The sequence below is a fragment of the Actinoplanes sp. NPDC048988 genome (genome assembly GCF_043197815.1).
Lineage (GTDB): Bacteria > Actinomycetota > Actinomycetes > Mycobacteriales > Micromonosporaceae > Actinoplanes.
In genome coordinates, this window is sequence record NZ_JBICTW010000028.1 from 1 (window position 1) to 56020 (window position 56020).

Below are 56020 nucleotides of genomic sequence, written 5' to 3' on the forward strand. Positions count from 1 at the left end.
TCGATCACCGCCCACGCCTTGTCCGTCAGCTCACCACGCCCAACACCCGACACATCAACCAGAACTGATCAACTGATCGGCAGGACACGGCCTAGTCGCCGGAAAGGTCGCGGCGGATGCTCCAGATCGCACCGGCCATGGCCAGGACGGTCCAGAGGGTGAACTTGAGCAGGCCCTCGGGCTTGCCGCCGGCCGCCTCGAGGAAGGACGTGAACGGCCACGGGTCCTTCAGCTGGCCGAGCAGGCCCTCGACGAAGGTGATGAAGCCGATGTAGCCGGCGAAGAGCCAGAGCGGGCGGCGTACGAGGGTCGCGTTGGCCACGCCGAACAGGGCGATCATCGGCAGGGCGATCAGGGTGCCGGTGAACTGCTTCGACTCCTGGCTCCCGATGAACGTGAAGCCGCTGATCACGGCGAGGGCCACCGCGATCAGCACGGCGGCCACGCACTGGCCGGCCAGCACGACCAGCCGGCGCGGGCGGCCGAGGAACAGGAGTACGGCCGTGCGGTGCTGGTAGTGGGCCGACGTGGTGACGACGGCGATGCCGAAGACGCCCAGCCCGGCGAAGAGCGACCAGAAGTCGGCGCTGAGGAAGCCGAACATCATGGCCAGGGCGATCGTGCCGGCCAGCGACACCCAGCTGGAGCGGATGGAGAGCGTCCGGTAGAGCTCGCTGCGGATCACGGCGATCATGAGGCGCCCCCGGCCAGTTCGAAGAAGAGCTGTTCCAGGGTCGGTGCGTCGGAGGCGAGCTCGTAGATCGGCTGCTGGACCGCGAAGGCGATCTCGCCGGCGTCCTCGGGGGTCAGGCCGGTCACGTGCAGCACGTGGCCATCGGTGGTCACACCGGCCCCGGCGCTTTCGAAGGCGGCCCACAGGGCGCGCGGGTCGCGCCCGCGGACGCGCAGCCGCATCGCCTGCCGGCCGGTCAGCGCCTGAAGGGGCTCGGCCAGGCGGATCCGGCCGCCCGCGATGATCACCACGTCGTCGACCAGCTGCTCCAGCTCGCCGAGCAGGTGGCTGGAGATGAGCACGGTGCCGCCGGCCTCGGCGTGACCGCGCAGCAGCCCGCGCAGCCAGGCCATGCCGGACGGGTCGAGGCCGTTGGCCGGCTCGTCGAGCACGAGGATCGACGGCCCGCCCAGCATGGCGGTGGCCACGGCCAGGCGCTGCCGCATGCCGAGTGAGTAGTCGCCGGTCCGCTTGCGCGCGGCGTCGGCCAGGCCGACGTACTCCAGAAGCTCGTCGACCCGGCCGGCGCCGGCGCCGCAGAGGAGAGCCTGCGTGCGCAGATGGCCGCGCCCGGTCTGGCCGGGATGGCTGAGCCCCTGCTCGAGGACCGCGCCGACCTGGCGCGACGGCCGGTCCAGGTCGCGGTAGCGGCGGCCGTTGAGCAGGGCCTGGCCCGAGGTGGCCCGGCTCAGGCCGAGCAGCACGCGCAGGGTGGTGGTCTTGCCCGACCCGTTCATCCCGAGGAAACCGGTGACCCGGCCCGGCGAGGCGGTGAACGTGACGTCCTTGACGGCGTCGATCCCGCCGTAGGTCTTCGTCAATTCCCGGATCTCGATCATCGCCGCGCATTATGTCGGCCTGGGTCAAGTGAGTACGCGGACTCATCCGCCGGCGGCCGGCCGCGACAAGGATCGACGGCATGACTCATCCTGCCGCGAACACCGAGCTGGCCCTGGCCGATGCCGAGATCACCGAGCTGATCCGGCGGCTGGGCGCGGCCCGCCTGGCCGTACGGGAGATCGAGGTGGCGCTCGATCAGGCGTGGAAGCGGCGGAACGCCATCGCGGCGCCGGCGGCTTCCGGCGGTTTCGTGCGGAACGCGCTGTTCATTCTCGGTGGGCTGCTGCTGGCGGTGGCGGCGATCGTGTTCACGGCGGTCGCCTGGGCGCAGTTCGGGATCGGCGGGCGGGCCGTGCTGCTGGCCGGGTTCACGGGGGTGGCGCTCGCGGTTCCGCCGGCGGCGGCGCGGCGTGGCCTGACGGCCACGGCCGAGACGTTCGCCGCTGTGGGTTTTCTGCTGACGCTGCTTGACGGGTACGCGGCGTGGCACGTGAATCTGTTGGGCGTCGCGGACGGATCGGGCTGGGGGTACTCGGCGGCGGTCTTCGCCGTCACCGGAGCCGTGGCCGCGGGGTACGAGCACTTCACCGGGCTGGTGGCGCCCCGCTATGCCGCTCTGCTGGTGGCGCAGCCGGTGGTGCCGTTGCTGGTGGCAGTCGCCGAGCCGGGCCTGACCGGGTGGGCGTTCGCCTTCGTGGGGGTGGCCGCGCTGGATGTCGCGGTGCTGGCGACCGGGCGCCTGCGCCTGGCCGCCACGGTCGCGGGTGGTGTGGCGGTGGTGGCGGCTGGGGTCTGTGCGCTGATCGGGCTGGCCTCGGACGAGCCGTTCGGGGCGGCGGCGGCGCTGGTCGCGGCGGCGCTCGCCGTGGTCACGGGGGCTGTCGTCGCCCGGCGGCGGACCGCCCGGGCCATCGCGACGTCCCTGCTGCTGGTGGCGTTCGTGGTCGCGGCCGGCCGGGTCACCGCGGTGCTGAGCCCGGCCGGCTGGCTGGTCGACGTCGCGGCGGTAGTCGTGGTGGCCGCGTTGTTCGCGTCTCTGATCGGTGCGCGGATCGCGGCTCTGTCGGTGGCGGCCGTCCTGGGGATCGCCGTCTTCGTGGTGACCGTCGACCAGGTGACCATGGCTCGGGCCGACTGGTCGGTTCCGGTGGCGCTGGCTCTGCTGGTCGCGGCCGCGATCGTGCTGGTCCCGGCGGGCCGGCGTGGGCCGGGTGCGGTGCTCGGGGCGTACGCCGTCCTGGTCGACGCGGTGGTCCTGGCGCTCGCTCACGCTGGGGTGAGCGTGCTGGAGGCGTACACCCTGCCCACCGCAAGCGTCGCCCTGCTGGCGGGAATCCTCGTCCGCCGGGCGCGACCGGCGGCCGGAAGCTGGACCACCTACGGCCTCGCCCTGGTGGTGGCGCTGGCGCCGAGCCTGATCGCGATCGTCGCGGGCGACGGGCAGCATCCGCGGCGGCTGCTGCTCGGTCTGGGCGCGCTGGCGATCGTGCTGGCCGGGGCGCGGGCCGGACTACGGGCCCCGGTGCTGCTCGGCGGCGGCGCCCTGGCCCTGGTGGCGCTGCACGAGATGGCGCCGGTGTGGGACCTACTGCCGCGCTGGATCCCGCTCGCCGCGGCCGGGCTGCTGCTGGTGGCGCTGGCCACGACGCTGGAGCGCCGGCGGCGTGACCTGGACCGGCTCCGCGCCACCCTGCACCGGTTTTCGTAAAGCCGCGTCCTCCGCCGCCGATCTGAGGGCCTGTCATTCCCGAGATCGGAGGCCCGGATGTCCGCCGCGCGCATGCAGTTGTGCTTCGCCGCGTGGGTGGCTGCCCTGACGGTGGTCTTCTACGCGCTCCCGGCGTACAGCATGTACTCCTGGGCGGCGATCGGGCTTTCCGGGGCGGCAGCCGTGCTGGTCGGCATCCGGTTGCACAAGCCGTCGCGCAAGCTGCCCTGGTACCTGCTGTCGGCCGTGGTCGCCTGCTTCACCCTGGGCGACACCACCTACAACGTGCTCACCGACTACCTCGGGTACACCAACCCGTTCCCGTCGCTGGCCGACCTGTTCTACCTGATCATCTACCCGATGCTGGCGATCGCGTTGCTGATCTTCATCCGCGCGCGGTCCGGCACCGACAACCGGGCCGCGCTGCTCGACGCGCTCGTGCCCACGGCCGGTCTCGGCCTGCTGTCCTGGGTCTTCCTGATCGCGCCGTACGTGCACGACACCGGCCTGACCCTGCCCGACAAGCTCGTCTCGATCGCCTACCCGCTCGGCGACGTGCTGGCCCTGGCCATGTTCGCCCGGCTGCTGACCGGCGGTGGCCGCAAGCCGGCCGCCCTGACGATCCTGGTCGTCGGCGTCTCCAGCCTGCTGGTCACCGACGTCGTCTACGGCCTGCGGCAGCTGGCCGACAACTGGGAGGTCGGCGGCCCCGTCGACTTCGGCTGGATTTTGTTCTACACCGCGATCGCGCTCTCCTCCCTGCACCCGTCGATGCGGGACCTGACCCTCAGCGGGGAACGGGTCACGCAGACCATCGCGGGCGGCCGGCGGATCGCCCTCATGGTCGTCGCGGCCCTGATCGCCCCGGCCGTCCTGCTCATCGAGGACCTCGGCGGCGACGTCACCGACGCCCCGATGATCGCCACCGCCAGCGCGCTGATGTTCCTGGCCGTGATGCTGCGCGTGGCCGGGCTCATGCAGGTCCAGCGGGTCGCCGCGGCCCGGGAGCGCACACTGCGCATCACCGGCGCCGACCTGGTCGCGGCGAGCAGCGAGGCCGACGCGTACGAGGCCCTCAAGAAGGCGCTCGGCGCGATCGTGCCGGCCGGGCAGCCGTGGGCCGAGTTCGTGCTCTCCGTCGACGCCCGGCCCGGCAAAACCACCGGCCTGGTCGGCACCCGCAAGGTCCCGATCGCCGAGGAGCCGGCCCTGGTCGCCCAGGCGCTCGCGGGCTTCACCTGGGCGCTGTGCGCCGAGGCGATCGCGTCACCGCGCAAGCCGGGCGAGCCGCGCCGGCACCGGCGGATGTACCTGGCCGCCGACGACGAGGTGCTGACCGCGCTCGAGCCGGCCTTCGTGGCCCTGATGACGCAGGGCACCATGGCCATCGAGCGGATCAACCTGACCGCCGAGGTGAACCGGCGCAGCAGCGAGGACTACTTCCGCGCGCTGATCCAGAGCGCCTCCGACGTGATCATGATCGTCGGCGACGACGAGGTGATCCGCTACGCCAGCCCGTCCGCGCTGCCCGTGTTCGGTCACACGAACCTGGTCGGCATGCCGCTGCGCCGGCTCATCGCCGGCACCGACCACGCCGAGCTCACCGGACTACTCGACCAGGTGCGCTCGGGGCAGGGTTTCCGCGACGGCGTCGACCTGACCGCGATCAGCGGCGACGACCTGCTCCTGCAGGTCGAGTGCACCTGCCGCGACCTGCGCGACGACCCGGCCGTGGCCGGGCTCGTGATCACCATAAGAGACGTCACCGAGCGGCGGCGCCTCGAGAACGACCTGGCCCACCAGGCGTACCACGACGCGCTGACCGGGCTGGCCAACCGCGCCCTGTTCCAGAACCGGCTCGAGCACGCGGCCCACTTCGCCGACGGCCGCCGGCACGAAGTGGCCGTGCTCTTCATCGACCTCGACGACTTCAAGGAGGTCAACGACACGCTCGGGCACGCCGCCGGCGACCAGCTGCTGACCACCGTCGGCGAGCGCATCTCGGCCGTGGTCGGACCGCTGAGCACGGTGGCCCGCACCGGCGGCGACGAGTTCGCGGTGCTGCTGGAACAGGTCGACGCGCAGGCCGACGCCGAGCAGATCGCCGGGCGCATCGTGGCCGCGCTGGCCGAGCCGATCGAGGTCACCGACGCCACCGGGGCCACGCACCTGGTGCGCGGCGCGGCCAGCGTCGGCGTCGCGACCAGCGCCGAGACGGCCGGGATCACCGAGCTGCTGCGCCGGGCCGACGTGGCCATGTACGGGGCGAAGACCGAGGGCAAGAACACGTGGCAGCGCTACGAGGACGAGATGCACGAGGCGATGCTGCGCCGCCTCGAGATGCGCTCGGCCCTCAACGAGGCGGTGCCGGGCGACCAGATGCGGCTGCGCTTCCAGCCCATCGTCGACCTGCCGACCGGCGAGACGATCGGCCTCGAGGCCCTGGTCCGCTGGCAGCACCCGGCCCGCGGCCTGCTCGGCCCGAACGAGTTCATCGAGCTGTCCGAGGAGAACGGGGCGGTGGTCGCGATCGGCGGCTGGGTGCTGCGCGAGGCGCTGCGCACCTTCGCCGAGTGGCGGCGCGCGGACACCGGCGGCCTCATGCGGTACGTCAGCGTGAACGTGTCGGCCCGTCAATTCCGTACACCCGGCTTCGTCTCTCAAGTCAAAGAGGTGCTGGCCGATATAGGAGCCGACCCGAAATGGCTGCTCCTGGAGATCACCGAGAGCCTGGTGCTGCACGACGCGGACCAGGTCTGGCGTGACCTGCACGAGCTGCGGGCCATGGGCGTCCGGATCGCCATCGACGACTTCGGCACGGGGTACTCATCGCTGAGCTACCTGAGCCAGATGCCGGTCGACGTCCTGAAGATCGACAAGTCCTTCATCGACGACATCCTGCACAGCCGCCAGCAGATGGCCCTGGTCGAGACGATCGTCAACCTGGCCCGAACCCTCGACCTGGCGGTCGTGGCCGAGGGCATCGAGCTGGAGGAGCACCGCGCGGCCCTGGTCGCCATGGGGTGCCCGTACGGGCAGGGCTACCTGTTCTCCAAGCCGGTCACATCCGAAGAGTTCCAATCAACGATTCTCACGAAGGGTCTTTCATGAGCGACGGTCTCGAGTTCGTCAAGCGCGACGGCAAGTGGGCGGACCTGGAGCGACTGCGTAGTGGCAACCCCATGTACGACGCCACGATCGAGGAGGTCAAGGGCCGCCGCATCCGGGTCGGCGACCACTGGCTGGCCGACTTCGCCTCCTGCAACTACCTCGGCTTCGACCTCGAGCCCGAGATCATCGAGGCCATCGAGCCCGAGGTACGCCGCTGGGGCACGCACCCGAGCTGGTCGCGGCTGCTGGGCAACCCGGCCCTGTACCCGCAGATCGAGGAGCAGCTGACGGCCCTGCTGGACGCGCCGGACACGCTGGTCCTGCCCACGATCACCCACATTCACATGTCGGTGCTGCCGATCCTGGCCGGCAAGGGCCACATCTTCCTCGACTCCCAGGCCCACAAGACCATTTACGACGGTTCCATGTACGCCCGTGGTCTGGGCGCCACGGTCTCCCGCTTCGCTGCTTCCGACGTGTCCGAATTGCGGGCTATGTTGCGTGCGGCTCCCGCCGGCGTCTCGAAGATCGTGGCCATGGACGGCGTGAACAGCATGACGGGCAACGCGCCGGACCTGGCGGCCTTCGCCGCGGTGTGCCGCGAATACGGGGCCCTGCTGTACGTGGACGACGCCCACGGCTTCGGCGTGATCGGCGAGCGCGGCGTGAACGAGAAGTCCCCGTACGGCCTGAAGGGCAATGCGATCGTCAAGTACGCCGGCGAGACGTACGACAACATCGTGCTGGTGGGCGGCTTCTCGAAGAGCTACTCGTCGCTGCTGGCGTTCCTGGCCCTGCCGACGTGGCTGAAGAACCACCTGAAGGTGTCGGCGCCGCCGTACCTGTACTCGGGCCCGGCCCCGACGGCGTCCCTGGCGACGGTGCTGGCCGGTCTGTCGGTGAACGAGAAGCGGGGCGACGACATCCGGGCCGAGCTGTACCGGAAGACGATGAAGGTCCTGGACCACGTACGGTCCCTGGGCGTCTACACCCCGAACACGGGCAGCACGCCGGTGATCGAGCTGCCCCTGGCCGAGGGCGAGGACATCGACGCGGTCGGCAAGCTGCTGTGGGACCGCGGCATCTACGTGACGCTGGCCGCGTACCCGCTGGTCCCGCGCGACCAGGTCGGCTTCCGGGCCCAGGTGACCGCGGCCAACGCCGACGACGAACTCGACGAGCTGAACGCCGCCATCACCGAACTCCACGCAGCCGGCAAGCTCCGCCTCGCCTGACGCCCTTCCCCGGGTCAGGTGGCCTTCCGCGGGCCGGGCGGCGTGAAGTCGCCCGGCCCGCGCCTTTCTCCGGCGCTCAATGTGATGATCGGCGTATGCGACTTTCGATCTGGCCCTCGGCGGCGCAGAGCTTTGCGAACGTGCTCGAGGCGGCCCGGCACGCGTCGGAGACCGGCTGGGACGGCGTGCACTTCGCCGACCACTTCATGCCCAACGGCGAGTCGGGCGCGGTGCTCGAGTGCGGCTCGGTGGTGGCCGCGCTGGCCGCCGCGGTGCCGAGGGTCGAAATCACCACTCTGGTGTACGGCATGACCTACCGTCACCCGGCCGTGCTGGCCAACATGGCCGCGACCGTCGACCACATCAGCGGCGGCCGCTTCCGGCTGGGCGTGGGAGCGGGCTGGCAGATCAACGAGCACGAGCAGTACGGCATCGAGCTGCCCCCGGTGAAGCAGCGCATCGACCGTTTCGTCGAGGGTCTGCTGGCGATCAAGAGCCTGCTGACCGAGTCCCGCACCACCCTGCACGGCGAGTATTACCAGCTGACCGACGCCGAATGCGACCCGAAGCCCGTACGGACCCCGCTACCGATCCTGATCGGCGCCAAGGGCGAGAAGCGCATGCTCCGCATCGTCGCCGAACACGCCGACGCCTGGAATACTTGGGGCATACCCTCCCACATCGCCCAGAAGTCAGCGGTCCTGGACGCGCATTGCGCCACCATCGGCCGCGACCCACACTCGATCGCCCGAACCGCCCAGGCGCTGACGGTGGTGAACGGCCCCATCCCCGAGGGCATCACGTCCCCGGTGATCGGCGGTTCCCTCGCCGCCCTGAAGGACGCGATCGCCGAGTACGAGTCCCTGGCCCTGGACGAACTGATCATCCCCGACGGCTTGCTGGGCACCGGCCCCACCCGCCTCAAGGCCATGGACACCTTGAGGGACCTGGTCCGATCCTGAACCGCAGCACCCGCCCGGCCCTGAACGGGGACTTGTTCCGGGTCTGAACCCATCGGCGGGCCGGCCGTTTCCTACGGCCGGCCCCGCGCGTATCAGCGCCCCGCGACGATGGCCTCGGCCACCTGACGCAGCTGGTGGTGGTCCGGGTGGAACCCGGCGGCGATGTCCGGATGCAGATGCGTCTTAGTGTCGTCGAGAAGCATCGCGGTGACTTCGTCCACGCTCTGCCCGGCGTACTCGTGCCGAAGCTTGTCCGTCGCGGCCTGAAGCGCCGAGGTGAGTTGATCTTCGAGCGGTCCGCGCAGTTTCTCCTCCACCGGGTTAAGGCTCTGCGGATCCAAGGTGACCTGTGGCTCGGCCATGTAGCCCTCCCGTGTTCTGTGGCGCGACGCGGATACCCGCCCCGCTCACGCCGTTAAACGCATTCACCCCCTCCCACGTTGTGTCCACAGCCAACTCTCAGCCCCGGCCGCGCTTGACCTCGAAGAAAGTGTCGACGCGGCTGAGCGGCTCGACCGCGTCCCAGATCGCCAGGGCTTCCTCGCGCTCGGGGACCGCGCCGATGATCGGGCCGTGGAGGCCGCGCTTGGCGCCTTCCACGTGCAGGACCGGCGAGCCGATGCCCGGCCCGGCCAGGGCGAGCGCGGCCTCGTGCGACTCCCGGACCGAGTCGTCCCAGCTGGCGTCGTCGAGCACGGCCTTGGCGTCCTCGATGCCGGCCGCCTCCGCGGCCTCCTGCACCAGTTCGTCGCTGAGAGCTGCCCCGCCGTCGTGCACCCGGGTGCCGATCTCGGTGTAGAACGCCGCCGCCACCTCGTCTCGGCGATCCGCCCGCAGAGCCTCGACCAGGCGCAGCGCCCGGAAGGACGCGTCGCTGGCCGCCCGGTACTGCTCAGGGATGCTGTCGCCGTTCAGGATCTTCAGGCTGAACGCACGCCAGCGCAGGGTCAGGTCGCGCTCTCCGGCGACTGCGACCAGCCAGCGCGAGGTGCGCCAGGTGAACGGGCACGCGGGATCGAAGAAGTAAGTGGCCTCCATAGATCACAGCGTAGGGCGCATTGTGCCTGCATTTCCCGGAACCGGCGAGGGTTTGTTTCGTCGCTGTGCGGGGCAGGAGGATCACTGGTCGTCGAAGTGATAGAGATCACTTCGACGCACGTTCGGCCGGATGGAGGGTCAATGGCGACTATCGACCGACATCCGCAAAGGCGCTCTCTGCGCGCTCGGGCACTCGCGGCGGGGGCCGCGTTAGCTCTGGCAGCACCACTGGCGGCCTGCGGATCAGACGACAACGGCGGCGTACCCGTCCTCAATCTGTACCAGTTCCCCGTCGAGAACATGCAGTCCGTCGTGGACATGTGCAACCAGCAGGCGGCGGGCAAGTACGAGATCAAGTACCAGGTGCTGCCGCGGGCGGCCGACGACCAGCGGGTCCAGATGGTCCGCCGGCTCGCCGCCAAGGACGACAGCATGGACCTCCTCGGCATGGACGTCACCTGGACCCAGGAGTTCGCCAGCGCCGACTGGATCAAGGAGTGGACCGGCGCCGACCGCAGCGAGATCGAAAACGGCACGTTGCCCGGCCCGCTCGCCTCCGGCGAATACGAGGGCAAGTTGTACGCGGCGCCGAACAACACCAACGTGCAGCTGCTCTGGTACCGCAAGGACCTCGTGCCGACCCCGCCGAAAACATGGGACGAGATGATCCAGATGTCCCAGAAGCTCAAGGCCGAGGGCAAGACGTACCAGGTGCTCACCATGGGCGCCCAGTACGAGGGCCTGGTGGTGCTGTACAACAGCCTGGTCGCCAGCTCGGGCGGCACGGTGGTCAGCGAGGACGGCAAGTCCGCCGTGATGGACGCCGGCGCGGTAAACGCGCTGCGCACCCTGAAGACGTTCGCCACCGCCGGCGTGACCAGCCCGTCGTTCTCGAACTCGATCGAGGACGACGTCCGGCTCGCCTTCCAGAACGGCGGCGGCGCGTTCCAGCTGAACTGGCCGTACGTGTACGCCTCGATGCAGAGCGACGCGCCGGACCTCGCCAAGAACGTCGCCTGGGCGCGATACCCGGGCATCGACCCGAACAAGCCGAGCGTCACGACGATCGGTGGTTCGAACATCGCCGTCAGCGCGTTCAGCAAGCACCCCGACCTCTCGTTCGAGGCCGCCAAGTGCCTGCGCGGCCCGGAGGCGCAGAAGTACCTGGCTATCAACGCCGGACAGCCGCCGTCGATCGAGGCGGTGTACAACGAGCCGGAGATGGCCAAGGCGTACCCGATGAAGGAGACGCTGCTCGAGGAGCTGAAGGACGCCGCTCCACGGCCGCGCACCCCCGCGTACCAGAACCTTTCCACAGTCGTGTCGGCCGAGCTCTCGCCGCCCGCGAGCGTCGAGCCGGACCAGACCGGCGCCGAGCTGAAGAGCTCCATCCAGGACGCCCTCGAGTCGAAGGGAGTGCTGCCGTGAGCATTTCCAGCACCACGCCGGCTTCTTCGCAGGCCGCCGAGCAGCAGACCATCCCGCGGCAGCGGCGCCGGCGGCGCGCCGAGCTGAGCGAGGGCAAGAAGCAGGAGCGCAAGCTCGGCTGGCTGCTGTGCGCGCCGGCCGCGCTGGTCATGGTGGTCGTGACCGCGTACCCGATCCTCTACTCGTTCTGGCTGTCGCTCCAGCGGTACGACCTCAAGTTCCCCGAGGACCGGCAGTTCGTCTGGTTCGAGAACTACGTGACGGTGCTGTCGAACAGCTACTGGTGGACGGCCTTCGGCGTCACGATGCTGATCACCGTTGTCTCCGTGGTGGTCGAGCTGGTGCTCGGCATGGGGCTGGCGCTGATCATGCACCGCACGCTGGTCGGGCGCGGGCTGGTCCGGACGTCCGCCCTCATCCCGTACGGCATCGTCACCGTCGTCGCCGCTTTCAGCTGGCGCTACGCCTGGACGCCGGGCACCGGCTATCTGGCGAACCTCGTCAGCCCGGAGGGGGCGCCGCTGACCGAACGGGCCAGCGCGCTCGCCATCATCATTCTGGCCGAGATCTGGAAGACCACCCCGTTCATGGCCCTGCTGCTGATGGCCGGCCTGGCTCTGGTGCCCGACGACCTGCTCAAGGCCGCGTCGATGGACGGCGCCAGCTGGTGGCAGCGGTTCACCAAGGTCATGCTGCCGGTGATGAAGCCGGCCATCCTGGTCGCGCTGCTGTTCCGCACGCTGGACGCGCTGCGCGTCTTCGACAACATCTACGTGCTGACCAATGGCGCCAACGAGACGTCGTCCGTGTCGATGATCGCCTACAACAACCTGATCAAGGGGCTCAACCTCGGCATCGGCTCGACGATGTCCGTGCTGATCTTCCTGACGGTCGCGATCATCGCGTTCATTTTCGTGAAGCTGTTCGGCACCGCGGCGCCGGGCGCCAGCGAGGAGGGGCGACGCTAGATGGCCACCGTAAACACCTCCGCGAAGGTCAAATGGGGTCTGCTCGACGCGGTCGTCGTCGTCTTCGCGCTGATCCCGGTGCTCTGGATCGCGTCGCTGTCGTTCAAGACGACGCCGACCCTGACCGACGGCAACTTCATCCCCCGCGACTGGACCCTCGACAACTACAAGCTGATCTTCCAGACCGACCAGTTCGTCCGCGCCCTGATCAACTCGATCGGCATCGCCCTCATCGCGACCACGATCGCGGTCGTGCTGGGCACGATGGCGGCGTACGCGATCAGCCGCCTCGATTTCCCCGGCAAGGGGCTGCTCGTCGGCGTCTCGCTGCTGATCGCGATGTTCCCGCAGGTGTCGCTGGTGACGCCGCTGTTCAACATCGAGCGCAACACGGGCCTGTTCGACACGTGGGCCGGGCTGATCCTGCCGTACATCACGTTCGCCCTGCCGCTGGCGATCTACACGCTGTCGGCGTTCTTCAAGCAGATCCCGTGGGATCTGGAGAAGGCGGCGAAGATGGACGGCGCCACGCAGGGCGAGGCGTTCCGCAAGGTGATCGCCCCGTTGGCGGCGCCGGGCGTCTTCACCACCGCGATCCTCGTCTTCATCTTCTGCTGGAACGACTTCCTGTTCGCCATCTCGCTCACCTCGACCGAGCGCTCGCGCACGGTTCCGGCGGCGTTGTCGTTCTTCACCGGTGCCTCGCAGTTCGAGGACCCCACCGGCGCGATCTCCGCGGCCGCCGTGGTGATCACGATCCCGATCATTCTGTTCGTGCTGTTCTTCCAGAGGCGCATCGTCGCGGGCCTCACGTCCGGCGCGGTGAAGGGTTAGGTTGCCATGGCTGACATCGTTCTTGACAAGGTCACGAAGAGCTATCCGGACGGCACCACGGCCGTGCACGGCATCGACCTGGAGATCGCCGACGGCGAGTTCATCATCCTGGTCGGCCCGTCCGGCTGCGGAAAGTCCACAACGCTGAACATGATCGCCGGCCTGGAGGACATCACCTCCGGTGAGCTGCGCATCGGCGGGCAGCGGGTCAACGACAAGGCGCCGAAGGACCGGGACATCGCGATGGTGTTCCAGTCGTACGCCCTTTACCCGAACATGAGCGTCCGGGAGAACATGGCTTTCCCGTTGAAGCTCGCGAAGATGGACAAGGCCACGATCAACCAGAAGGTGGAGGACGCGGCCCGCGTCCTGGAGCTGACGGATTACCTGGACCGCAAACCGGCCAACCTGTCGGGTGGCCAGCGCCAGCGGGTCGCGATGGGCCGGGCGATCGTCCGCAGCCCGAAGGCGTTCCTCATGGACGAGCCGCTCTCCAACCTCGACGCCAAATTGCGGGTGCAGATGCGTACGCAGGTGTCGCGCCTGCAGAAGCAGCTGGGCACCACGACGGTGTACGTGACCCACGACCAGACCGAGGCCATGACGCTGGGCGACCGGGTCGTGGTCATGCGCGGCGGCTACATCCAGCAGGTGGGCGACCCGCAGACCCTGTACGACCACCCGATGAACCTGTTCGTGGCCGGTTTCATCGGCTCCCCGTCGATGAACTTCCTGCCGGCCGCCGTCGAGGAGTCGGCGCTGCGCACACCGCTCGGCGACCTGCCGCTCGGCGAGCGGATGAAGCGAACGCTCAGCGCGAGCGACGCCCCGCGCCAACTGATCGTCGGCATCCGCCCCGAGCACTTCGAGGACGCCCGGTTGATCGACGACGTTCAACGGGCGAAGGGCTTCGAGTTCACGGCACCGGTCGACCTGGTCGAGTCGATGGGCTCGGACAAGTATGTCTACTTCACGGTCGAGGGGGAGCACGCGGCCGCCGCCGACCTGGAGGACCTGGCCGCCGACGCGGGCGGCGCCGACCTGCCGCCCCAGGACAGCCTGGTGACCCGCCTGTCGGCCGAGTCGCGGGTACGCGACGGCGCCGAAGCCAAGGTCTGGATGAACCTCGACAAGATCCACCTGTTCGACCCGCGCGACGGCAAGAACATCACTCTGCACGAGGGCCGCGCGGCCGGGGTAGCCGCGTCCTGACCGGAGCGACGGCGGGCGCCCGCGACCCGGGCGCTCGCCGTTCACAGCAGCTCCGCATCGTGGACGAGGATGGCCACCTGCACTCGGTTGTTCAGGGCGAGCTTGGCCATGACCCGCGAGACGTGACCCTTCACGGTAGGCAGACTCATACCGAGCGCGGCGCCGATCTCGGCGTTGGAGCTGCCGTCGCCCAGGCAGATCGCCACCTCGTGCTCCCGGTCGGTCAACACCCGCAGTTTCGCTTTGGCCTTGGACCGCCGCGAGCCGGCCGCGGGATCGGCGACGTAGTCGACCACCTTGCGGATCACCGCCGGCGACAGCATGCTCTCGCCGGCCGAGACCCTGCGTACGGCCGCAATGATCTCGTGTGGCTCCGAGTCCTTGAGCAGAAAACCGCTGGCCCCGCACCGCAGCGACTCGACGACGTATTCGTCGACGTTGAACGTCGTCAGCATGATGATCTGTGGCGCGGCCGGCCGGCTCCGGATGCGCTGAGTGGCGAGCATGCCGTCGAGCTGCGGCATCCGAACGTCCATGAGCATGACATCGGGCCAGTTCGCCGCCGCCACCTGGATCGCCTCGACGCCGTTCTCGGCCTCCGCAACCACCTCGATGTCGGCTTGCTGCCGAAAGAGCAGCCGCAGCGCCCCGCGAACCATCGCGTCGTCGTCGACGATGGCCAGCCGGATGGGCCGCTTCTCCGCTGTCAGTCCGGCCATGGCAACCATGCCTCGAAGCGGAAGCGGTCATCGTCACGACCGAACTCCACACGTCCGCCTATCAGGTCCGCGCGCTCGCCCGCACCAACCAGCCCGGAGCCCGACCCTGGCACGACGTCGGCTGCGTGTCCGACGCCGCACATGCCGACTGATGCTCCGCCGATGTCGGAGGCATGGGAGGGTAAGGCGTTGGTGACGAGAATGCGGAGGTCGCTGCCCGTCGCGCCGTCGAGGCGTACGTCGACCAACTCGCCGGGCGCGTGTTTGCGGGCATTGGTCAGCGCCTCCTGCAGCAGCCGGTAGGCCGTGCGCCCCAGCACCGGAGGCGGCTCCACGGGCGGCCTCATCCAGACGAAGTCGATCGCCATGCCTGAGGTGCGCGCGCCGTCAACCAGCTGCTCCACATCGGCGAGGCCCGGCTGCGGCGGCTCGGGCTGCGAAGGCCCGTCGTCGCGCAGCGCTCCGATGACGGCGCGCAGCTCCTCCAGCGCTCCGTGCGCGCTCAACCGGATCGTGCGGGCGGCCATAGCGATCTCTTCAGGTGGTGCGTCGCTGCTCACCTCGAGCGCACCGGCGTGCAGGCTGACCATCGACATGCGGTGTGCCAGAGCGTCGTGCATCTCGCGCGCGATACGCGACCGCTCGGTCAGCCGTGCCTGGTCGACGCGCATTTGTTGTTCCGCCACCGCTCGCAGCGCCTCCTGGTGCAAAGACAGGCTCAACCTTCGGTAGGCCTTCAAGAACAGACCCCAGCCGATCGTGGCGAGGCTCGTCGCGGCCCGCATGGCGATGTCGACCCACAGCGGGAACGGCGGATTGTCCTGCAACGCGTAGTAGACGATGCCGGTGGTGACGTGGGCGGCGCTGAGGATCAGAAGAATCCCGGCGCCGTAGCGGATCGCGACGGTGAACAGCGCGATGAGGATGGAGCCCGTCGCCATCACCGAGATGGCGCCGAGGGGCAACAGCATCACGCAGACGGCGAGCGGCCATCGCCGGCGTGCGAACAGCGCGAGCGCGCTCAACACTCCGATCACCACGTCGGCCTGCCACGGAATCACGGCGGAGGGCGCCGTCGCGTCGCCGAGTGGCACCATGACGGCGCCATAGAGCAACGCGCAGAGGACGGCGACGACGTCGGCGACCCGGTCACGCAGGGCCGAGCGCCGGACACCCGGCGGAGCGGGCACCAGTAACCGGAACGGCAGCGACGACATGACCCGCAGCCTACGAGGGCGAGCGTCCGTTGAGGACCTACCAAAGTATGGCCTCGACCCCTTCCAAAGCATCGTGTGCTCGCCACGGTCCATCGGCGATCCTCTGCGGCATGCCACCGATTCCCTGGACAGCACCTGCGATTCTCTGGACAGCACTCGCCGCCACCTGGGGCGTTCTCGTCGGCCTCTGGACCCCGCGCGGCCCTCTCACGATCACCGAGGCCCTCTGCTCGGTGTTCGTGAGCGTGGCGATCGGTCTCGCCGCTGGCCGCTTCAGCAGTTCTCGCCTCGTGGCCGTTCTCGTGCCGTTGGCCTTCCTATTGGCGCTCGAGACAGCCCGGATCCGCTACTCGGGGCCGTCCACCGGTCCGCCGCACGCCAGCGCGTTCGGCTTCGTCGTGCTGGTCGCCGGCCGCGGCCTTCAGGCCACACTCACCCTCGTGCCGCTGGTGCTCGGGCTGCTCATCGGCCGGGGAGTCACCCGGCGCCTCGGGCAGGTGCTGGTGGCGCTGCCGGCTGCCGGTGTCCTGCTCCTGACCACCGCGATCGCGATCCCGGCCCGCACCGCGCCGATTCCGGGCGGCGTCGCCGAGCTGGCGACGGTCGGCGGCCTCAACGTCATGATCCGGGGTGCGCACGCGGACGCGCCGGTGCTGTTGTTCGTTCCCGGCGCGCCGGGTGGTTCCGAGCTGGGTGCTGTCCGCAACCACCTCGGGGCCGTCGAGCAGCGTTTCGTGATGGCGACCCTCGACCGTAGGGGCGGTGGCGCCTCATACCCGGCGCTCGATCCGACCTCTGAGGCGACGCTCGACCGGATGGTGCGGGACATCCTCGACGTCGCGGACTACTTGCGGGAGCGGTTCCACCATGACCAGATCTACCTGCTCGGGCATTCGGGCGGCTCGATCCTGTCGGTGCTCGCGCTGCAGCGAGCCCCGGAGAAATTCGCAGCTTACATCGGCGCCGGTCAGGGTGTCGATCTCCGAGCCAGCGACCGGATCTTCTACGACGACATCCTGGCCTGGGCTCGGTCCACCGGGCGGGACGACGTCGCGGAACAACTCGCCGCCCAAGGGCCGCCGCCCTATGGCGACGTCTGGGGATACGAGCCGATCACGTTGTACGAGAACGAGGCGTACGCGCAGCCGTCCCTGGGTTTTGAGATCGGTGTCGGCGAGTACACGTTGCTTCAGAAGGCTCACACGATCAACGCGATCCTCGACACCTGGTCGGTGCTGTACCCGCAGATGCAGGAGATCGACCTACGGCGCGACGCGCTCAGTCTTCCGGTGCCGGCCTGGTTCGTGCAGGGCGCCGACGAGATGCGGGGCCTCGAGGTGCTCTTCGACGAGTGGTACGCGCAATTGCGGGCGCCCAGAAAGGAACTCGTCATGATCGACAGTGCGGGTCACCGGGCGATCTTCGAGCAGCCTGACCGGTTCGAGGCGGTGCTGGACGATGTTCTGGCCGGCTGAGCGCACGACCGCCACCGCAACGCCACCCGGCGGAACGCACAAAGCCCGTACGCCGGTCGGCGGCGCCGCGCACGCACCGAATGGTGGTGCGGGCCGGTGGCCCAAGCGGAGGCTCTCGATCCCCTTGAACCACCGGCAATACTCTTCGCTACCCGTTCCTGCCCGGGCTAACCACGTCAGTCATCAATATCGGCAAAAGTTCGGCGAGTACGGCCAGGCCGTCGCGGCTGAGCACCGATTCCGGGTGGAACTGCACGCCGGCGAAGCCTGGGCCGCGCAGCGCGTGCACCGCGGAGTCGGTCCTGTCACGAGCGATCTCCACCGTGCCGTGCGCGGTGACAAGTTCGTCCGTCTCCGAGACGGCGGCGAAGCTGGAGTAGAAGCCGACCCGGCGCGTCTCGCCGAAGAGGTCGATGTCACGGGCGAGACCCTGATAGGGAGCGTCGCGCCGGCGCAGGCCGAGCCCGAGCATGACAGCGAGGATCTCGTGCCCGAGGCAGACGGCGAAAAGCGGCCGGCCGGCGGCCAGTCGCTGCCCGATGAGGTCGCGCATGACCGCCATCTTCGGGTCCTCCGGGTCGCCCGGGTCGCCCGGCCCGGGCCCGGCGACGAGCAGGTCGACGGCGAGTGGATCGACCCGCGACGCCTCGTCGGCGAGCAGATCGGCGAGATCACCTCCGGCGGGCGCCGAGTCACGATGGTGGGGTGCGGGGTGTGCTGCGAAGCTGGTCCACGGAGCCACGGTCACGGTCAGGCCGAGCGCTTTCAGCTGGTGGGCGAGCATCGCGGTGAAAGTGTCCTCGCCGTCGACGATCAGGGCGGTCTTGCCGGCGAGGCCGGGGACGGTCAGCGCGCCAGGGGCGCGCGAGTCGAGCCAGAAGCGGGCCAGGCCGTCGTTGCGAGCGGCCAGGGCGGCGCGGACTTCCGGGGTCTCGGCTTGCGGGCGTACGGAGGAGGAGCCGGCAGCGGCGGCACCCAGCGCGGACAAGATGCCGGCGGCCTTGGTGTGGGTCTCGGCGACCTCGCCGGCGGCCGTCGAATGGCGGACCAGCGTGGCGCCCACCGGGACCCGCAGGGTGCCGTCGGGGGAAATCTCGGCGGTGCGGATGAGGATCGGAGCGTCGAGCGTCTGGCGGCCCTGATCATCATGGTCGAGCAGAGCCAGGACACCGGCGTAGTAGCGGCGGCCCCGGCGCTCGTGACGGGCGATCACGCGGCAGGCGTTCTCGATGGGGCTGCCGGTGACGGTGGGGGCGAACATGGTCTCGCGCAGCACGTCGCGGACGTCGAGGGAGCCCTGGCCGGCGAGCAGGTATTCGGTGTGCGTGAGGTGAGCCATCTGCTTGAGGTACGGGCCCGCCACCTGACCGCCGTGCTCGGCCACGGTGGCCATCATCTTGAGCTCCTCGTCCAGCACCATGTAAAGCTCCTCGGTCTCCTTCGGGTCGTGCAGGAAGTCGAGGAGGTCGCCGGAGCCGTGGCGGAAGGTGCCGCTGATCGGGTTCATCATCGTGACGCCGTCGGCGACGCTGACGTGGCGTTCCGGGGTGGCGCCGATCAGGGTGCGGGTGCCGGTGTGCACGAGGAAGGTCCAGTAGGTGCCTTGCTCGTGCGCCAGCAGGCGGCCGAAAGCGGCTCGGGCGGCGGCCACCGGGTCGCCGTCGACGGTGGCGCGGAACACGCGGTGGATCACGAAGTTGGCGCCCTCGCCGTGGCCGATCTCGTCGCGCAGAACGTCCTCGACGATCGCGCCGTACTCGGCGTCGGAGAGGTCGAAGCCGCCGTCACGGACGCTGAGCGCAGCGGCCGGGAAGGAACTCAGCGGTTCGTTCCGGGCCGAGCGCACCACGAGGCATTCCAGTGGGGCGCCATCGTCGACGCAGTCGAAGCCGCGTTCGGCGATCTGGCGGTAGGGGATGACGGCCAGGGTCGGTCGACCGCGGTGCAAGGGGATGTCGTCGAGCGTTTCTACCGTCACGACGTCGCCGGTCAGCACCTCGACGTGGTCGGCGCCGTCCCGGTGGAGCAGGGCGAAAGGCCGCATGGTGGTCCTCTTTCGGGTCTCGGCGGTGCCGACCGAGGTCCGACCATACGAAAACGGCCGCCTCGGGGAGGCGGCCGCGTGGAGTGGTTACGCGCGGGGAGAAGTGGCCGCCGGTCTGGCGGGCCACCACATGCTCAAGCGCGCGTGCAACATGTGGCCGAGCCTACGACCCAGCCACGGTGCGGCGCAACGGACACGCGGGGTGATCCTCCCGCGGCCGCTCGGCGCGCCGGCCGGCCGCAAGAACGGCAGCCGGCGCGGCGGCTGGTTGCGAGGACGGCGGCTGGCGCGGTGGGAGGGGCGATGAGGCTGTCAGGTGAAGGCCAGGCGAACGGCGTTGCGGGCCCAGCGCATGCGGCCGATGGCGCAGTCCGGGTGCTCGCCGAACTCCTGGGCCACGACTTCGGCGCAGCGGGCCTCGCCGAGGCGGTCGACCGTCGAGTTGACGGCGGCCCGGATCAGTTCGGGGGTGGGGCTCTGGGAACGCTGCAGGTTCGAAGCGAAGAGTGCCTCGGTGCGGATGGCGTCGATCACGGCGTGCATCGGGAACCTCCTGCCGGCTCAAGGTCGAGTGGGCGTCTGAGAACAGAACACCGGAGCGCGGGCGCAGGCTCGCTGCGCCCAGGGTGCGGGTGGGTTGCGCGGCGGAGAACACGCGGAGCGGCCTCACAACTCGGACTAACCGGATATGGTCCGTATAAGTAGCGAAAGCTGCGTCCACCAACCAGAGGGAGATTGCCGTGACGGTGGTCTTGGTTGCCGACGACGATGCCGACATCCGCGACCTGGTGGCGTTCAAGCTGGAGCAGGCGGGGTTCGAGGTGATCGCGGTCGAGGACGGCCAGAGCGCCGTCGAGCAGGCGCGGAGCCGGCAACCAACGCTGGCCGTGCTCGACGTGTCGATGCCGGGGCTGTCCGGCATCGAGGTGTGCCGCATGTTGCGGGCCGATCCCGCAACGGCCGGAATTCTGATCATCATGTTGACCGCGCGGGTGCAGGAGCAGGATGTCGAGGGCGGGTTCAGTGCCGGCGCCGACGACTACGTGACGAAGCCGTTCAGCCCGCGCGAGCTGGTCTCCCGCATTCAGGCGCTGCTGAGCCGAGCCCGGGCGTGAGCGGCGCGTGGGCGGACGATGCGACGTGAGGATTCGGTCGGCCGGCTGCTGACCGGGGCCTTCACGGGCCTGGTCGCGCTGGTCGTCGGGTGCGGGGCGGTCGAGCTCACGGCGGTGCTGGTGGAGCACCGCGTGGAGCGGCAACTCGTTACCGAGGTGCAGCCGCTGCGGACGGCCAACGCCGAGCTGCGAACGGTGCTCGCCGAAGCTCAGGCGGGACTGCGCGGGTACACGCTGACCGGAGACGAGCGGATGCTCGACACCTACGAGGTGGCTCGCAGCGAGTACGGGCTGGCGGGGGAGGAACTGGTCCGGCTCGGTGCCGAGCGGGACGCCGGTGCCACCTCGGCCCAGATCGATCAGGCCGACGACTGGTGGGCGGTCGCCGAACTCCAGCGGCAGGCGCCGCCGGGCAGCGACGAGGCGGCCGGGTACGCGGTGCGGGGTGAGCCGCTGTTTCGGGCGTTCGTAGCGGCCAATGACGAAGTGCGGGCCTCGGCCGAGGGACGGGCCGCGGATCTGAGTGATCGGGTGGACGCGCTGCGCTGGGTGACCATCGCGGTGATCTCCGTGCTCACCGTCGTGGCCGCTGTCGTCGCGGTTCTCACGGCCGTCCGCACCCGCCGGCGGATCGTCGGCCCGCTCAAAGCCGTCGTCAGCGCCGGCGTCAGCATCAACGCCGGAGCAGCCGTCAACGCCGGCGCGGATGCCAGCGCCGGCGCGGCCGTCAAAACCGGCGTCAGTGCCGGCGCGGCCGTCAAAACCGGCGTCAGTGCCGGCGCGGCCGTCAAAACCGGCGTCAGTGCCGGCGCGGCCGCCAGCGCTGGTGTCAGTGCCGTAGCGGCCGCCAGTGCCGGGGTCAGGGCCGAGGGCGGCTTCGGCGATGAGGCGCGGCAAGGGCCAGCCGAGATCCGGGCCATTGCCGAGGCGCTGGACGCGGCGGCACGGCGTACCGAGGAGATGCGGCGCAACGAGGAGCTTGTCGTCGCTCGGCTGCATGAGATCGACACCGTCAAGACCGACTTCATGTCGACCGTGTCGCATGAGTTGCGGACGCCGTTGACCAGCATCTCCGGGTACGTGGAGCTGATGCGTGACGCTGAACCGGGGCAGTTGACGGCGTCGCAGGAGCGGATGCTGGACGTCATCGCCCGTAACGCTCGACGGCTCCGTGACCTGATCGAGGACATTCTGACGTTGTCGCGTATCGAGTCGGGGGACTTCCGGACCATGCGGGGGCCGCTCGACCTGGCCGAAGTGGTGCTGCGGGCCGTCGCCGCGATCGAGCCGACAGCGGCCAAAGCCTTCGTCGGGTTGCACGCCGAGGTTCGGGGGCCCGTTCCGGTACGCGGGGACAGCGCCCAACTCGACCGGGTGCTCGACAACCTGCTCTCCAACGCGGTCAAGTTCACGCCGCCCGAAGGAACCGTCACGGTCACCGTCGAGCGGCGCGGTGACCATGCGTTCCTGGTGATCGCCGATACCGGGATGGGCATTCCCGAGGACGACAAGGAGGCGCTGTTCGGCCGGTTCTTCCGGGCCAGCAACGCCATTCGGCAGGCGGTGCCCGGCACCGGGCTCGGGCTGGCGATCGTGCACACCATTCTCGGCAACCACGACGGCACCATCGACGTCCGCTCCACCGAGAACGTCGGAACCACCGTGACGGTGAAACTTCCAGCCGACGAGCTCGAGCCCGCGTTTTCCGGCGGCAAGGCCCGAGAGGGCTGAGCGCTACGCGCGGGTCGTGTAGTCGATGGCTTCCTGGGCCAGCCGCCGCGACGGCACACGGGCCAGCGCCGGCGGCGGCACGACGATGACAGGGCAGGACGCGGTCCGTACGCAGCGGCGGACCGTGCCGCCACCCCACCAGCGGCTGGTGGGGGCGCCGACCACGATGAGATCGTCGGCGCCGGTGACGTAGTGCCGCAAAGCGGCGGCGGCCGAGCCGGACGGAACCCGCACCATCACGTCCAACTCGGCCGGCGTCGTACCCAGCGCCAGCTCGAACGTCTCGTCGACGCGCCGACGGGCCTCGACGGCCAGCGCGCGCTCCCACTCGAGGCTCGGGCGCGACCGGGGTCCGGTGGTGAGCATCCACGTACGTACCGCCAAAAGCGGAACCGACCGGCGCCGCGCCTGCCGCACCGCGAAGCGCGCGGCCTCCAGCCCGGACAGGGACGACGACACCCCGAGGATCACCTTCGACTCGCTCACCGGGCAACCGTGACTCGGCCACCGAGCCCACGCCAGAGCCGAGCCCAATTTTTGACGCGGTGTTGACGGCAGCGCGGAGGGGCGCGCGGTGCGGAGGGGCGCGCGGTGCGGAGGGGGCGCGGTGCGGGAGGCGGTGCGCAACGCGCGGTGCGGGAGGCGGTGCGGAGGGCGCGGTGCAGAAGGTGCGGTGTGGAAGGCGGTGCGCAAGGCGCGGTGCGGGAGGCGGTGCGGAGGGCGCGGTGCGGAAGGCGCGGTGTGAAAGGGCGGTGCGCAAGGCGCGATGCGGAAGGCGGGGTGCCGAGAACGCGGAGAACGCGGTGCTGAGAGGCACAGTGCCGAGAGGTGGTGAGAGGTGAGGTGCTTTGCGCGCCGGGAAGGGGGCTTCGGTGGCGAGGCGGTCAGGAGGCCGGCGTCGGCTCGGTCACCGGGTGGCGTAGGCCGGGGTGGCCGGCCGGCAGCGAGCGGCGGATCACCCACCAGCTCACCGCGAGGCAGGCGGCGACCAGGGGCCAGGTCAGCGCGATCCGGGCCACGCCGAGGGCTGTCACCTGGTCGGCCGCGTACAGAGGCAGGAAGACCGCTACCCGGATCAGGTACTGCAGAACCCAGATCCAACTGCCTCGCATGTACGCCCGTAGCAGTGCCGGATCGCGGCGCCACCGGGTTCTCTGGCCCAGCACCGCGCCCACGATCACGCCCAGCAGCGGCCAGCGGATCACGATGCTGACCGCCCAGGCCAGCGCGCTGGCCGCGTTGCTGAGCAGTTGCAGAAGGAAGAAGTCGGCGGCATTGCCGGTACGGAGGGCGATCAGTGCCGCCACGCAGACGCCGAGCAGGCCGATCAGCACCGCGCGGGGCTTGTCGCCGTGCCGCAGGCGCCACCACGAGATGGCCAGGGCGCAGACGACCGCCACGATGGCGCCGGCCCAGATCGACCGGCCGATCAGCCAGCCCCCGAGATATCCGGCCGCCGGCACGGTCGCGTCGATCGCCGCCCGCCGCCCGTTGAGCAGCTCCGCCAACGACTCCGGCTGCGCCATCCCCAACCCCGTCCTTCGAAGTTAGGAAAGCCTAACCGCAGCCAACCCGCCGGGGGCTACGGGGTGAAGTCCCGCCGGCGAGGGGCGAAGAAGGGCGAGGGTGCGAAGGCGAGGGGCGAGGGGCGAGAGGGCGAGGCGCATGGCGAGGGGCGAAGGCGAAGGGCAAGGGGGGAGAGGGCGAATGGCGAGGGGGCGAGGGGGCGAAGGCGAGGGCCAAGGGGGCGAGGGGGCCGAGGGGCGTAAGGCGAGGGGGCGGGGCGAGCTCGGCCGGGGCCTGGAGCGGGCCGGCCGAGCCGAGGGGTGGATCAGCGGTAGTCGGTTGACTCGTTGGGGGCGGACATGGGCAGCGTTGTCATCGACGTGCCGGCCCACTCTGTGCGCATGCCGCCCGGCTCCGCGACCGTGACCTTGATGCCCAGTGGGGCCACCTCCAGGGCCAGCGCCGCCGAGAAACCGTTCACCGCGTGCTTTGCCGCCTCACGACAGCCTTCGCGATCTGCCGGCCCAGGCCGCCGGAGCAGCCCGTCACCAGCCGGGTCTTCGGCATTCTCAACTCGCCTTCGTGATCGTCTGGTACTCGATGTACTGGGTGAGGCCGACCACGCCGTACTCGCGCCCGATCCCGCTGGTCTTGAAGCCGCCGAACGGGCCGTCGAAGCCGATCGGGGCGCCGTTGATCGTGACCGTGCCGGTGCGCAGGCGGCGGGCCACGGCCAGCGCCCGGGACGGGTCGGCCGACCAGACGCCGCCGGACAGGCCGTACTCGGAGTCGTTGGCGATGCGGACCGCGTCGTCCCCGTCGTCGTAGGCGATGACCGCCAGCACCGGCCCGAAGATCTCCTCCTGGGCGATGTGCATGCTGTTGTCGACGTCCGCGAACAGGGTCGGCCGGACGTAGAAGCCCTTCTCCAGGCCTTCGGGGATCTGCGAGCCGCCCACCACCAGCGTCGCGCCCTCGCTGACGCCCAGGTCGATGTAGTCGCGGACCCGCTGCTGCTGGTCGGCGCGGACCATCGGCCCGATGAACGTGTCCGGGTCGAGCGGGTCGCCGACCTTGGCCGACGACACCATGTCGGCCAGGGCGGCCACGATCTCGTCGTACCGGCGGCGTGGGGCCAGGATGCGGGTCTGCGCGATGCACGACTCGCCGTTGTTGAGCAGCGAGCCGAACTTCAGTCCGGCGACCGCCGAGGGGACGTCGGCGTCGTCCAGGATGATCGCGGCCGATTTGCCGCCCAGCTCCAGGCTGACTCGCTTGAGCTGTTCGCCGGCGAGCGAGGCGATCCGCCGCCCGGCCCGGGTCGAGCCGGTGAACGCGATCTTGTCGACGCCGGGGTGCTTGACCAGGTGTTCGCTGGTCTCGCGGTCCGCCGCCAGGACGCTGATCCGGCCCTCGGGCACCCCGGCCTCGGCCAGCAGTGAGGCCAGCAGGTTCATGCTCAGCGTGTTCTCCGGCGAGACCTTGAGGATCACCGTGTTCCCGGCCAGCAGGGCCGGGATGATCTTCGCGTTGGCCGCCGAGAACGGCGAGTTCCAGGGGATGATCGCCGCGACCACGCCGACCGGCGTACGGCGTACGGCGTACGACCGAATCGAAGGGTGTGGAGGAGGGGAGCGTCTCCTCCCAGCCGAACTCGGACGCCGCCTTGAGGAACGAGGTGGCCTGGCGCGACAGGCCGGGCTGACCGGCTCGGCAGAACCAGAGCGCGGAGCCGTTCTCGGCCGCGATCACCCGCCGAGGAAGAGCCTGGTGTTCATCATGCCTCCAGAAGGACGGGGTTTTGCGGGGTGATCTCCGGGGCGCGGTGGCGGGTGACGATCGCGACGACGATCCCCAGGGCCAGCGCGGCGACGAAGAAGTAGACGGATCCGGTGAACGCGTCGTGGAAGGCCGCGACCTTGCCGTTCGGCAGCGCGCCGGCGTACACAATCGTCAAGATCGCGATGCCGAGCGATCCGCCGACCTGGTGCGCGACGTTGACGAGGCCGGAGGCGGCGCCGGCGTCCTGCGGCTCGACGTCGGCCACGCCGCCGTTCGTCATCAGGATGATCGCGATGCCCTGACCGACTCCGATCACCAGCAGGGGCAACAGGACGTCCGGGAAGTACGTCGAGGAAGCCGAGATCCGGGACAGCCACCACGTGCCGGCGAGCGCGATCGTCAGCGAGGCGACGAGCAGCACGGGGCGGCCCAGCCGGGCCAGGAGCGGCCTGACCACGTACACCATCGCGAAGAACATGCCGGTGACCGGCACATAGGCGAAGCCGGTCTCGAGTGGGCTGAGGCCCAGCACCTCCTGGAGGTACTGGCTCAGGAAGTAGAAAACGGCGAAGTTCCCCCCGACGATCAAGAGCCTTCCCGCGTACGCGCCGGAGCGCTCGACATTCGCGAACAGTCGCAGCGGGGTGATCGGCTGAGCCACCACGCGCTCGATGAGGACGAAAGTGATCAGCAGAACAATCCCCGCGGCGAGCGAGACGACGGTCGAGGCGGCGCCCCAGCCGGCCTCGGAGGCCTGGATGAAGCCGTAGACGAGAGCGGTCATGCCCAGCGTCGAGGTGAGCGCCCCACCGAGGTCGAAGCTGCCCTCGCTGCGGGCGGTGCCGGCCAGGAAGCGCGGGGCGAGCGCCGTGATCACCAGGCCGATCGGAACGTTGACGAGCAGGCCCCAGCGCCAGGACAGCAGGTCGGTGAAGACGCCGCCGATCACGATGCCGACGCTGCCGCCGGCGCCGATCACCGCGCTGTACAGGGCGATCAGCCGGGCCCGGTCGGTGGCGTCGCGCGAACCGGAGACCAGCAGGGCCAGCGTGGACGGCACGGCCAGCGAGGCCGCCACGCCCTGCACGGCCCGGGCCGCGATCAGGAACGGCCCGGTCGGCGCGAGGCCCGCGGCCAGCGAGGCCAGGGTGAACAGCGCGATCCCGCCGACGAAGACCCGGCGGCGGCCGAGCAGGTCGCCGGTCCGGGCGCCGAGCAGCAGGAGGCCGCCGAACGCCAGCACGTACGCGTTCTGCACCCAGGACAGCGCGCCCGGGGAGAAGTCGAACTGCTGCTGCACCTTCGGCAGCGCGGTGGTGATGATCGAGGTGTCGAGGGTCATCATCAGCTGAGATCCGAGGATCAGCGTCAGCGCGACCCGGCGCGGCGGCGGTGGCATCGAAACTTTCCTTCCGTGAGGTGTCCCTCAGCGACCATTGCCCCGTCCGCTCCCCGGGCGCCCCCGTGTCCGACCCTGGTCGGGGTGCTGGTGCGCCCGGTCACACGGGCCGCGTGCGGGGGGTGCCGGGCCGTGTCAGATACCTCCCGGACGGCTTTCCGACAACGCTCTCGCAGGTCATTGACTTGACCAAGAAATCAAGAGAAAGCTTGGTGCACGTTATTCGCCGCGCCGGACGGAAATGATTCCCGGCGGGCATTTATTCCGTGCTTTTTCGGTGGGGGGAAGGGCGTCATGGAACAGTTGAGGTATTGCGCCGCGCCGCCGCGCATCATGCCGGTTCTGCCGGCCGACATGCCGGCCGAACGGCGGCGGGCAATCGTGCGGGGCACCGCCAAGTGGGCGAACGGGACGAAACTGCGCTACGCCTTCATGGAGAGCGGCCGCGACGACCAGAAGGCGGTCGTCCGCGAGTCGTTCGCCGAGTGGAAAGGCATCGGCATCGGGCTCGATTTCGCCGAGGTGAGCTCGCCCGCCGAGGCCGAGGTACGTATCGGCTTCGAGCAGGGTGACGGCTCCTGGTCCTATCTCGGGCGCGACGTGCTCCAGATCGGGCAGAACGAGCGGACCATGAATTTCGGGTGGGATCTGACGACGCCGTACGGCCGGACGACCGCCCGCCACGAGATCGGGCACACGCTCGGCATGCCGCACGAGCACCAGAACCCGAACGCCGGCATCGTCTGGGACGACGAGGCCGTCTACGCCTTCCTCGGCGGGCCGCCGAACAACTGGCCGCGCGAGACCACGTTCCACAACGTGCTCCGCAAGCTCGACCCGGCCGAGGTCGAGGGCTCCGACTGGGATCCCGAGTCCGTCATGGAATACAGCTTCCCGAGCGGGCTGGTGATCAGCCCGGAGGAGTACAAGACGAACGGCATCCGCCCGCCCGGCAGCATTTCGAAGATCGACCAGGAGCAGGTGCTGATCTGGTACCCGGGTCTCACGCCGCAACTACCGCGCCTGACGCCGTTCCAGTCGACGCCGATGAGCCTGAAACCGGGCGAGCAGTTCAACGCCGAAATCGTGCCCGAGGCGAGCCGTGAGTACAGCATCGGCACCTTCGGCGCGGCCGACGTCGTGCTCGTGCTTTTCGAGGAGGTCGACGGCGAACTGCGCTATCTGGCCGGCGACGACGACAGCGGCGAGGACCGGAACGCCCTGATCGATGTGAAGCTTTTCGCGGGCCGCCGTTACGTGGTCCGGGTCCGGCTCTATTACTCGTGGGCCTCCGGCGAATCCGCGGTCATGTACTGGTGAACGAGGCCTCCCGCTTGAGCGCGGCCCTGCTGGCGGCCGCCCTGCTCCTCGGGGCCTGCGACAGTTCCACACCGTCGCGGGCCGACGAGGGCGTACGCGGTCGCGTCCTCGATGGAGCCGGCGCGCCCATCAGCGACGCGACCGTGACTCGCCGCGCGGTCGGCCCTTCGCGCTCATCCGACCTGAAGGTCGTGATCACCGACCGGGACGGCCGCTACGACTGGCCCCTGGAGCCGGGCGTCTGGGAGCTGGATTTCACCGCCCGCGACCACAGCCCGGCCACTGTCGGCGTCACGGTGGCCGACGGCCAGTGGGCGAGCATCGACGTCAAACTGCGATAGGCGCGGCGCCTCAACCGCCGGAATCACGGGTGACGCGGTCAGCCTGGGCATCTCGATCGCCCTGCCGCGCAGGGGCTGGCGGTGATCGCGCTCGCCGAGGTCATCAGCCGGGGCCGGGTCTCGCCCTCTGGACCCTGTTCGGCGTCACCGCCGCTGTCCAGCGCCCCGGCAGCGGAGCCGCGGTCACCCGCGCCGGGGCCCGACCGGCGAGGTCACCGGGGCTGCAGGACGAAGTCGTAGCGGGCGACCATGAACGCCCGGTCCATGACCCGGCCGTCCGGGCTCGGGCCAGGCCCGTGCTCGGCGAACGGGGTGACCAGCGCGTCCTTGACACCGAACACCACATCAGTGTCCAAGTATTCTGTTCCCGCCGGGAACAGATGGGTCACCAGCTTCTCGTAGCCGGGCTCCTCGAGCAGGAAGTGGACGTGCGCCGGACGGTACTCGCTGATGTCGGTCCGGGCGATCAGGTCACCGACCGGCCCGTCCATCGGGATGGTGTAGCCCAGCGGCACGATCGTCCGCACGCAGTAGGTGCCGTCCTCGCGGGCCCGGAACTTGGCCCGCAGCCGAGCCTCGTCGACCTCGGGCAGCTGCGACTCGTACATTCCGTCGACGTCGGCCTGCCACACGTCGAGCACGGCGTGCGGCACCGGCCGGCCGGCGAGGTCGGTCACGCGGCCGACGATGAACAGCGGCGTCCCGGGCAACCCGTCGGACATGTCGAAGCCCCATTCCACTGTGGGCGAGCCGTCGATGTGGAACGGCCCCAGCACCGTCGCCGGTGTGGCCCGTTCGTCGAACCGGTGGTTGAGCTGGACCACCAGTGAGCTCAGGCCCAGCACGTCGGAGGCGAGAATGAACTCCTGCCGCTTCTCGTTGCTGATCTGACCGGTCCGGGTCAGCCAGTCCATGGCCGCCATCCATTCGTCGGCGGTCAGGTCGACCTCGCGGGCGAAGGCGTGCAGGTGCCGTACGAGCGCGGTCATCAATTCGCCCGTACGCGGTGAATGGGCCGTGGCCCATCGGCGTGCGGCCTCGTCGGTGAGGTTCTCGTCGGGCCGGGTAGCCATCATGAGTCCTTTCCAAGCACTGCTTACTCGAGCTTGAGTCGACGGAAATCGGCCGAGGCGACCGGGCAGGCCGGGGGGATCCGGCGTACGCCTGACGACTTGAGAGAGGCCATCACTTTCCTGAATCGGCAGACGGGCCAGGCGGGCAGGAGTTCACACCGAACCCGCGGGACACGAACACGTAGTGGTAGCTGAACAGGTGTCCGTCGCAACACTCACGGAAGACAAGGTTTTGGTGTGACCGAATCCGAGACCCGCCCTGGCCGCCACGCGGCCGTCATCGGCGGCAGCGTGGCGGGGCTTCTCGCGGCCCGCGCGGTGAGCGCCACGTTCGAGCGGGTGACGGTCCTCGACCGTGACGCGCTCCCGGCCGAGCCGGTCGCCCGGCGCGGCGTTCCGCAGGGCCGGCACGTGCACGGCGTCACCGCGCGCGGCGCCGCCGGTCTGGAGAGCTTGTTCCCCGGAATCCTCGACGAGCTGATCGCGGCCGGGGCGCCCCGGGCCGACGCGCTGTACGACTATCACTACTACCTCGACGGGCACAAGCTCGCCCGGGGGACGGCGGACACCCCGAACTACCTCGTCACCAGGCCGCTGATCGAAGGCCTGATCCGCCGGCGGGTGAGCTCACTGGAGAACGTCACCGTCGTCGACTCGACCGAGGCGCTCGGTCTGCTCACCGCGGACGGCCGGATCACCGGCGTACGGGCGCGGGCCGTGGCCGGGCACGACCCCGAGCGCGACATCGAGGCGGATCTGGTCATCGACGCGGCCGGCCGTGGCTCGCGCGCGGTGACCTGGCTGGCGGATCTGGGCTACCCCACTCCGGACGAGACCGTCGTACGGACGAACGTGGTCTATGTGACCAGGCACTTCCAGCAGGCCTCGGGCCAGCCGGGCGGACGGCACGCCGTCGTGTCGGGCGCGTACCCGGCGAACCCCCGCAGCGGCGCCGCCGTACGCCAGGAGAACGGCCAGATCGCCGTGTTCCTGGCCGGCATCCTCGGTGACGAGCCGCCCACCGACGACGAGGGCATGCTCGCCTTCGCGTCCACATTGGCCGCCCCCGAGATCGCTGAGGTGCTGGGTACGGCCACCCCCCTCGACGAGGCGGCCAAGATGCGCAACCCGGCCAGCTCCCTGCGGCACTTCGAGAAGCTCGACCGCTACCTCGACGGCTACCTGGTAGTCGGCGACGCGATGGGCAACTTCAACCCGCTCTACGGCCAGGGCATCACGGTGGCCGTGCTCGAGGCCGAGCTTCTGGAGTCGCTGCTGGCGAGCGGGCTCGACCGGCTGGCCCCGCGCTACTTCGCCGGGGCGGCCCGGGTGCTGGCTGAGCCGTGGGCCCTGGCCGCGGGCAGCGACCTGCGATTCCCCGGCGTCGAGGGGGAGCGGGACCCGCAGCAGGAGCAGGCCGGGCAGTACCTGGATCTGCTGCGGGCCACGGCCGCAACCGACGCGCGGGTCGGCGCGGCCTTCCTGCGGGTGGCGAACATGCTCGACCCGATCACGGCGCTGTTCGACCCGGCGCTGGCCGCGCGGGTGCGGCAGACGGCCTGACGACAGCGCCTCGAACGCCCCTGGACCCGAGCAGACGCTCGAGTCCAGGGGCGTTCGGTCAGTCGGCCAGGACCCAGCGGTTCTTCTGTACGGTGAGGATGCCGAGCGCGGCCGGCTGCAGGCCGGAGTGCTCCTCGGGGCTGAACTTCAGCGGCCCGCTGATGCCGTCGATCTGCCCCTTCTCGAGCTCGTCACGGATCTTCTGCGAGTCGGTGCCCTGAGCTCGGCCCACCGCGTCGACGATGGACTGCAGAGCGTCGGCGGCGAAGGACGCGAAGCCCGAGTATTCGCCGTTGGCCTTCTGATAGGCCTCGACCCAGGCCTTGCGGTCCTTGCCGGCCGGTGTGGCGGTGTCGATGTCGTCGGTGGCCAGGACCCGGGGGAACACCATGTTGGTGCCCTCGGCGGCGGCCCCGGCGCCCTTGATGAACAGCTCGGCGCCCGCGCCCGCGTCCAGATAGATCTGGCCGGCGTACCGGGCGTCACGCAGCGCCTTGACCACGGTGCCGGCGGCCGGGGAGACGGCCCAGACGACCACCGCCTGCGGCTTGGCCGCCACGACCTTGGAGACCTGGACCGTCACGCTCGTGTCGGCCTGGCCGAACTGCTCGGCTGCCACGACGCTGATCCCGGCCTTGCCGGCCGCCTCGGTCACCGACTTCCGGCCGTCCTGGCCGTAGACGTTGTTGACGGAGATGAGCCCGATCTTGCCGAGCTTCTTGCGCTTGAGCTCGTCGACGATGACGGTGGCGTCCTGGGCCGGGTTCGGCGAGATCTTGAACAGGTACGTCCGCTCGGACACCGGGTTGGTCAGGGCGCTGGCCGACGCGAGCGCGATGGCCGGCACCTTGTTCTCGGTGATCGTGGGCAGGGCGGCCAGGCCGCAGGCGCTGCATCCGCCGAGGATCAGGGCGTTCGCGTGCTCGTTCTTGATGAGCGCGTTGACGTTGGTGACCGACGTGTTGTTGTCCGTACGGTTGTCGCGCACGACGACCTTGAGCTTGCGGCCACCGAGCGCCCCGGTCTCGTTGAGCTGAGCGGCCTTGAGTTCGAGCGCCTTCTGGTACGCGGTGCCGATCGACGCCGTGGGCCCGGACAGCTCCAGGCTGGCGCCGACGACGATCTCGTCCGCGCCGGAACCGGCCGGCTTCTCGTCCGCGGCGCAGCCGGCCACGGTGGCCAGGACGGCGGCGGTCAGAGTGAGCGGCAGGACGCCTCGTAGTCGCACTTTGTGGTTCTCCTAGCTAGCGGTGTGATTCACCCGGCGGCCGGATCGGCCCCGAGATATGCCGAGCGCACGCGCGCGTCGCCGCGCAGCATCGCGCTCGGCCCGGATGTGGTGATGCGCCCGCGTTCCATCAGGTAGCCGCGGTCGGCCACCCGGAAGGCGACCGCGGCGTTCTGCTCGACGAGCAGCACGCCGGCCTCCGCTCCGGCCAGCCCGGCGATGATGGTCTCGACCTCGCTCACGACGAGCGGGGCCAGCCCGAGCGAAGGCTCGTCGAGCAGGATGACCGCCGGCGCGGACATCAGCGCCCGGCCGATCGCGAGCATCTGCTGCTCGCCGCCGCTCAACGTGCCGGCGGTCTGCCGGCGCCGCTCGGCCAGGCGAGGGAAGCGGGCGTAAACCTCGGCGACAGCGGCGGTGACCGCTCGACGGGGCCGGCCGTATCCGCCGAGGAGCAGGTTGTCGTGGACCGACAGGGGAGCGAAGACGTGACGGCCCTCCGGCACCAGGGAAACGCCCGCCCGGTGGCGCCACGGCACCGGGCGGCCGGTGATGTCCCGGCCGCGCAGCAGCACCTGTCCCCTGGTCGGCCGGATCAGACCGGCCACCGTTTTGAGCAGCGTGGTCTTGCCGGCGCCGTTACGGCCGATCAGGCAGACCACCTCACCCGCCCCGACGGTGAGATCGACGCCGTGCAGGGCCTCGATCCGGCCGTAGCCCGCGGCCAGGCCGGATAGTCGCAGCAGGCCGGGGTCAGGCATCGCCGTCCCCCAGATAGGCACGCCGGACCTCCGGATCGGCGGCCACCGCGGCCGGCGGGCCGTCGGCCAGCAGCCGGCCGCGGTCGAGCACCAGGACGCGGTCGCTGATCCGCAGGACGCTCGGCACGTCGTGTTCGACCAGCAGCAGAGTGGTCCCGTCGTCGCGCAGCCGGGCGAACAGGTCCAGCAGTTCGTCGCCCTCGCTGGCGGGCAGCCCGGCGAGCGGCTCGTCCAGCAGGATGACGCGCGGGTCGAGGGCGAGGGCACGGGCCAGCTCCAGGCGGCGCTGTTCGCCGTACGAGAGCTCGCCTGGGTACCGATCCTCGGCGCCGGCCAGGCCGACGTCGGCCAGCAGGGCGAGCGCTCGCTTGCGGCCGCGCCGCCGGGCCCCGTACGGCGTCAGCAGGTGTTCGAGGACCGGGAGCGAGCCGAACAATCGCAGGTTCTGGAAGGTGCGGGTCAGCCCGGCGCGGGCGATTCGATGCGCCGGCAGCACAGTCAGCTCGTTCCCGTCGAGCACGGCCCGCCCGCGGGTGGGCCGTACGACCCCGGACAGCACGTTGACAAAGGTGGTCTTGCCGGCACCGTTGGCGCCGATCAGCCCGACCACCCCACCGGTGTCGTGCCGCAGCGACACCCCGTCGATCGCCGTCACGCCGCCGAAGCGCACGGTGAGGTTCTGAATCTCCAGCTCCGCGTATGTCATCGGGTGCCGCCTCCCCGGCGGCGCAGCGCGGCCGGCAGCCCGGCGAGCCCGCGCGGCAGCAGCAACAGACTCAGGACCAGGACGATTCCGTACGCGGTGAGCTCGGCCCCCGCTCCGGAGCCGGGCAACCGTCCCCGCACCACCTCGGTCAGCGTGACCACGGTGAAGGCACCGAGCGGGGCGCCCCACACGCTTTCCCGGCCGCCGACGGTGATGATGATCAGCAACTGCACCGAGTTGAGCAGTCCCAGCATGCTGGGGTCCACGTAGCGGAACCAGTGGGCATAGCCACTGCCGGCTATCGACGCGAGCACCGCCGACACCACGAACGCGGTGCGCCGCAGGGCGGCGATGTCGATGCCGGCCGCCGCCGCGGCCACCGGGCTGTCTCCGGCCGCGGTGAGCGCCGAGCCGAGCTGTGAACGGACGAGCAGGTGTACGGCAACCGTGCCGGCCACCAGCAGACCGGCGTACAGCCAGTAGAGAGGAAGATCGTCGGTGAGGCGGGCGCCGAAGAAGTGGAAGGGCGGCAGACCGCTGATACCGGCGTTGCGGCCGGTGGCCGGAAGCTCGTTGACCACGGCGGCCAGGGCCAGTCCGAAGGCGAGCGTGGCCAGCGACAGATAGTGGCCCTGGGCCCGGAATATGACCGTGCCGAGCGCCCACGCCACCGCGGCGGCCAGGGCGGCACCGGCGAGCAGGCCCCACCACGGGCCGAGGCCGAGCCGGGTGCTCAACAGCGCCGACGTGTAGCCGCCGATGCCGTAGAACGCCGCCTGTCCGATTGAGACCTGCCGAGCCAGGCCGGTCAGCGGGACGAGGCCGAGCGCGCCGATGGCCAGCAGCACCATCAGCACTGCGGTCGACATCGTGTAGAACGGCACCCGGGTGAAGACGGCCGGTACCAGCATCAGCCCGGCGGCGAAGGCCGGATAGCCGGCGTACGGGCGCAGGCGGGCGATCACACGCGCTCCCGGACCGCCGCGACCAGCAGGCCGCCCGGTCGTACCAGCAGCACGGCGACGAGCAGGCCGTACACGATGGCGTCGCGGTAGCCGCTGCTGACCACGCCGGTCACCACGGCCTCGACCACACCGACCAGCAGGCCGCCGGCGATGGCGCCCAGCGGAGAGGTCAGCCCGCCCAGTACGGCCGCGGTGAAGCCCTTGAGCCCCAGCGGAACCCCGGCCGTGGCGTCCGGCGGCTGGATGGGCGCCAGCACGATGCCGCCGATGGCGGCCAGCACGGCCGCGATCAGCAGGGCGAGCAGGCCGGTCCGCAATGGAGCGACGCCCATGAGGCGGGCGGTCTCCCGGTCGGCCGCGAGGGCCCGCATGGCCCGGCCCGCTTGCGACCGGGTCAGCAGCGCCCACACGGCGGTGGCGGCGGCGGCCGCCACCGCCGCACACCACAGGTATTGGGCCGAGATGCTGATCCCGAACGCCTGGAACTGATGGTCGCCGCCGAACGATCCCGCGAAGTGCTGGTCGGCGCCGAAGACGAGCAGGGCCAGCCCTTGGATCAGAATGGAAGCGCCGATCGTCAGCACGATGAGCCGGTCGTGCCCGGCGTCGCGGGCCGGCGAGAGCACGAACAGGTGCAGCGCCGCCCCGCAGCCGGCGGTGACGGTGAGGGCGAGCGCGGCCGCCGCCACGGGGTGAGCCCCGGACTCGACGGCGACCGCGTAGGTGAGCCCGCCCAGCATGACGAAGTCACCCTGAGCGAAGTTGATGATGCCGCTGACCTGATAGACGAGGGCGATGCCGAGCCCGATCACGGCGTAGGTGCTGCCGGTGGCCAGGCCGACCAGCACGTATCCGAGCACCTGCTCCACCGGTTCACCTCCGTCCTGGCGGCTCTGTCACCGCTTCAGACGCCGGGCGGGCCAGGGGGTTCACGGAAAGTGACGCTGCTCTCCGGCCGTATGGAGTTACTGCGGCAGGAGGTCGAACAGTTCCCAGGGCCCGATGGCGTCGCGGTCGGCGATCAGCGGCTGCGCGCCGGCGGCCTCGGCGGCGACGTAGCGGCCGGTGGCCGCCGATCGCAGGCTGACGCTGCCGTCGGCATTGGCCACGAAAGTGAATCGCTGTTCGGCGCCGACCGTAGTCGCGGAAGCGATGAGCGGCTTCTTCTCGGAGGCGGTGACGTACTTGTTGTTGGCGTGCGCGCGCAGCGCCGAGGTGCCGTCGGCCTGGGGGATCCGGTCGAACTGCTCCCAGGGGCCGATGGGGTCGCGGTTGGCGATCAACGGCTGCTCGCCGCCGGCCTCGGCCGCGACAATCTTCTTGTTCTCCCGTGACCGCAGAGCGATGACCGTGGTGGGGGTGACGACCGGGCCGGTGGGCGGGCCGAAGATGTTCAGGTCGACCACGTCGGCCATGGCCTGCAGCCCCGCGGTGTTGGGGTGCAGGTGGTCGCCGATGTCGAAGGCGGGAAGAAAGCGCCGCGCGTCGGCCGGGTCCTGTGTGGCGGTGGCGAAGTCCACGACGGCGTCACAGCCGCTGCCGGATCCCCGAACGAAAGCGTTGTACTCGCCGCGGGCGGCCTCGGCCGCCTCGGTCCAGCGCTCGTGGCCGCCGAACGGCGTCAGAGTGGCGCACAGCACCCGTACGCCCCGGGCGTGGGCCGCGCCGATCTGCCCGGTGAGGGCCGCGGTCAGCCGGGCGCCGGTCGGTGGGTTGAAGCCGAGCAGATCATTGATGGGCGTGTCGGCGATGACGGCCCAGGTGACGCCGGGCTGGTCGAGCACATCGCGGGTGAACCGGTGAACCGCGCTCTGCCCGGCACCGTCGTCGAGCGTGGCGTTGCCGCTGATGCCCTGGTTGAGCACCCCGACCACGCGGCCGGTGGCGGCCAGCCGGACGGCCAGGTCGTTGGGCCAGCGACGGTTCTGGTCGAACGTCGACACGTACCCGTCGGTGATCGACGCGCCGAGGGTCACCACGGCGCCGGCGGCCGCGCTGTTGCGTACGTCCAGGTTGGCCAGCAGGGTGTAGCTCGCGTTGGTGGTGTAGCCGCTCAAAGTCGCGTCACCGGCGACGTTCCCGTCGGCGACGTAGTTGGTCTGGAACGAGTCGAGATGCTGCGTGGGGTCCTGGATCCGGCCCGGGACGTAGAAGCTGACCGTCACGTCGGCGAGCGGCTTCACCGCGAAGGCGACCTCGTCACTGACCGCTTTTCCGCCGGCCGGGATCGTGACCGAGACATCCCCGCCGAAGGTGACAGCACGGTCGGTGGCCGGGTCGACGGCCGGCCCGTCGACCCGGTCGGCCAGGTGGACGTCGGAGATCGTCACGGCTTCGCTGCCGTAGGCGTTGGAGAACTGAAGACGCGCCGACGTTCCGCCGATGCTCGTCCGCACGATCTGGCGCAGCGTCTGCTTCTCGAACGACTTGCCCTGCCCCTTGGTGCTCCACGGCGCGGTCGCGAACGTCCCCGTCCAGCCGTCGGCGCTCGCGCTTCTCGCCGACGCCGGCGGAGCGACGGCCGCCACGCCCAGGACGGCTAGCGCCGCCAAGAATCCTAATTTCTTCCGCACATCCACACCTTTCACGGTGAACTTTCCGCACGCCGGCTTTTCCCGTGCCTCCCCGGGCGGAACCAGTCGATCGTCGCCCGGGGGTCCTGCCGCTAAGGACGTCACTCGCTGAGGAAAGTTCACCGCGGCGGCGGCCGGCCGGATCGTGGTGAACCCACCGCACGCCGGCTCGTCTGTCTGGTGTGGACAACTCGCGATATGAAACAGATCGGCGCTTCGATGAGGGCCGGCGTCGTCTCCTGAAGATGTTCGGCCTGGGCGCGGGCGCGACCACCGCGGCAGTGCTGGCCGCCGATCCGGTTCTGGCCGCGACGCTCGGCTACGACGAGGCGCACGGCGTCGACCCGGCCACCTACCGCCCGCCGATGGGGCTGGCCCGCCGGACCGCCGCCAAGGACACCGCGCTCTCCTGGATCGAGGCCAACCGGGCCAAGCTGATCGGGCTCAGCGACACGATCTGGAAGCATGCCGAGCTGTCCCTGCGCGAGTGGAAGTCGTCGCGGGCCCATGCCGACCTGTTGCGGGCGAACGGCTTCACCATCGATTGGGGCTCGGCGGGCTTCCCGGCGGCCTTCGTGGCCACGTACGGCTCCGGTGGACCGGTACTGGGCTTCAACGCCGAGTACGACGCGCTGCCCGGTCTGTCGCAGAAAGCGGGAGTGGCCACCCACGACCCGATGGTCTACAACTACGACGCCTACGGGCCGGCCTATGGTCCGGGGCACGGCGACGGGCACAATCTGCTCGGCGTGGGTGGCACCGCCGCGGCGATCGCCACCGCTCAGGCGGTCCGGGCCAACGGCCTCGAGGCGACGGTCAAGCTGTTCGGCTCGACCGGCGAGGAGCACCTGGTCGGCAAGGCGTACGCGGTGAAGGCCGGCGTCTACGACGGCCTGGACGCCTTCCTCGACTGGCACCCGTTCAACGCGACCGTGCCGTTCTGGAACACCACCAGCGCCCTGATCTCGTCCACCTTCACCTTCCTGGGCGCCTCGGGGCACGGCGGTTCCCCGTTGGGCAACAAGAGCGGGCTCGACGGTGCGTTGCTGATGGCCACCATGACCGAGTACCTGCGGGAGAAGAACGTCGCGCCGTCCGGGCGGTTCCACTACGCGATCATCAACGGCGGCGGCGCGCCCAACGTCACCCCGGACATGTGTTCGATCTGGTTCTTCGTCCGCGAGGGCAGCCCCGAACGGGCCCGGGTGCTGCACCAGAAGATCGTCGACTGCGCCGAAGCCGCCGCCCGGGCCAGCCAGACCCGGCTCGTGCACCGGTTCCACTCGGGCACGTGGAACCTGCTAGCCAGCAAGACCGGTTCGGAACTGCTCAACGAGAACATGCTCACGCTCGGGCCGCCGGCCTTCACCGCGGCCGACCAGGCACTGGCCAAGAGCCTGCAGAGGGCGCTCGGCAAACCGGAGACCGGCATGCCGATGTCCGTGGCCCCGCTGACCCCGCCCGCGGCGTCCTACACCGGCGGTCTGTCCACCGACACGGCCGACATCAGCTGGAAGGCCCCGACGGCGGTGCTGCTCGCGGCCGCCTTCCCGCCCGGGCTGACCAACCACAACTGGGCGTTCACCGCCACCGCGGCGACCAACATCGGGCACCAGGCGATGCTGTCGGCCGCCCGTTACCTGTCCGCGGCGGCGGTCGACCTGATCGAGCAACCAGCCCTGCTCGCCCGCATGAAAAAGGAGTTCCAGGAGCGTACGAGCGGTGTCGACTGGGTCAGCATGATCCCTGATGGGCAGCAGCCGCCGCTCTACGAACCGCCCGCGGAGTTCCTGGCCCGGACCGGGCAGAAGTTCCCGCCGCCCGGGGTGACCTGGCCGGTGCCGCCGATCATCGCGACCGAGCAGCTCGGCACCACCGGCCCGGCACTGCCGCCGGTGACCTGACGAAGGTCGCGGGGGCCGCGATGAACTCGTCGGTGGTTCCCACGTTCTGCCGTATGGAACGTAGATGCGGGAAGGGACGACGACAGCATGCAGGACACCACGGCGGCCGAGGACGAGTCGCGCCGGCCGGTCGCCACCATCACCGCGGAGTTCAAGGCCGACGCGCCGGCCGCGCTGGCCGAACTGCGGGCCGGTGGGCCGGTCCGGCGGGTGCGGCTGGGTAGCGGCCTCGACGCCTGGGCCGTGCTGTCGTACGCCGAGTCCCGCGCCGCCCTCACCCACCCCCAGCTGCTGAAGAACCCCGAGCCCGCGATCGCGGCGCTGGAAGCGGCCGGTATCACCTCGCATCGGGTGGGTGAGGGTTTCGGGGGTTCCATGCTCTTCTCCGACCCGCCGAACCACACCCGGCTGCGCCGGCTGGTGGCGCCGGTGTTCAGCGCTCGCCGCACCGAGCTGCTAGCCGGCCGCGTGCGGGCGATCGCCGGCGAGCTTCTCGACGCGATGGCGGCTCACGACGAGGTGGATCTGGTGGAGGCCTACTGCGCGCCCCTGCCGATGACCGTCATCTGTGAGCTGCACGGCGTGCCGGCCGGCGAGCGGGCCGACTTCCGGGACTGGTCGCGGGCACTGGTCGGCATCCCCTCGCCGGAGCAGCGGGAGAACGGCCTGCGCTTCAACCGCTATCTGACCGAGCTCGTCGACCGCAAGCGCGCCGAGCCGTCCGACGACCTGCTGTCCGACCTGATCGCTCAGCAGACCAAGGAAGACGGCCGGCTCTCGCACGTCGAGCTGATCGCGATGGCCGGCCTGCTCGTGGTGGCCGGCCACGACACGACCGTCAATCTGCTCGGCAACGCCATGGTGGCGCTGTTCCGTCAGCCGGAACAGGCGTTGCTGCTGCGCTCCCGGCCCGACCTCATCACCGGGGCGGTCGAGGAGTTCCTGCGCCTCGACTCGTCGGTCGAGCAGTCCACGTTCCGCTTCGCGGCCGAGGATCTCGAGCTCGGTGGGGTACGAATCCGGCGCGGTGACCTGGTCGTCGTCTATCTGGGCGCGGCCAGCCGCGACGCCCCGCAGGACGGCGTGGCCGACCCGGCGAAGCTCGATGTGACCCGGGCGAACGCGCGGCACCTCGCCTTCGGGCACGGCATCCACCACTGCGTCGGCGCGCCACTGGCCCGGACCGAGGCGAGCATCGCCATCGGCGCCCTGCTGCGGCGCTTTCCGCGGCTGCGCCCGGGGATCCCGCTCGCCGAGGTGCCGTGGATCCCGAACGGGATGATGCGCGGCCCGCTGCGCCTGCCCGTACGCCTGACCGACTGACCGGCGGTGTCCGCGGAGGGAAACCACGTGAGAAGCGACGACGGCCCGCCTCCCCGATACCACCGGTTACTCCCGGGCGACGGCTCGAACCCCGCCGAACCGCGTCCGGGTGAGCAGGGCAAGGTCATCGTGGGCGTCTCTCTGTCGCTGGCCGGGCTCGAAGCACTGCGGTTCGCGGTGACGGAGGCCCGCCGCCGGGAGGCGCCGCTGATCGCGGTGCGGGCCTGGGACGGCCAGAGCACCTGGGCCTGGTCCTCCGGGGATTACGAGCCCTCCTTCTGGCAGTACGAAGGCACCTTGCCCGACCCGTCCCGGCAGATCATCGCCGAGGCCTTCGAGGAAGCAGCCCCGGCCATGCCGGCGGGCCTGACCGTCGTCCGGCGTACGGGCGAGGGCGTGCCCGGCGTCGTACTCAGGGAAAGCGTCACCTCACCCCGCGACCTGCTGGTGGTCGGGGCCGGACGTCGCTGGCCGGGCGGGAGAACGGTGCGGGCGTGCGTGCGCCACGCCGCCTGCCCCGTCGTGGTCGTGCCGCCCCCGGCCATGGCCAAGGGCGCCGGAGGCCGCCGGACGGCTCGCCGCCTGCTCCGCGAGGCGACGGCCGCCCTGGAGGAAAGCCGCCCGGACTCCCCTTGATGAACCCGCGTCCAGGCGGCGTGGTTCAGGGCAGGTGCTCGATGACGTACGCGGCGTCGCCGGCCATGCCGGACAGGAAGCCCGAGCCGAACGTGTGCTGCAGCGGCAGCCCGACGAAGGCCAGACCGGCGATGGTCGCCGAGATACCCCGGCGGTGCCGGGGATGGCCGTCCGGGCCGAGCGCCCGCGGGTCCAGCCATTGGTGATCGGGGCGCAGGCCAGTGCACCAGATGACGGTGGAGGGACGCAGCACGCGGCCGTCAGCCAATTGGGGAAAGCCCTCGCGGATGGCCGTCACGCGGGGCACGCGGCGGATGCCGGCATCGCGCAGAGTCGCCTCGCTCTGCCAGATCAGCGGACCACCGTGACCGACCAGACGCGTGCGAAGCAGCCGGCCGAGCGGCCCTGGCGGAACCCGGCGTGGGTAGAGGAGGCTGCGGACCAGCCGGCTCCGGACGACGCGTACGGGTACGTGCCCCGTACTGGGCCCGGCCAGCCAGACGTCGTGGCCGGCAATCAGGTCGAGCGCTATGTCCGCGCCCGCGGGCCCGGCGCCGACGACGAGCACCGGACCGGGCGGGACGTCGCTCGGGCGTCGATAGGCCGATGAATGGATCTGGCGGACACTCGCGTCCAGAGACGCCGCCAAGGCGGGTGTCCGGGGCCGCTGGAGGGCGCCGGTGGCCACGATCAGGCGACGCGCCTCGTACTCGCCGCCGGTGGTGACGAGGTGATGGCGGCCACTGGTGCGCCGGTGATGGGTGACGGTGACGCCCGAGCGCACCGGCAGGTCGTGGTGCTGAACGTATCGGGCCAGATAGTCCGCCATCCCCTCCTTGCCGGGATGCACGTCGGCCGGCTCGGGGAAGGGAAGTCCCGGCAGCGCGCAGAAGCGGGCCGGGGTGAAGAGGCGAAGGCTGTCGTACCGCCGGCGCCAGGAGTCGCCGGGAGAACCGCCGTCGAGCACCACGAACCGGCGATCGCGTTCCCGCAGATGCCAGGCGGCGGCCAATCCACCGGCCCCGCCGCCGACCACGATCGTGTCGACAATTCCCGTGCCGGTGGATCTGACCGTCATAACCGTCTCGACGTACGGCCGGGCCGGTCGGTCATCGGTGTGGTGAATCCCGCATCGGATGCGGGCCGGCACCGCCGGCAGGCGTCGCTATCTGAGGTGCTCGACCCGGTCGAACGCCGGGTCGAGCAGCACCTCGGCGATCGCCGCACTGCCCTCGTCCCACCGCGGCAGGCGCGACTCGAGCTCGGCCGCGGCCCCGGACTGTGACTCGACGTAGAAGTGGAGCGTCCGTACGCGATCGACGGTGGTGTGCGCCACCAGCGCGCCGTCGGCCCCGAGAGCAGCGCTCAGCTCGCCTTCGAACCGGCGCAGCGCTTCCAGCGACCCGTCGGCCGGCAGCCCGTCCTCGTCGTGGTTCCGATAAGGCAGCAGGACCGGTACGTACAGGCCGAACCGGGGCCAGCGGGCCCGGACCAACGGCGACGCGACGGTGACGAGAACGGGCTGCCCATTCCACTCCGTACGGCTGTGCTGCCAATGGTCGTAGCTGCCGGCCACGGTCTGAACGGTCCGCCAGAGCTCGGCCGGCGTGAGGGCTTCGGCCGGCTCGACCGCGCTCCACGTGATCTCGTCGATCCAGATGTCCGTGTCATCCTCACCCAGGGCCAGCTCGACCGCGTGGTAGGCGAGGTTTTCCTGAACGTCGTCCGGAAGGATCACGAAAGCCGGGTGGTAGCAGACCACGTCGCTCCGGCGGGCGTCTTCCTTGACGGTGACACCGAAGCGAACCGGCGACAGGTCCACCATCTGCCCCTGGAACTCCCTTGTCGAGGCGAAGGCCGCGTGGTCGGCGATCACGCCTTCACACCGGTATGACCACGTGCCGTCGACCGGCGGGGCGGCGGCCAGCCAGCGTTCGGCTACCGCGCGGATCGTGTCGGGCCAGTTGGGCGTCACGACCAGCACGTGCGCCGAGGTCATGCCCGGCACCACCTTCCATTCCAGGTCGCGATGGATGGCACGCACCCGGCGCTCGATCGTCCGGCTCAGCTCGGCGACCGTACCGGCGTCGATCGCCGACTCCACCTCGTCCCGCGTGCCGGCCCACCACTGCCAGAATGCGGCGATGGCTTCGGCCTCCGATTTCGCCTCTTTGCGGAACGGATTCAGCTTCATGGCCGCGCAGCGTAATCCACCGCTTCGAGCCCGGCGCAACCACGGAGATCGGTGAAGTTCTGCCTTGCCATGGCGGCCCGCCAGCCGGTGAGCACCTCGGGCCGGCCGGAGCCGGAGCGGACCGTCGGTGTCAGCTCGGAGCGGACCACCGTACGGTCGCGGACGGTCAGGGTCAGGACGCCGGCGCGGGCGCTGAACGGCGGGAAGAGCCCGGGGCTGTACCACAGCAGGTTGCCCAGCCCGTAAGCCACGTAGCCGCCGCCGAGACGACCGGCTCCCTGCAGCACATGGGCGTGGGCGCCGACGATGATGTCGGCGCCGGCTTCGATCATCCGGCGGGCGAACTCCTGCTGCCGGCGCGTCGGGCACGGGTCGCCCTCGGTGCCCCCGTGCGGCATCACGATGACGAGGTCGCTGTCCGCCCGGGCCGCGGCGACGGCGCGGACGGCCCGATCGGTGTCGGCGGCCAGGGCGATGCCGGCCCGGCCCGGGCCGGCGGCCCAGTCGGCGGCCAGGTCGTCGACCTGACTGAACCCGAAGACGGCGATCCGTACCCCGCGCACCTCGGCCCGCCAGGGACGGAAGGCCTCATCGACATCGCGCCCGGCCCCGAAGGCGCCGACCCGGACGGCGCCCACGGCGGCGATCGTGTCGGCGAGACCGGTCCGGCCGAAGTCCATGGAATGGTTGTTGGCCAGGCTGACGGCGTCGATCCCGGCCGCGCTCAGTTCTTCGGCGCCCTTCGTGGGCGCCCGGAACACATATCGCTTGGCTTGTGGCTCGCCGCGTCCGGTGATCGGGGTCTCCAGGTTGACCAGCGCCAGATCGGCGGCTCTCAGCGGGGCCCCGGCGGCGCCGAAGGCCGAGCCGGGGCTCGTCAGCAGCCGGGCGACCGCCGGTTCGAAATGGACGTCCCCGCCGAAGGCGAGAGTCACTTCGCGCGCGTCGTGGTCCGTCCCGGCGGTGCATGCGGCTGAGGTCAGCAGCAGGGCCGCCAGCGCCGCCGCCGCGGGCCGAAGCCGTCGGCCGCTCATCGCGTCACCCGTAGCGGAGCCGGTGTCATCATCCGGGACAGCAGCCGGGACACGAGCAGACCCGCGGTGACGACACCGGCCGTCAGCACGAGCGGATCCACGACGGCGACTACCGTCTGGGCCGTCCCGCCGAGCGACGACAGCCGTTTCACCAGGACCGCACCGGCAAGGGCAACGGCCGGCGTCATGGTCGCGGCGATAACGGCTGCGCCGCGGGTCACATGGCTGAGCCCTCGTTCGGCGAGCGGTCTCTCAGCAAGCAGGGCGGCTCCGGTCACCGCGCCGGGCAGCGCGGCCAGTTCGACCAGAGGCCTGGTCCAGTCCCCGGCGGTGCCGGCCGCCGTGGCCACCACCGCGAGACCCGTTGCGTACAGCAGGAATCGGCACAGGGAGGCACGGGCGGACAGGGACTCGAGTACGGTGCCGAGCCGTTGACCGGCCAGAAAGAACAGCAGGTACGTCAGTACGGTGCCGACCGCCGGAGCGGGGAGCAGGTCGGCCGCGACGACGGCGCCGGCGATGATCCCGAGGACGGTCCAGGTGGGCACCCGGCGGCCGGCCGCGGCAATCAGCGGAAACACCCCCAGGGCGTAGACCGGTGCCAGCCCGGGCGACGGCAGCAGCGCCGCGGACACGAACTCCGGCAGGTCACGGATGGGGCTGAGGCCGTACACCGGGCCGAAGCGCCACAGCAGCGCCGCGCACGCCAGCGCCGACAGTACGTACCAGCCCATGACGGCCGGGCGGCGCCGGCCGAGATACCAGCCGGCGGCGGCGAAGAACAGCGGTGTCCCCAGCGTTCCGGCGGCCTTTCCCCCGAGCCACCAGGCGGCCGGGACCGCGGTTCCGGTGCGCCATTCGATCTGCTGATGGAACCAGGTGCACACGTACGCGACGAGAATGAGAAGGAGAGCTGCTCCCAGTGCCGTCTCCGCCACGCCGGCGCGGCTCGGCGGCGCGGCCGCGGCGGTCACCGTGGGAACCTCGGCAGTTCGCGGGTCGGAGCGGCGGACCAGTCCGTGGGCGTGGCCGGCCGCGGGCGCGACCGGGACGGCAGGTCGAACAGCCATGACGCACCGGCCGACATCAGGGCACGGTGCAGCAGGAGGCAGAGCCAGACCAGCAGTGCGGTCAGCACGGCCGGCAGGAACGCGGCCAGGACGAGCTGTGGTCCCGCGCCCAGCGAGGAGAAGGGTCGCCACAGCATCAGGTGGATCAGGGCGAGCAGGGGCATGTGCATCACGTAGATCGGCAAGGTGCGACGACCCAGGGCCGCCAAGCGCGACGACAGCCCGCGCCGGCGCGTGAGCAGCGAGGTGGCGAGCACACCGACGGTCACCGCCAGGGCGCTGGTGACCGGCCAGAGGCCGAACCACGTCCGGGCGCCGAGAACGTGGATGGCCACCATGACGACGGCATAACCGGTCACGCCGGACACCAACAACCGTGGCGTCGCCCGTGCGGCCAGCTGCTCCACCCACGGCCGCAGCCGGAGCCCGGCCAGGAAGAACAGCAGATTCTGATAGAGCTGGCCACGATTGCCGGGCGCGGCGAGCAGGCCCGCCGACGCGACGGCGGACAGCACGAACGCCGCGCCGAGCACCAGGGTGACCGGCAGTCGCCGGGTCAGCTTGGCCACCGTGAAGTAGACCGCTAGGGCGCTGAGGTACCACAGGTTCGTCGGCGTGATGGTGAGCTGGTCCAGCACGTCGGACAGGCTGTGGGCGGCGAGGGTGTCGAAGCGGGGGACAAGGCTGAGCACCGCCGTGTGCACGGCGAACCACACCGCGTACAAATAGAAGAACTTGGCGATCCGGCTGCGCCGCACCACCCGCCAGGGCCGGTGGACGGCCGCCGCCGCGAACATCCCGGAGATGGTGAAGAACACCGGCATCCGTAGGGGCAGCAGTTGTTCGCCGAACAGTCCCCAGGCGCCGGGAAGTGGCAGCGACAGATGCCAGTCGATGGGCAGATAGTGCTTCATGATCACGTGCCAGAGCACCACCAGCACGATGCAGACGCCCTTGGCGACGTCGGCCCATTCCGCTCGCGGCCGGCCGCCGGAGATCGAAGCGATGGTCATCGGTCAGTTGCCTCACTGTGCTGATGGATACGACGCGTTCGAGGGCCGATCCCGGTCAAGAGTTGGTGGGCGTCGGCGTCGGGCCGTACGGCAGCCAGAGCTGATCATTCTTCCGGCCGGGCCGTCGGGTGGACGTCAGCGGCTTCTTTATCAGCTCTTTACGTCGGCCGACCCGCTCAGTCCGAGCGCAGGTGGACCAATTCGGCGCGGCCCGGGAGGCGGTTGCGGGTGCAGATGGAATCGATCAGTTCGTAGAGGGCGTCGGCCGGGACCCGCATGGTCCTGGGATCGGCCGGCGTCGTGTGGCCCCGCCGGACGACGAGCACCTCGCCCGAGACCTCGGCACAGCTGGGCATCCGCACGAAGTGGGCGGTGCCGCCGCCGTGGATGATGACGCGCGAGGCGGCCGGATGGCCGGCCAGGAACCGGATCAGCGGCGGCTGGGCCGGCCTCGGGTTGAGCGCCACCAGGTCGACCTCGCAGACGACTTCGGCGTACAGCGTCTCCAGAGTGACGATCTCGAAGGACCGGCGGAGTTCGATCGAGGTCGAGACGAGGCGCTCCACCGGTTCCGGGCCGCCGGCGTACCAGCGCATGACGTAGGGAAAATTCATGGCGTCCTCGTCGTGGCTAGGAGGAGAGCGTGACGGTGTCGATGTCCGAGGGCAGAGGGGCCCGAGCTGGGCACCGGCAGGCCGGATGGTCGATCTGCGCGATGGCCCGACGGCCTACTCGCTCGGTCGCGGGTGGACGAAGCTGTCGGACCTGATCCCGGGATCGGCCCGCTCCTGCGCGGCCTGGACGGCGATGCGAACGGTGGCGGTGGACATTGGTTCGGCCGGTGGCCGCAGCGCGTCGTCGTCGAGCGGCCACAGATACAACGCCGCCGCCGCGAGAGTCACGAGGACAACCGCGGCGGCGGTGCGAAGCTTCCGGAACATCGGAACGGAGCTAAACGGCTTCCACGCCGTACTTGTGGAACAGGCCCAGCATCCGCTCGTCGAAGCGTTCCGGTCCCCAGTTGTCGACCTGCACGCCCGGCTGCGGCTCGTCGCCGCCCTCGAGGAAGAGTCCCTCGGCGCCGGCCGGCGTGTAGATGAACAGCAGCCTCGTCGTGTGCAGGCCGACGTTGGTGAACCGGTGTCGCCGAAGCCGGGGAATGTGGATGATGTCGCCGGTCACCGCGGTGAAGGTGCGCTCACCGTCCAGGAACTCCAGCTCGCCCGAGAGGACGTAGAAGGTCTCCTCCTGCTCGGCGTGGGTGTGCGGCACCGGTCCGCCGCCCGGGGGCACGCTGGCCTCGACGATACCGACCGAGCCGCCGGTCTGGGCGGCCTGAAGCCGTACGGTGTAGACGTCGCCGGAGAACCATTTGGTCACTCCCTGACCGGCGGGCACATGAAGACCGCCGCCGTCCACGTCGGCTCCGGGCACGAAAAGACTCACTGTGACTCCCTTGTCGACGCTGATGCGGGTCCGCATGACGGCGGCCTTCCGGGGGCGCGGAAGGCCGCCGTCGATCTTCCTGACGTCGGCCCGGCGGTTTTGTTCACCCGGGCGTGGAAATCCTCAGTTCCACTTCTGGTTGTCGGTGCCGGCGCAGCTCCAGATCTGGGCCGCCACCCCGTTGCCGGCGTTCCAGTCGGGCACGTCCACGCACATGTCGGCCGGCGGGTTCACCAGGTCGCGGGCGGCGTTCAAGGTGAATTGCTGAAGCGTTGATCCGGAACAGGTGGCCGCCCGCATCCGTGAGCCGCTCGCCACCGATCCGAGTTCGACACACTGACCCAGTACGCGGAGGGTCCCGTCGACGGCGAAATGGAAGCGCTGGCGGTCCGAGCCGTCGCACTGCCAGAGCTGGATCTCGCCCCCAGGACCCGGTAGCTGCAGGCACGTGCCGGTGCCGTGGTTACGAATCGTGCTCCCGACGGCGGCCACGGGCGGTGGCGGCGAGACGACCGCGACCGCGGTCCTGGTCGTCGGCGGCGCCGAGGGCGCCGATGCCGCTGGGGCCGCGGCAGCGGAAGGGGCGCCGGTTCTGGTGGTACCGGTCCTCGTGGCGCTCGGACGAGCAGCGGCCCTGCTTGACCCGGTGACCGGCGCGGCGGCGGAGAGCCCGGGTGCCGGTGGGGCCGCGGTTCCGGGCCGGGTGGCGTCCTTGAACGGCTGGGCCAGTGCCACGCCGGCGGCCACAATCGCCGCGGCCACCACCGGAATCAGCCAGCGTCGCCGCGATCTCGGGCTGGGTGTGAGCGGCCGGGTAGCGGCAATTGTCGTCTGCTCGGGCGTGCCTTCCCACGCCTTTCGCAGCAGGTGTTCGGCTTCGTCGGCGTCCGCGCGTTCGGCCGGGTTCCGGCGCAACAGGGCGGCGAGCACGGGCTGAAGAGCACCCGCCCGCTCGGAGACGGGTGGCGGCTGGGTCATCAGCGCCGAGAGCGTCGCCATCGGACTCGACTTCAGGTACGGCGGACGGCCGTCGATCGCGGCATACAGCGTCGCGCCGAGTGACCACAGGTCGGCCTTGGCGTCGGCCGGCTCGTCCAGGGCACGCTCGGGGGCCAGATAGGACGGCGAGCCGAGTACCACGCCGGTACGGGTCATCGACGAGTCGCCCGACATCATCGCCAGGCCGAAGTCGGTCAGCAGCACACGACCGTCGTCGGCCAGCAGCACGTTGGCCGGTTTGACGTCACGGTGCAGGATGCCCCGCTGGTGCGCCGCGCGCAGGCCGGCCAGGACGCCCAGGCCGATCCGGGCCGCCTCCCGCGGCGCCAGCGGGCCGTCCTGGGCGATCACCTGGTGCAGGGAACGGGACCGGACGAGCTCCATGACGATCCAGGGGGCTTCGTCGTCGACCACGTCGAAGATGCGGACGACCCCGGGATGGCTGATCTGGGCGATGGCCCGGGCCTCACGGATCGCCCGCTCACGCAGGTCGCCCAGCTCGGTGCGGGTCAGGCCCTCGGGGGTGATTTCCTTGACCGCGACCTCGCGGTGCAGCAGCTCATCGAGGGCACGCCAGACCCGGCCCATGCCACCCTCACCGATCGGATCGATCAGACGGTAGCGCCCGGAAAGCAGACTGTGCGGTTGAGGCGACACCGCGAAACGGTAACCACGGCACCCCTCGTCCAACGACCAGTAGTCACGCGGCAAACAGGCAGGTCTCCGCCATTTCGCGCGAAGTTCAGCCGAACCGGCCAAAACCTTCTCACAGTCACCCCTGTGAGCGAGGCGACTTGAACGACGGCCCCGCGCGGTCGTCGTTGTCTTCGATGAGACCCCTCGACGATATTTCATTCTTCGCGATGGCCGTCCAGGCGGCGAGCGCGGTCGTCGCGGCCGATACGGCCGACGCGGCGGTGCGACCCGAGTCGCGCAGTGCCCTGCTCAGCCACGGGGACCGCACGGCGCGGGCGGTGCTGCTCCTGCACGGGTACACCCACGGGCCGCAGCAGATGGATGCTCTGGCCCGCGACTTCCACGCACGCGGGTACAACGTCTGGATCCCGCGGATGCCAAATCATGGCACCAACGATCCGCAGGCGTCTCATCGCGGCAGCGTGCGGGACCTCATCTCGTACGCCTCCAAGGGTCTCGACATCGCGGCCGGCCTGGGTGACGAAATCGGTGTCGTCGGCATCTCGGCCGGCGGGATCCTGGCCGCCTGGCTCGCTCAGCATCGCGACGACGTCGTACGCCGCCTGCTGTTGCTCTCGCCGTTCTTCGGGCCGGCCTCGCCCAAGCTGCCCGGCCCGGCCGTCCGCCTGCTCAGTTTCGGCTACGCGCGAGGCCTGTTGCCGGACCGCCGCACCTCCCGCGGGTATTCGCTGGCCGCGGTGGGCCGGTACCTGTCGATCGCGCAGACCCTGCGGACCCCGCCCCGGCCGTCCGGCCTACGCTCGATCGCGATGGCCATCAGCTCGCTCGACGATGTCGTCGACACCGGCGCGGCCACCTCCATTCCGCGCCGGATGGCCGAGGCGGCCGGGATCCCGCTGCACGCCCTGGCGTTGCCCGAGGCGCTGGGAATCGGCCACAACACCCTGGCCCTGGCCGGCCGGCCGGACGCCGGTGAGCTGCTTACCCGATACGTCCGGCTCTACGAGGGGATGGCCGCCGCCTCGCGCGGGGACGCGTAAGGCGGCGGCGGAGGGCAGGCGCCGATCAGAACGTGTAGGCCCGGAAGGACTGGTACTTCCCGGCCGTGAATGTGCGGAAGGTGCCGAGGTTCTGCTGGAGTCCGGTGCAGTTGGGGCCGGTGAACGCGCTGACCTGTGAGACGATGCGCTCCCCGGTCAGCGAACCGGCGGTCGCCGGCATCGGCACGCAGCTGCCGTCGGGCTGGGGGACGTAGAGCAGGACCCTGGCGAAGGTGCCCTCGAAGATGCTCAACCCCGACGCCGGAACGTCGACGGCGGCCTGCGCCGGCTGGACCTGCAGACCTACCAGCGCCGCTACGCCGGCTGCGGTCAGACCCGCGACGGTACGAATCCTCTTGCCCATGCTTGAACCTCCTGGATCGATGCGGTCAGGCGCGCCACCCACAGCTTTTCCCGAGGCCTATGTGGCGGCAACTACAGCGGCGATGACAAATCCGACAGAAGGCTTCGGCCGATGTACTGAATTTCGGGCGGCCCGATGCGTAACAGCGTCAACCGGTGTCAGACGCGAAGATTCGGGCGTCTCCGGTTGAACGGAACGCCCGGCGCCGCGTCGGACAGAGTGGACGACGGTCTTCTGATGCCTCCACATTGAGGGCCGTCGTCCCCTCAGTTCGTGACGTGGCCGGACTGCCCCTCGCTCGGCGCAGGCCGGCCATTTCCCCAATCGGTAGGAGCGTTGATGAGGTTTGCGTTTCCCGCACGAAGGCGTCTGCTGGCGCCGGCCGTGGCGGCCGGCGTGCTGGCGCCGCTGCTCGCTGTCCCCGGTGCCGAGGCAGCGCCGGCGTCGGCCGGAGACCGGTGCGCGCCCAGTGCCAAGGCGGTCTCCTACAGCGACAGCCTGAACAAGACGACCTTCGGTGGCGTCGCCATCGGCGGGCTGTCCGGCATCACCTACGACAAGGTGAGCCGCGGCTACGTCTCGGTCGTGGACCGGTCCGGCACGCAGCCGGCCAGTCTGGTCTTCCTTCGCGACCCCGGCGCGCCCCGGGTCACCGCCACGACGGCTCTGAAGCGGGCCGACGGTACGGCCTACGACGGCACCAACTTCGACGGTGAGGGCATCGCCGTCGCGCCCAACGGCAACTTCCTGGTGACCTCTGAAGCCGAGCCGTCGATCCGCGTCTTCGGCCGGGACGGCGTGCAGCGCGGCGAGCTGACGGTGCCGGCCCGTTTCGCGGTCACCCCGGGGGGTGAGGCGCCGGTCAACGCCACCCTGGAAGGTCTCGCCATCTCGCGTGACGGCAAGCGTGTCTACGCGGCGATGGAGGGCGCCCTCTCCGGCGACGCCCCAGCCACCGGGGAGGCGCTGCGCCGCCGTGTGCTCGTCTACGAGGCCGACGGCCGCGGCGGCTACCGGCTCGCCCGCCAGATCGGGTACGAGGCCGACCCGGGTTACCGGGTCGCCGAGGTGGCCGCCTACGACGACGGCCGGCTCGTGGTTCTCGAGGCGACCTTCACCGCCGGGGTCGGCAACGGCGCCAAGCTGTACGCGATCAGCGACAAGGCCCCGGACGTGAGCAAGGTGGCGAACCTGTCCACCGTGCCGGCGCACCGCCTGGCCGGCAAGAAGCTGGTGACCGACCTGGTCACCGGTCCGACCCTCGGCGCGACCAACCCGCAGCCCCAGATCAACCCGCTGCTGGACAACCTCGAGGGCATGGCCGTCGAGCGCTCCGCCGGTCGCGGTCACCGCGTCTACCTGATCAGCGACGACAATTTCAGCGCCAATCAGGTGACCCGCGTGATCACCTTGCAGGCGCGTCTGCCCTGATCCGGAAGACCACAACGGCCCCGGCGAACCGCCGGGGCCGTTCGGCTGTCCGGGGCTCAGTCGCGGGCACGGGAAGCTGACTCGAGCAGAGCGGTGAGAGCGAGTTCGCGGGCCACCTCGACGGCGCCGAGAGCGGCGGCGACCCGGCCCCATCGGCTCTTCACCACTCTGGGAGGCGTCGGCACGGCATCCGCGAGTGCCGCCCGAAGCTTGCCGGCCGGTGGGCGGTGCGCGCTGAGCACCACCAGTTCGGGATCCGTGACCAGGCACGCCGCCACGATCGCCGAGACCGCTTCCTGCGCATGGGTTCCGCCGAGAACGCGTTCGCCGTGGGTCAGCAGCGACCCGGCGGCGCCGTGCGCGCCCGGCCGTGGTTCACCGCCGACCACCAGGGCCATGCCGTCGTCGGCGACCAGCAGGAAATCCTCGACGCCGCGGGCAAGACCGAGGCGGGCTTCGGCGACCGCGGCCAGGTCGACACTGGATCGCACCGCGACCGGGCAGCCGAGCCGGCTGGAGAGCTCGGTCTGGAGACACGCGGCCCGCGCGGCCGCCGTCCGGTCGCCGTCCCGGACCGTCCCGGCCACCAGATACGCGAGTTCACCAGGGCGAGCGCCCACCTCGCTCAATGCCTCGGCCAGGTGCTCCGGCGTCGGCGGGCCGTCCTGCGCCAGGGTGACGGGTGCCTCGTTGGCATGCGCTCCGGCCCGGACGGCCGTGAGCGTGCCGGGCTGATGGACCACCGCCGCGACGGCCAGCGCTTCCCGCCGCAGCGCGAACACCCTGGCTCGTGGACCGGGGCCGCCGATCCGGGCCTCGACCTCGACGATCACCTCGTCCGCCGTGAGCTGCTGCAGGATCCGGTTGGCGGTGACCACCGAGACGTTGGCGGCGCGGGCGAGCTCGGCGGCCGTGGACGGACCGTCGTCGAGGAGCGTGGATATGAACGCTTCGACGTTGAGCTGACGTAGCCGGGTGACGATGCTGGACCACCGCTGATGCGGGGCCTGTGGGGCGGAGCTCACGATCGACACGTCCTCGGTAGGAGGGAGCACTTCGGGTACCGAACGGGCAAACGTGCGAACCGGGTCGAATCTCACCGCGGTGACCGTCGTCATGCCGTCCGATGGCTATCTGTCGAATGACCTAACCGGCGTGCCGGCGGGACCGGCGCCGGCGAGCGGACCGTGCCCGGAAACGGTCGCCGGGCGGCGGTTTCACGCGAGAGACGGCCGCCGCGAACCCGCCGAGCGGCAGGCGAATGACTGATTCGGCGCACGAGCTCCAAGTCGCAGCATGGTTGGCGACAGATGACCGAGGGGCAAGGGAGAGAGCATTCTCATGGACATCAAAAATGTGGTGTTGGTGCATGGGGCGTTCGCGGACGGTTCGGGCTGGCGGGGTGTGTACGACCGGCTGACCGCTGAGGGTTTCCGGGTTTCGATCGTGCAGAATCCGTTGACCTCGTTGGCGGATGATGTGGCGGCGACCACTCGGGTGCTCGATCGGCAGGACGGGCCGGTGATTTTGGTTGGTCACTCGTGGGGTGGCACGGTCATCACCGAGGCTGGTGTGCATCCGAAGGTGGCTGGGCTGGTGTATGTGTCGGCGCTGGCGCCGGATGCGGGGGAGACGACGGCCGAGCAGTATGAGGGGTTCGGGCCTACGCCGGAGTTCGTGATTGATGTTGGTGAGGACGGTTTCGGTTTCATCAATGCGGACAAGTTCAAGGCGGGTTTCGCCGCGGACGCCAGTGATGCGGATGCGGCGTTTCTGCGGGATTCGCAGGTTCCGATCAATATGGCGGTGTTCTCGGCGGTGGTGGAGAACGTGGCGTGGCGGGGGAAGCCGAGTTGGGCCGTCATCGCGAGTGAGGACAAGGCGTTCGACCAGGCTATGTTGCAGCATATGGCCAAGCGGATCGGTGCCGAGGTCACGAATGTGCCGGGCAGTCACGCCTTGTTCATGACTCAGGCTGCCGTCGTTTCCGAGGTCATCGCCACCGCCGCGCGCAACGCCCGCGGCGAGGGCTGACCCGTACGTCACCGGGCCGGCCGGCCCTCCACGGGAGCCGGCCCGGCGGTCCAGAATCAGCTACGGCGTACGTATTGGGGGACGAAGCCGGCGCGGACCTGGTTGCGCGCCGACACGCTGTAGCCGTCGCCGTCCACGCTTGCCTGGTCAACGCCGTACGCCGGTCGGTGCACGGCGCGGGCGACGGGAACGGGAACCGTACGGCATGCGCGGGCCGGCGTCCGGCTTCTCACCTCAGCGTCGGCAGTCGACGGTCTGGCGCAGGGCCGGCAGATAGCCGGAGCGGTAACCGGCGGCGGTGGGGTGGAACGCCCCGGCCTCGGTCGGCGGCACAATCCACGGGTCGGCTCCGCACAGCCCGTGCCCGGTGAACCGCGGCTGGACGTCGGTGAACCGCACCCCGGCCCGATGCGCCTGACGGGCGATGACGCCGTTGAGCACATCGACCGCCTCGTTCAGTGCCTTGCGCTTGACCAGACCGGCCGGCGGTACGGCCGCGCAGCCCGGCGTGGTCTCGAAGAAGCGCGCGTATCCGGTCGCCACGATCTCGGCTCGCGGCGCACGCTTCTGGACGGCGCGGTAGACCCCGTCCAGCCGGGCCCGCAGCGGGCCGGTGGCGAAGGCCTTCGCCTGATCCACCGCCGCGCTGCAGTCGGCGTCGGTACCCTGCAGGCAGGTAACCACCCGGACGTCCCAGTCCAGGTCGTTGCCGCCGATGGTCACCGTCACCAGACGGGTCTGCCGGCCGAGGCTGCCCAGCTGGCTCGAGACGACGTCCGCGGTGGTCGCGCCGGCGCACGCCGCCGAGCGGAACGCCGGCTTGTGCGGCAGGACCGAGGCCAGCAGCGCGGGGTAGCCGTTGGCGCTGCGGGCGCAGTCGGGGTCGAGATAGGGCGGGGCGCCGACCCCGGCCGCCACCGAGTCGCCGAGGGCGACATAGGCCGGAGCGGCGGTGTGCGCGGCCGCGGGCGCCATGACGGCGGCCGCGGCCACGACGCCGACGACACCGGCGAGGACGCGTTTGAACAACACCATGCATGCCTTCCGTTATGACCCGCCCGTTCGCCGGACCGGTCTCCGTTGCCAGAACGGGCGAATCGCCGCCGAGTTCATCGCCATGAGAAATCCGTCCGCCGGCGAACGGTGAATTTCGATGTCCGTCGTGACGAGTATGGAAAAGAACTACGTCACGCTGGAAAGCTTCACCGACCACCTCGACAAGGTGACATTCGAGGAGCAATTCGTCGGTAACTTCTCGGGTCTGAGCCTGGACCGCGATGGGCGCATC

Annotated in this window: 53 protein-coding genes (1 of these 53 cut by a window edge); 21 read left to right on the forward strand and 32 right to left on the reverse strand. The window is 70.4% G+C overall.

Going from position 1 to position 56020, the window contains the following annotated elements:
* Positions 1-91: 91 nt before the first annotated feature.
* Together ACGFJ7_RS44995 and ACGFJ7_RS45000 are read right to left on the reverse strand one after the other, a co-directional pair.
* Positions 92-694, reverse strand: a complete 603-nt coding sequence (locus tag ACGFJ7_RS44995) for a hypothetical protein (RefSeq protein ID WP_360259757.1) — start codon at positions 692-694, stop codon at positions 92-94.
* A complete protein-coding gene (locus tag ACGFJ7_RS45000; protein ID WP_360259759.1) occupies positions 691-1572 on the reverse strand; it encodes an ATP-binding cassette domain-containing protein in 882 nt (293 codons plus the stop codon). Before ACGFJ7_RS45000 ends, ACGFJ7_RS44995 begins: the two co-directional genes overlap by 4 nt.
* Positions 1573-1652: 80 nt before the next feature.
* Between ACGFJ7_RS45000 and ACGFJ7_RS45005 the strand changes: the two genes are divergently transcribed.
* The 4 genes from ACGFJ7_RS45005 to ACGFJ7_RS45020 all read left to right on the forward strand — a co-directional run bounded on the left by ACGFJ7_RS45005 (position 1653) and on the right by ACGFJ7_RS45020 (position 8589).
* Positions 1653-3281, forward strand: coding sequence for an SCO7613 C-terminal domain-containing membrane protein (locus tag ACGFJ7_RS45005; protein ID WP_392648448.1), 1629 nt, complete (start codon positions 1653-1655; stop codon positions 3279-3281).
* A gap of 57 nt (positions 3282-3338) precedes the next feature.
* On the forward strand, positions 3339-6392 hold the full coding sequence (locus ACGFJ7_RS45010; protein ID WP_360259763.1) for an EAL domain-containing protein: 3054 nt from the start codon (positions 3339-3341) through the stop codon (positions 6390-6392).
* Entirely contained in the window at positions 6389-7627 is a 1239-nt protein-coding gene (locus ACGFJ7_RS45015; protein ID WP_392648450.1) for an aminotransferase class I/II-fold pyridoxal phosphate-dependent enzyme, read from the forward strand. Before ACGFJ7_RS45010 ends, ACGFJ7_RS45015 begins: the two co-directional genes overlap by 4 nt.
* A 95-nt stretch (positions 7628-7722) precedes the next feature.
* On the forward strand, positions 7723-8589 hold the full coding sequence (locus ACGFJ7_RS45020) for an LLM class flavin-dependent oxidoreductase (protein WP_392648452.1): 867 nt from the start codon (positions 7723-7725) through the stop codon (positions 8587-8589).
* A 92-nt stretch (positions 8590-8681) separates the two neighbouring features.
* Here the strand turns inward: ACGFJ7_RS45020 and ACGFJ7_RS45025 are convergent, their stop codons facing one another.
* The gene (locus ACGFJ7_RS45025) at positions 8682-8951 is read right to left on the reverse strand and encodes a hypothetical protein (protein ID WP_360259770.1); all 270 of its coding nucleotides are present in this window, start codon (positions 8949-8951) and stop codon (positions 8682-8684) included.
* A 97-nt stretch (positions 8952-9048) separates the two neighbouring features.
* On the reverse strand, positions 9049-9627 hold the full coding sequence (locus ACGFJ7_RS45030; RefSeq protein ID WP_392648454.1) for a DsbA family protein: 579 nt from the start codon (positions 9625-9627) through the stop codon (positions 9049-9051).
* A 300-nt stretch (positions 9628-9927) separates the two neighbouring features.
* On the opposite strand from ACGFJ7_RS45030, the gene ACGFJ7_RS45035 reads away from it, so the two are divergent.
* Genes ACGFJ7_RS45035 through ACGFJ7_RS45050 form a run of 4 tightly spaced genes read left to right on the forward strand, consistent with a single transcriptional unit; the run spans position 9928 to position 14069 of the window.
* Entirely contained in the window at positions 9928-11055 is a 1128-nt protein-coding gene (locus ACGFJ7_RS45035) for an ABC transporter substrate-binding protein (protein ID WP_360259775.1), read from the forward strand.
* Positions 11052-12023, forward strand: a complete 972-nt coding sequence (locus ACGFJ7_RS45040) for a sugar ABC transporter permease (protein WP_360259777.1) — start codon at positions 11052-11054, stop codon at positions 12021-12023. Before ACGFJ7_RS45035 ends, ACGFJ7_RS45040 begins: the two co-directional genes overlap by 4 nt.
* Positions 12024-12857 (forward strand): carbohydrate ABC transporter permease, encoded by an 834-nt coding sequence (locus ACGFJ7_RS45045; RefSeq protein ID WP_097318874.1) that lies wholly within the window; start codon positions 12024-12026, stop codon positions 12855-12857.
* Positions 12858-12863: 6 nt separating this feature from the next.
* Entirely contained in the window at positions 12864-14069 is a 1206-nt protein-coding gene (locus tag ACGFJ7_RS45050) for an ABC transporter ATP-binding protein (protein WP_392648459.1), read from the forward strand.
* A 41-nt stretch (positions 14070-14110) separates the two neighbouring features.
* Here the strand turns inward: ACGFJ7_RS45050 and ACGFJ7_RS45055 are convergent, their stop codons facing one another.
* Entirely contained in the window at positions 14111-14788 is a 678-nt protein-coding gene (locus tag ACGFJ7_RS45055) for a response regulator (protein WP_392648461.1), read from the reverse strand.
* A complete protein-coding gene (locus ACGFJ7_RS45060) occupies positions 14776-16005 on the reverse strand; it encodes a sensor histidine kinase (protein WP_392648463.1) in 1230 nt (409 codons plus the stop codon). Before ACGFJ7_RS45060 ends, ACGFJ7_RS45055 begins: the two co-directional genes overlap by 13 nt.
* 110 nt (positions 16006-16115) lie before the next feature.
* Here ACGFJ7_RS45060 and ACGFJ7_RS45065 point away from each other — a divergent pair, with 110 nt between their 5' ends.
* The gene (locus ACGFJ7_RS45065; RefSeq protein WP_392648464.1) at positions 16116-17480 is read left to right on the forward strand and encodes an alpha/beta fold hydrolase; all 1365 of its coding nucleotides are present in this window, start codon (positions 16116-16118) and stop codon (positions 17478-17480) included.
* Positions 17481-17628: 148 nt separating this feature from the next.
* On the opposite strand, the gene ACGFJ7_RS45070 is transcribed toward ACGFJ7_RS45065, so the two are convergent.
* Positions 17629-19524, reverse strand: a complete 1896-nt coding sequence (locus ACGFJ7_RS45070) for an anthranilate synthase family protein (protein WP_392648466.1) — start codon at positions 19522-19524, stop codon at positions 17629-17631.
* Between the two features lie 312 nt (positions 19525-19836).
* The gene (locus ACGFJ7_RS45075) at positions 19837-20067 is read right to left on the reverse strand and encodes a hypothetical protein (protein ID WP_360259791.1); all 231 of its coding nucleotides are present in this window, start codon (positions 20065-20067) and stop codon (positions 19837-19839) included.
* Positions 20068-20264: 197 nt separating this feature from the next.
* On the opposite strand from ACGFJ7_RS45075, the gene ACGFJ7_RS45080 reads away from it, so the two are divergent.
* Together ACGFJ7_RS45080 and ACGFJ7_RS45085 are read left to right on the forward strand one after the other, a co-directional pair.
* Positions 20265-20639: a response regulator transcription factor gene (locus tag ACGFJ7_RS45080; RefSeq protein WP_097318880.1), complete on the forward strand. Its 375-nt coding sequence runs from the start codon at positions 20265-20267 to the stop codon at positions 20637-20639.
* Positions 20640-20657: 18 nt separating this feature from the next.
* A complete protein-coding gene (locus ACGFJ7_RS45085) occupies positions 20658-22370 on the forward strand; it encodes an ATP-binding protein (RefSeq protein WP_392648468.1) in 1713 nt (570 codons plus the stop codon).
* A 3-nt stretch (positions 22371-22373) separates the two neighbouring features.
* Here ACGFJ7_RS45085 and ACGFJ7_RS45090 read toward each other — a convergent pair whose 3' ends face one another.
* The 5 genes from ACGFJ7_RS45090 to ACGFJ7_RS45110 form a co-directional block, all read right to left on the reverse strand.
* On the reverse strand, positions 22374-22856 hold the full coding sequence (locus ACGFJ7_RS45090; protein WP_360259795.1) for a universal stress protein: 483 nt from the start codon (positions 22854-22856) through the stop codon (positions 22374-22376).
* Positions 22857-23254: 398 nt separating this feature from the next.
* Complete coding sequence (locus tag ACGFJ7_RS45095; protein WP_392648471.1) at positions 23255-23896, reverse strand: DUF3159 domain-containing protein; 642 nt, start codon at positions 23894-23896, stop codon at positions 23255-23257.
* A gap of 305 nt (positions 23897-24201) precedes the next feature.
* The gene (locus ACGFJ7_RS45100; RefSeq protein ID WP_360259812.1) at positions 24202-24417 is read right to left on the reverse strand and encodes an SDR family NAD(P)-dependent oxidoreductase; all 216 of its coding nucleotides are present in this window, start codon (positions 24415-24417) and stop codon (positions 24202-24204) included.
* Positions 24418-24445: 28 nt separating this feature from the next.
* Positions 24446-25489 (reverse strand): aldehyde dehydrogenase family protein, encoded by a 1044-nt coding sequence (locus ACGFJ7_RS45105; protein ID WP_392648559.1) that lies wholly within the window; start codon positions 25487-25489, stop codon positions 24446-24448.
* Between the two features lie 164 nt (positions 25490-25653).
* Positions 25654-27057, reverse strand: coding sequence for an MFS transporter (locus ACGFJ7_RS45110; RefSeq protein ID WP_392648473.1), 1404 nt, complete (start codon positions 27055-27057; stop codon positions 25654-25656).
* A 294-nt stretch (positions 27058-27351) separates the two neighbouring features.
* Here ACGFJ7_RS45110 and ACGFJ7_RS45115 point away from each other — a divergent pair, with 294 nt between their 5' ends.
* Together ACGFJ7_RS45115 and ACGFJ7_RS45120 are read left to right on the forward strand one after the other, a co-directional pair.
* Positions 27352-28377 carry a M12 family metallopeptidase gene (locus ACGFJ7_RS45115; protein WP_360259801.1) on the forward strand — a complete coding sequence of 342 codons (1026 nt, stop codon included), beginning with the start codon at positions 27352-27354 and terminating at the stop codon, positions 28375-28377.
* A complete protein-coding gene (locus ACGFJ7_RS45120; RefSeq protein WP_360259803.1) occupies positions 28374-28718 on the forward strand; it encodes a carboxypeptidase-like regulatory domain-containing protein in 345 nt (114 codons plus the stop codon). The genes ACGFJ7_RS45115 and ACGFJ7_RS45120 overlap by 4 nt, the downstream gene beginning before the upstream one ends.
* Positions 28719-28930: 212 nt before the next feature.
* Here ACGFJ7_RS45120 and ACGFJ7_RS45125 read toward each other — a convergent pair whose 3' ends face one another.
* Positions 28931-29791: a dioxygenase gene (locus ACGFJ7_RS45125; RefSeq protein ID WP_360259805.1), complete on the reverse strand. Its 861-nt coding sequence runs from the start codon at positions 29789-29791 to the stop codon at positions 28931-28933.
* Positions 29792-30028: 237 nt separating this feature from the next.
* Here ACGFJ7_RS45125 and ACGFJ7_RS45130 point away from each other — a divergent pair, with 237 nt between their 5' ends.
* Positions 30029-31354 (forward strand): FAD-dependent oxidoreductase, encoded by a 1326-nt coding sequence (locus ACGFJ7_RS45130; RefSeq protein WP_392648478.1) that lies wholly within the window; start codon positions 30029-30031, stop codon positions 31352-31354.
* A gap of 58 nt (positions 31355-31412) precedes the next feature.
* Here the strand turns inward: ACGFJ7_RS45130 and ACGFJ7_RS45135 are convergent, their stop codons facing one another.
* From ACGFJ7_RS45135 to ACGFJ7_RS45160, 6 genes are all read right to left on the reverse strand, one after another.
* Positions 31413-32582: an ABC transporter substrate-binding protein gene (locus tag ACGFJ7_RS45135; RefSeq protein ID WP_360261200.1), complete on the reverse strand. Its 1170-nt coding sequence runs from the start codon at positions 32580-32582 to the stop codon at positions 31413-31415.
* 29 nt (positions 32583-32611) lie between these two features.
* Positions 32612-33343: an ABC transporter ATP-binding protein gene (locus tag ACGFJ7_RS45140; RefSeq protein WP_392648481.1), complete on the reverse strand. Its 732-nt coding sequence runs from the start codon at positions 33341-33343 to the stop codon at positions 32612-32614.
* Positions 33336-34049, reverse strand: a complete 714-nt coding sequence (locus tag ACGFJ7_RS45145; RefSeq protein WP_360261198.1) for an ABC transporter ATP-binding protein — start codon at positions 34047-34049, stop codon at positions 33336-33338. Before ACGFJ7_RS45145 ends, ACGFJ7_RS45140 begins: the two co-directional genes overlap by 8 nt.
* Positions 34046-35014 carry a branched-chain amino acid ABC transporter permease gene (locus ACGFJ7_RS45150; protein ID WP_360261196.1) on the reverse strand — a complete coding sequence of 323 codons (969 nt, stop codon included), beginning with the start codon at positions 35012-35014 and terminating at the stop codon, positions 34046-34048. The genes ACGFJ7_RS45145 and ACGFJ7_RS45150 overlap by 4 nt, the downstream gene beginning before the upstream one ends.
* Positions 35011-35883 carry a branched-chain amino acid ABC transporter permease gene (locus ACGFJ7_RS45155; RefSeq protein ID WP_360261194.1) on the reverse strand — a complete coding sequence of 291 codons (873 nt, stop codon included), beginning with the start codon at positions 35881-35883 and terminating at the stop codon, positions 35011-35013. Before ACGFJ7_RS45155 ends, ACGFJ7_RS45150 begins: the two co-directional genes overlap by 4 nt.
* A 96-nt stretch (positions 35884-35979) precedes the next feature.
* Positions 35980-37566 (reverse strand): GDSL-type esterase/lipase family protein, encoded by a 1587-nt coding sequence (locus tag ACGFJ7_RS45160; protein ID WP_360261191.1) that lies wholly within the window; start codon positions 37564-37566, stop codon positions 35980-35982.
* A 266-nt stretch (positions 37567-37832) separates the two neighbouring features.
* Here ACGFJ7_RS45160 and ACGFJ7_RS45165 point away from each other — a divergent pair, with 266 nt between their 5' ends.
* The 3 genes from ACGFJ7_RS45165 (at position 37833) to ACGFJ7_RS45175 (ending at position 41450) form a co-directional block, all read left to right on the forward strand.
* Positions 37833-39491, forward strand: a complete 1659-nt coding sequence (locus tag ACGFJ7_RS45165) for an amidohydrolase (protein WP_360261189.1) — start codon at positions 37833-37835, stop codon at positions 39489-39491.
* An 87-nt stretch (positions 39492-39578) separates the two neighbouring features.
* On the forward strand, positions 39579-40814 hold the full coding sequence (locus ACGFJ7_RS45170; protein ID WP_392648486.1) for a cytochrome P450: 1236 nt from the start codon (positions 39579-39581) through the stop codon (positions 40812-40814).
* A gap of 27 nt (positions 40815-40841) precedes the next feature.
* Positions 40842-41450 carry a universal stress protein gene (locus tag ACGFJ7_RS45175; RefSeq protein WP_392648489.1) on the forward strand — a complete coding sequence of 203 codons (609 nt, stop codon included), beginning with the start codon at positions 40842-40844 and terminating at the stop codon, positions 41448-41450.
* Positions 41451-41475: 25 nt separating this feature from the next.
* Here the strand turns inward: ACGFJ7_RS45175 and ACGFJ7_RS45180 are convergent, their stop codons facing one another.
* The 9 genes from ACGFJ7_RS45180 to ACGFJ7_RS45220 all read right to left on the reverse strand — a co-directional run bounded on the left by ACGFJ7_RS45180 (position 41476) and on the right by ACGFJ7_RS45220 (position 49863).
* Positions 41476-42528, reverse strand: coding sequence for a flavin-containing monooxygenase (locus ACGFJ7_RS45180; protein ID WP_392648492.1), 1053 nt, complete (start codon positions 42526-42528; stop codon positions 41476-41478).
* Between the two features lie 87 nt (positions 42529-42615).
* Entirely contained in the window at positions 42616-43644 is a 1029-nt protein-coding gene (locus tag ACGFJ7_RS45185) for a DUF695 domain-containing protein (RefSeq protein WP_392648495.1), read from the reverse strand.
* Positions 43641-44678 carry a CapA family protein gene (locus tag ACGFJ7_RS45190; RefSeq protein WP_392648498.1) on the reverse strand — a complete coding sequence of 346 codons (1038 nt, stop codon included), beginning with the start codon at positions 44676-44678 and terminating at the stop codon, positions 43641-43643. Before ACGFJ7_RS45190 ends, ACGFJ7_RS45185 begins: the two co-directional genes overlap by 4 nt.
* Positions 44675-45652 carry a hypothetical protein gene (locus ACGFJ7_RS45195; RefSeq protein WP_392648500.1) on the reverse strand — a complete coding sequence of 326 codons (978 nt, stop codon included), beginning with the start codon at positions 45650-45652 and terminating at the stop codon, positions 44675-44677. The genes ACGFJ7_RS45190 and ACGFJ7_RS45195 overlap by 4 nt, the downstream gene beginning before the upstream one ends.
* On the reverse strand, positions 45649-46761 hold the full coding sequence (locus ACGFJ7_RS45200) for an acyltransferase family protein (protein WP_392648503.1): 1113 nt from the start codon (positions 46759-46761) through the stop codon (positions 45649-45651). Before ACGFJ7_RS45200 ends, ACGFJ7_RS45195 begins: the two co-directional genes overlap by 4 nt.
* 176 nt (positions 46762-46937) lie before the next feature.
* Complete coding sequence (locus ACGFJ7_RS45205; RefSeq protein WP_360261167.1) at positions 46938-47375, reverse strand: hypothetical protein; 438 nt, start codon at positions 47373-47375, stop codon at positions 46938-46940.
* Positions 47376-47489: 114 nt separating this feature from the next.
* Entirely contained in the window at positions 47490-47702 is a 213-nt protein-coding gene (locus ACGFJ7_RS45210; protein ID WP_392648506.1) for a hypothetical protein, read from the reverse strand.
* Positions 47703-47712: 10 nt separating this feature from the next.
* Positions 47713-48207 (reverse strand): cupin domain-containing protein, encoded by a 495-nt coding sequence (locus tag ACGFJ7_RS45215; RefSeq protein ID WP_360261162.1) that lies wholly within the window; start codon positions 48205-48207, stop codon positions 47713-47715.
* Positions 48208-48330: 123 nt separating this feature from the next.
* Positions 48331-49863 (reverse strand): protein kinase, encoded by a 1533-nt coding sequence (locus ACGFJ7_RS45220; protein WP_392648510.1) that lies wholly within the window; start codon positions 49861-49863, stop codon positions 48331-48333.
* A 173-nt stretch (positions 49864-50036) separates the two neighbouring features.
* On the opposite strand from ACGFJ7_RS45220, the gene ACGFJ7_RS45225 reads away from it, so the two are divergent.
* A complete protein-coding gene (locus ACGFJ7_RS45225) occupies positions 50037-50903 on the forward strand; it encodes an alpha/beta hydrolase (RefSeq protein WP_392648513.1) in 867 nt (288 codons plus the stop codon).
* A 25-nt stretch (positions 50904-50928) separates the two neighbouring features.
* On the opposite strand, the gene ACGFJ7_RS45230 is transcribed toward ACGFJ7_RS45225, so the two are convergent.
* The gene (locus tag ACGFJ7_RS45230) at positions 50929-51267 is read right to left on the reverse strand and encodes a hypothetical protein (protein ID WP_392648516.1); all 339 of its coding nucleotides are present in this window, start codon (positions 51265-51267) and stop codon (positions 50929-50931) included.
* Positions 51268-51606: 339 nt separating this feature from the next.
* Between ACGFJ7_RS45230 and ACGFJ7_RS45235 the strand changes: the two genes are divergently transcribed.
* A complete protein-coding gene (locus ACGFJ7_RS45235) occupies positions 51607-52698 on the forward strand; it encodes an esterase-like activity of phytase family protein (RefSeq protein ID WP_392648519.1) in 1092 nt (363 codons plus the stop codon).
* A gap of 56 nt (positions 52699-52754) precedes the next feature.
* On the opposite strand, the gene ACGFJ7_RS45240 is transcribed toward ACGFJ7_RS45235, so the two are convergent.
* Positions 52755-53723, reverse strand: a complete 969-nt coding sequence (locus tag ACGFJ7_RS45240; protein ID WP_392648522.1) for a hypothetical protein — start codon at positions 53721-53723, stop codon at positions 52755-52757.
* Positions 53724-54039: 316 nt separating this feature from the next.
* Here ACGFJ7_RS45240 and ACGFJ7_RS45245 point away from each other — a divergent pair, with 316 nt between their 5' ends.
* Complete coding sequence (locus ACGFJ7_RS45245; RefSeq protein WP_360261146.1) at positions 54040-54732, forward strand: alpha/beta hydrolase; 693 nt, start codon at positions 54040-54042, stop codon at positions 54730-54732.
* 234 nt (positions 54733-54966) lie between these two features.
* Here ACGFJ7_RS45245 and ACGFJ7_RS45250 read toward each other — a convergent pair whose 3' ends face one another.
* Positions 54967-55767 (reverse strand): SGNH/GDSL hydrolase family protein, encoded by an 801-nt coding sequence (locus ACGFJ7_RS45250; protein ID WP_360261143.1) that lies wholly within the window; start codon positions 55765-55767, stop codon positions 54967-54969.
* 136 nt (positions 55768-55903) lie between these two features.
* On the opposite strand from ACGFJ7_RS45250, the gene ACGFJ7_RS45255 reads away from it, so the two are divergent.
* Positions 55904-56020: the 5' end (the start) of an esterase-like activity of phytase family protein gene (locus tag ACGFJ7_RS45255; protein ID WP_392648562.1), read on the forward strand. 816 nt of this gene lie beyond the right edge of the window; 117 of the gene's 933 nt are visible here — the first part of the coding sequence; the start codon lies at positions 55904-55906; the stop codon falls past the right edge of the window.

Bases quoted from the DNA above. Each gene is read 5' to 3' on its own strand.
- ACGFJ7_RS44995 (WP_360259757.1), bottom strand. From the start codon at position 694: ATGATCGCCGTGATCCGCAGCGAGCTCTACCGGACGCTCTCCATCCGC.
- ACGFJ7_RS45095 (WP_392648471.1), bottom strand. From the start codon at position 23,896: ATGGCGCAGCCGGAGTCGTTGGCGGAGCTGCTCAACGGGCGGCGGGCG.
- ACGFJ7_RS45070 (WP_392648466.1), bottom strand. From the start codon at position 19,524: ATGCGGCCTTTCGCCCTGCTCCACCGGGACGGCGCCGACCACGTCGAG.
- ACGFJ7_RS45045 (WP_097318874.1), top strand. From the start codon at position 12,024: ATGGCCACCGTAAACACCTCCGCGAAGGTCAAATGGGGTCTGCTCGAC.
- ACGFJ7_RS45165 (WP_360261189.1), top strand. From the start codon at position 37,833: ATGTTCGGCCTGGGCGCGGGCGCGACCACCGCGGCAGTGCTGGCCGCC.
- ACGFJ7_RS45210 (WP_392648506.1), bottom strand. From the start codon at position 47,702: ATGTTCCGGAAGCTTCGCACCGCCGCCGCGGTTGTCCTCGTGACTCTC.
- ACGFJ7_RS45030 (WP_392648454.1), bottom strand. From the start codon at position 9,627: ATGGAGGCCACTTACTTCTTCGATCCCGCGTGCCCGTTCACCTGGCGC.
- ACGFJ7_RS45015 (WP_392648450.1), top strand. From the start codon at position 6,389: ATGAGCGACGGTCTCGAGTTCGTCAAGCGCGACGGCAAGTGGGCGGAC.
- ACGFJ7_RS45235 (WP_392648519.1), top strand. From the start codon at position 51,607: ATGAGGTTTGCGTTTCCCGCACGAAGGCGTCTGCTGGCGCCGGCCGTG.
- ACGFJ7_RS45000 (WP_360259759.1), bottom strand. From the start codon at position 1,572: ATGATCGAGATCCGGGAATTGACGAAGACCTACGGCGGGATCGACGCC.
- ACGFJ7_RS45110 (WP_392648473.1), bottom strand. From the start codon at position 27,057: ATGCCACCGCCGCCGCGCCGGGTCGCGCTGACGCTGATCCTCGGATCT.
- ACGFJ7_RS45140 (WP_392648481.1), bottom strand. From the start codon at position 33,343: ATGCCTGACCCCGGCCTGCTGCGACTATCCGGCCTGGCCGCGGGCTAC.
- ACGFJ7_RS45065 (WP_392648464.1), top strand. From the start codon at position 16,116: ATGCCACCGATTCCCTGGACAGCACCTGCGATTCTCTGGACAGCACTC.
- ACGFJ7_RS45170 (WP_392648486.1), top strand. From the start codon at position 39,579: ATGCAGGACACCACGGCGGCCGAGGACGAGTCGCGCCGGCCGGTCGCC.
- ACGFJ7_RS45185 (WP_392648495.1), bottom strand. From the start codon at position 43,644: ATGAAGCTGAATCCGTTCCGCAAAGAGGCGAAATCGGAGGCCGAAGCC.
- ACGFJ7_RS45010 (WP_360259763.1), top strand. From the start codon at position 3,339: ATGTCCGCCGCGCGCATGCAGTTGTGCTTCGCCGCGTGGGTGGCTGCC.
- ACGFJ7_RS45125 (WP_360259805.1), bottom strand. From the start codon at position 29,791: ATGGCTACCCGGCCCGACGAGAACCTCACCGACGAGGCCGCACGCCGA.
- ACGFJ7_RS45115 (WP_360259801.1), top strand. From the start codon at position 27,352: ATGGAACAGTTGAGGTATTGCGCCGCGCCGCCGCGCATCATGCCGGTT.
- ACGFJ7_RS45050 (WP_392648459.1), top strand. From the start codon at position 12,864: ATGGCTGACATCGTTCTTGACAAGGTCACGAAGAGCTATCCGGACGGC.
- ACGFJ7_RS45180 (WP_392648492.1), bottom strand. From the start codon at position 42,528: ATGACGGTCAGATCCACCGGCACGGGAATTGTCGACACGATCGTGGTC.
- ACGFJ7_RS45200 (WP_392648503.1), bottom strand. From the start codon at position 46,761: ATGACCATCGCTTCGATCTCCGGCGGCCGGCCGCGAGCGGAATGGGCC.
- ACGFJ7_RS45145 (WP_360261198.1), bottom strand. From the start codon at position 34,049: ATGACATACGCGGAGCTGGAGATTCAGAACCTCACCGTGCGCTTCGGC.
- ACGFJ7_RS45055 (WP_392648461.1), bottom strand. From the start codon at position 14,788: ATGGCCGGACTGACAGCGGAGAAGCGGCCCATCCGGCTGGCCATCGTC.
- ACGFJ7_RS45205 (WP_360261167.1), bottom strand. From the start codon at position 47,375: ATGAATTTTCCCTACGTCATGCGCTGGTACGCCGGCGGCCCGGAACCG.
- ACGFJ7_RS45035 (WP_360259775.1), top strand. From the start codon at position 9,928: ATGCAGTCCGTCGTGGACATGTGCAACCAGCAGGCGGCGGGCAAGTAC.
- ACGFJ7_RS45005 (WP_392648448.1), top strand. From the start codon at position 1,653: ATGACTCATCCTGCCGCGAACACCGAGCTGGCCCTGGCCGATGCCGAG.
- ACGFJ7_RS45085 (WP_392648468.1), top strand. From the start codon at position 20,658: ATGCGACGTGAGGATTCGGTCGGCCGGCTGCTGACCGGGGCCTTCACG.
- ACGFJ7_RS45250 (WP_360261143.1), bottom strand. From the start codon at position 55,767: ATGGTGTTGTTCAAACGCGTCCTCGCCGGTGTCGTCGGCGTCGTGGCC.
- ACGFJ7_RS45225 (WP_392648513.1), top strand. From the start codon at position 50,037: ATGAGACCCCTCGACGATATTTCATTCTTCGCGATGGCCGTCCAGGCG.
- ACGFJ7_RS45025 (WP_360259770.1), bottom strand. From the start codon at position 8,951: ATGGCCGAGCCACAGGTCACCTTGGATCCGCAGAGCCTTAACCCGGTG.
- ACGFJ7_RS45075 (WP_360259791.1), bottom strand. From the start codon at position 20,067: ATGCACGCCGTGATCGACGCCATCCGCACCGAGGCACTCTTCGCTTCG.
- ACGFJ7_RS45230 (WP_392648516.1), bottom strand. From the start codon at position 51,267: ATGGGCAAGAGGATTCGTACCGTCGCGGGTCTGACCGCAGCCGGCGTA.
- ACGFJ7_RS45190 (WP_392648498.1), bottom strand. From the start codon at position 44,678: ATGAGCGGCCGACGGCTTCGGCCCGCGGCGGCGGCGCTGGCGGCCCTG.
- ACGFJ7_RS45245 (WP_360261146.1), top strand. From the start codon at position 54,040: ATGGACATCAAAAATGTGGTGTTGGTGCATGGGGCGTTCGCGGACGGT.
- ACGFJ7_RS45060 (WP_392648463.1), bottom strand. From the start codon at position 16,005: ATGTCGTCGCTGCCGTTCCGGTTACTGGTGCCCGCTCCGCCGGGTGTC.
- ACGFJ7_RS45020 (WP_392648452.1), top strand. From the start codon at position 7,723: ATGCGACTTTCGATCTGGCCCTCGGCGGCGCAGAGCTTTGCGAACGTG.